The organism is Deinococcus koreensis (genome assembly GCF_002901445.1).
GTDB classification, from domain to species: Bacteria; Deinococcota; Deinococci; order Deinococcales; family Deinococcaceae; genus Deinococcus; species Deinococcus koreensis.
Genome location: NZ_PPPD01000001.1, coordinates 1737501 through 1793442 on the forward strand (window position 1 = coordinate 1737501; position 55942 = coordinate 1793442).

At 70.2% G+C, this 55942-nt stretch carries 51 protein-coding genes (2 of these 51 only partly in view); 17 read left to right on the forward strand and 34 right to left on the reverse strand.

Going from position 1 to position 55942, the window contains the following annotated elements; all coding sequences use genetic code 11:
- Together folK and CVO96_RS08260 are read left to right on the forward strand one after the other, a co-directional pair.
- Window positions 1-457 carry the 3' portion of a 2-amino-4-hydroxy-6-hydroxymethyldihydropteridine diphosphokinase gene (folK, locus tag CVO96_RS08255; protein ID WP_103311820.1) on the forward strand. The gene continues 74 nt to the left of window position 1, outside the view, so 457 of the gene's 531 nt are visible here — the last part of the coding sequence; its start codon lies off the left edge, out of view; its stop codon occupies window positions 455-457.
- A 40-nt stretch (window positions 458-497) separates the two neighbouring features.
- Window positions 498-995 carry a hypothetical protein gene (locus tag CVO96_RS08260; RefSeq protein ID WP_103311821.1) on the forward strand — a complete coding sequence of 166 codons (498 nt, stop codon included), beginning with the start codon at window positions 498-500 and terminating at the stop codon, window positions 993-995.
- Between the two features lie 93 nt (window positions 996-1088).
- Here CVO96_RS08260 and CVO96_RS08265 read toward each other — a convergent pair whose 3' ends face one another.
- Window positions 1089-1403, reverse strand: a complete 315-nt coding sequence (locus tag CVO96_RS08265; protein ID WP_103311822.1) for a hypothetical protein — start codon at window positions 1401-1403, stop codon at window positions 1089-1091.
- Window positions 1404-1583: 180 nt separating this feature from the next.
- Here CVO96_RS08265 and CVO96_RS08270 point away from each other — a divergent pair, with 180 nt between their 5' ends.
- Window positions 1584-2846: a hydroxyacid-oxoacid transhydrogenase gene (locus tag CVO96_RS08270; protein WP_103311823.1), complete on the forward strand. Its 1263-nt coding sequence runs from the start codon at window positions 1584-1586 to the stop codon at window positions 2844-2846.
- Between the two features lie 90 nt (window positions 2847-2936).
- On the opposite strand, the gene CVO96_RS08275 is transcribed toward CVO96_RS08270, so the two are convergent.
- From CVO96_RS08275 to CVO96_RS08285, 3 genes are read right to left on the reverse strand one after another with little or no spacing between them, the layout of a single operon-like run.
- A complete protein-coding gene (locus tag CVO96_RS08275; protein ID WP_103311824.1) occupies window positions 2937-3278 on the reverse strand; it encodes a YraN family protein in 342 nt (113 codons plus the stop codon).
- A 32-nt stretch (window positions 3279-3310) separates the two neighbouring features.
- Window positions 3311-4006, reverse strand: coding sequence for an HAD family hydrolase (locus CVO96_RS08280; protein ID WP_341476171.1), 696 nt, complete (start codon window positions 4004-4006; stop codon window positions 3311-3313).
- Window positions 4003-4416 (reverse strand): putative dsRNA-binding protein, encoded by a 414-nt coding sequence (locus CVO96_RS08285; protein WP_103311825.1) that lies wholly within the window; start codon window positions 4414-4416, stop codon window positions 4003-4005. Before CVO96_RS08285 ends, CVO96_RS08280 begins: the two co-directional genes overlap by 4 nt.
- Before the next feature lie 55 nt (window positions 4417-4471).
- Between CVO96_RS08285 and CVO96_RS08290 the strand changes: the two genes are divergently transcribed.
- The gene (locus CVO96_RS08290) at window positions 4472-4975 is read left to right on the forward strand and encodes a hypothetical protein (protein ID WP_103311826.1); all 504 of its coding nucleotides are present in this window, start codon (window positions 4472-4474) and stop codon (window positions 4973-4975) included.
- 18 nt (window positions 4976-4993) lie between these two features.
- Here the strand turns inward: CVO96_RS08290 and CVO96_RS08295 are convergent, their stop codons facing one another.
- The 4 genes from CVO96_RS08295 to CVO96_RS08310 are packed head-to-tail and all read right to left on the reverse strand — an operon-like array spanning window position 4994 to window position 10958.
- Window positions 4994-6997 carry a hypothetical protein gene (locus CVO96_RS08295; protein ID WP_243398224.1) on the reverse strand — a complete coding sequence of 668 codons (2004 nt, stop codon included), beginning with the start codon at window positions 6995-6997 and terminating at the stop codon, window positions 4994-4996.
- Between the two features lie 3 nt (window positions 6998-7000).
- Window positions 7001-7867, reverse strand: a complete 867-nt coding sequence (locus CVO96_RS08300) for an FHA domain-containing protein (RefSeq protein WP_103311827.1) — start codon at window positions 7865-7867, stop codon at window positions 7001-7003.
- 43 nt (window positions 7868-7910) lie between these two features.
- A complete protein-coding gene (locus CVO96_RS08305; protein ID WP_103311828.1) occupies window positions 7911-9566 on the reverse strand; it encodes a protein kinase domain-containing protein in 1656 nt (551 codons plus the stop codon).
- Between the two features lie 3 nt (window positions 9567-9569).
- Window positions 9570-10958, reverse strand: a complete 1389-nt coding sequence (locus tag CVO96_RS08310) for a vWA domain-containing protein (protein ID WP_103311829.1) — start codon at window positions 10956-10958, stop codon at window positions 9570-9572.
- Between the two features lie 233 nt (window positions 10959-11191).
- Here CVO96_RS08310 and CVO96_RS08315 point away from each other — a divergent pair, with 233 nt between their 5' ends.
- The gene (locus CVO96_RS08315) at window positions 11192-11989 is read left to right on the forward strand and encodes a type 1 glutamine amidotransferase domain-containing protein (RefSeq protein WP_103311830.1); all 798 of its coding nucleotides are present in this window, start codon (window positions 11192-11194) and stop codon (window positions 11987-11989) included.
- The gene (locus CVO96_RS08320; protein ID WP_103311831.1) at window positions 11986-12291 is read left to right on the forward strand and encodes a putative quinol monooxygenase; all 306 of its coding nucleotides are present in this window, start codon (window positions 11986-11988) and stop codon (window positions 12289-12291) included. Before CVO96_RS08315 ends, CVO96_RS08320 begins: the two co-directional genes overlap by 4 nt.
- A gap of 114 nt (window positions 12292-12405) precedes the next feature.
- Here the strand turns inward: CVO96_RS08320 and CVO96_RS08325 are convergent, their stop codons facing one another.
- Window positions 12406-12963 (reverse strand): Uma2 family endonuclease, encoded by a 558-nt coding sequence (locus CVO96_RS08325; RefSeq protein ID WP_103311832.1) that lies wholly within the window; start codon window positions 12961-12963, stop codon window positions 12406-12408.
- 93 nt (window positions 12964-13056) lie between these two features.
- Window positions 13057-15072 carry an excinuclease ABC subunit UvrB gene (gene uvrB / locus CVO96_RS08330; protein WP_103311833.1) on the reverse strand — a complete coding sequence of 672 codons (2016 nt, stop codon included), beginning with the start codon at window positions 15070-15072 and terminating at the stop codon, window positions 13057-13059.
- Window positions 15073-15245: 173 nt separating this feature from the next.
- Here uvrB and CVO96_RS08335 point away from each other — a divergent pair, with 173 nt between their 5' ends.
- Window positions 15246-15770, forward strand: a complete 525-nt coding sequence (locus CVO96_RS08335; RefSeq protein WP_103311834.1) for a hypothetical protein — start codon at window positions 15246-15248, stop codon at window positions 15768-15770.
- 182 nt (window positions 15771-15952) lie between these two features.
- Here CVO96_RS08335 and CVO96_RS08340 read toward each other — a convergent pair whose 3' ends face one another.
- The 5 genes from CVO96_RS08340 to CVO96_RS08360 all read right to left on the reverse strand — a co-directional run bounded on the left by CVO96_RS08340 (window position 15953) and on the right by CVO96_RS08360 (window position 22830).
- Window positions 15953-16366, reverse strand: a complete 414-nt coding sequence (locus tag CVO96_RS08340; protein WP_103311835.1) for a hypothetical protein — start codon at window positions 16364-16366, stop codon at window positions 15953-15955.
- A 293-nt stretch (window positions 16367-16659) separates the two neighbouring features.
- Window positions 16660-17484: a class I SAM-dependent methyltransferase gene (locus tag CVO96_RS08345; RefSeq protein WP_103311836.1), complete on the reverse strand. Its 825-nt coding sequence runs from the start codon at window positions 17482-17484 to the stop codon at window positions 16660-16662.
- Window positions 17485-17625: 141 nt separating this feature from the next.
- Complete coding sequence (locus CVO96_RS08350) at window positions 17626-19026, reverse strand: FAD-binding oxidoreductase (RefSeq protein ID WP_103311837.1); 1401 nt, start codon at window positions 19024-19026, stop codon at window positions 17626-17628.
- Window positions 19027-19054: 28 nt separating this feature from the next.
- Window positions 19055-19510 carry a cupin domain-containing protein gene (locus tag CVO96_RS08355; RefSeq protein WP_103311838.1) on the reverse strand — a complete coding sequence of 152 codons (456 nt, stop codon included), beginning with the start codon at window positions 19508-19510 and terminating at the stop codon, window positions 19055-19057.
- Between the two features lie 113 nt (window positions 19511-19623).
- Window positions 19624-22830, reverse strand: a complete 3207-nt coding sequence (locus CVO96_RS08360) for an ATP-binding protein (protein WP_165795242.1) — start codon at window positions 22828-22830, stop codon at window positions 19624-19626.
- Window positions 22831-23596: 766 nt separating this feature from the next.
- Between CVO96_RS08360 and CVO96_RS08365 the strand changes: the two genes are divergently transcribed.
- Entirely contained in the window at window positions 23597-24046 is a 450-nt protein-coding gene (locus CVO96_RS08365; RefSeq protein WP_103311840.1) for a hypothetical protein, read from the forward strand.
- Here the strand turns inward: CVO96_RS08365 and CVO96_RS08370 are convergent.
- Window positions 24024-24965, reverse strand: coding sequence for a LysR family transcriptional regulator (locus tag CVO96_RS08370; RefSeq protein ID WP_103313371.1), 942 nt, complete (start codon window positions 24963-24965; stop codon window positions 24024-24026). The two genes, CVO96_RS08365 and CVO96_RS08370, sit on opposite strands and share 23 nt — an antisense overlap.
- A gap of 131 nt (window positions 24966-25096) precedes the next feature.
- Between CVO96_RS08370 and aceE the strand changes: the two genes are divergently transcribed.
- The 3 genes from aceE to CVO96_RS08385 all read left to right on the forward strand — a co-directional run bounded on the left by aceE (window position 25097) and on the right by CVO96_RS08385 (window position 30410).
- Window positions 25097-27823 (forward strand): pyruvate dehydrogenase (acetyl-transferring), homodimeric type, encoded by a 2727-nt coding sequence (gene aceE, locus CVO96_RS08375; RefSeq protein WP_103311841.1) that lies wholly within the window; start codon window positions 25097-25099, stop codon window positions 27821-27823.
- Between the two features lie 123 nt (window positions 27824-27946).
- Window positions 27947-29809, forward strand: a complete 1863-nt coding sequence (gene aceF, locus CVO96_RS08380) for a dihydrolipoyllysine-residue acetyltransferase (RefSeq protein ID WP_103311842.1) — start codon at window positions 27947-27949, stop codon at window positions 29807-29809.
- 85 nt (window positions 29810-29894) lie between these two features.
- Window positions 29895-30410 (forward strand): DinB family protein, encoded by a 516-nt coding sequence (locus CVO96_RS08385; protein ID WP_103313372.1) that lies wholly within the window; start codon window positions 29895-29897, stop codon window positions 30408-30410.
- On the opposite strand, the gene CVO96_RS08390 is transcribed toward CVO96_RS08385, so the two are convergent.
- Complete coding sequence (locus CVO96_RS08390) at window positions 30385-31023, reverse strand: HAD family hydrolase (protein ID WP_165795243.1); 639 nt, start codon at window positions 31021-31023, stop codon at window positions 30385-30387. The two genes, CVO96_RS08385 and CVO96_RS08390, sit on opposite strands and share 26 nt — an antisense overlap.
- An 80-nt stretch (window positions 31024-31103) precedes the next feature.
- On the opposite strand from CVO96_RS08390, the gene CVO96_RS08395 reads away from it, so the two are divergent.
- A complete protein-coding gene (locus CVO96_RS08395; protein WP_103311844.1) occupies window positions 31104-31967 on the forward strand; it encodes a hypothetical protein in 864 nt (287 codons plus the stop codon).
- Here CVO96_RS08395 and CVO96_RS21055 read toward each other — a convergent pair.
- Window positions 31948-32118 carry a hypothetical protein gene (locus CVO96_RS21055; RefSeq protein ID WP_165795244.1) on the reverse strand — a complete coding sequence of 57 codons (171 nt, stop codon included), beginning with the start codon at window positions 32116-32118 and terminating at the stop codon, window positions 31948-31950. The genes CVO96_RS08395 and CVO96_RS21055 overlap by 20 nt on opposite strands.
- A gap of 74 nt (window positions 32119-32192) precedes the next feature.
- Window positions 32193-33428, reverse strand: a complete 1236-nt coding sequence (locus CVO96_RS08400; protein ID WP_165795245.1) for a S8 family serine peptidase — start codon at window positions 33426-33428, stop codon at window positions 32193-32195.
- Between the two features lie 64 nt (window positions 33429-33492).
- Between CVO96_RS08400 and CVO96_RS08405 the strand changes: the two genes are divergently transcribed.
- Together CVO96_RS08405 and CVO96_RS08410 are read left to right on the forward strand one after the other, a co-directional pair.
- Window positions 33493-34335 carry an SDR family NAD(P)-dependent oxidoreductase gene (locus tag CVO96_RS08405; protein ID WP_103311845.1) on the forward strand — a complete coding sequence of 281 codons (843 nt, stop codon included), beginning with the start codon at window positions 33493-33495 and terminating at the stop codon, window positions 34333-34335.
- 46 nt (window positions 34336-34381) lie between these two features.
- Entirely contained in the window at window positions 34382-35467 is a 1086-nt protein-coding gene (locus CVO96_RS08410) for an App1 family protein (RefSeq protein ID WP_103311846.1), read from the forward strand.
- 70 nt (window positions 35468-35537) lie between these two features.
- Here the strand turns inward: CVO96_RS08410 and rnr are convergent, their stop codons facing one another.
- Both rnr and CVO96_RS08420 read right to left on the reverse strand, forming a co-directional pair.
- Window positions 35538-39299: a ribonuclease R gene (gene rnr / locus CVO96_RS08415; protein ID WP_423739375.1), complete on the reverse strand. Its 3762-nt coding sequence runs from the start codon at window positions 39297-39299 to the stop codon at window positions 35538-35540.
- Between the two features lie 988 nt (window positions 39300-40287).
- Complete coding sequence (locus CVO96_RS08420; protein WP_103311847.1) at window positions 40288-41085, reverse strand: exodeoxyribonuclease III; 798 nt, start codon at window positions 41083-41085, stop codon at window positions 40288-40290.
- A gap of 123 nt (window positions 41086-41208) precedes the next feature.
- Here CVO96_RS08420 and CVO96_RS08425 point away from each other — a divergent pair, with 123 nt between their 5' ends.
- Window positions 41209-41517, forward strand: a complete 309-nt coding sequence (locus CVO96_RS08425; RefSeq protein ID WP_103311848.1) for a hypothetical protein — start codon at window positions 41209-41211, stop codon at window positions 41515-41517.
- A 169-nt stretch (window positions 41518-41686) separates the two neighbouring features.
- On the opposite strand, the gene accC is transcribed toward CVO96_RS08425, so the two are convergent.
- The 3 genes from accC to efp form a co-directional block, all read right to left on the reverse strand.
- A complete protein-coding gene (accC, locus tag CVO96_RS08430) occupies window positions 41687-43033 on the reverse strand; it encodes an acetyl-CoA carboxylase biotin carboxylase subunit (RefSeq protein ID WP_103311849.1) in 1347 nt (448 codons plus the stop codon).
- 110 nt (window positions 43034-43143) lie between these two features.
- Entirely contained in the window at window positions 43144-43668 is a 525-nt protein-coding gene (accB, locus tag CVO96_RS08435) for an acetyl-CoA carboxylase biotin carboxyl carrier protein (RefSeq protein ID WP_103311850.1), read from the reverse strand.
- Window positions 43669-44093: 425 nt separating this feature from the next.
- A complete protein-coding gene (gene efp / locus CVO96_RS08440) occupies window positions 44094-44651 on the reverse strand; it encodes an elongation factor P (protein ID WP_103311851.1) in 558 nt (185 codons plus the stop codon).
- Between the two features lie 262 nt (window positions 44652-44913).
- Between efp and CVO96_RS08445 the strand changes: the two genes are divergently transcribed.
- Window positions 44914-45618, forward strand: a complete 705-nt coding sequence (locus CVO96_RS08445) for a 50S ribosomal protein L25/general stress protein Ctc (RefSeq protein WP_103311852.1) — start codon at window positions 44914-44916, stop codon at window positions 45616-45618.
- A 49-nt stretch (window positions 45619-45667) separates the two neighbouring features.
- Here the strand turns inward: CVO96_RS08445 and CVO96_RS08450 are convergent, their stop codons facing one another.
- The 5 genes from CVO96_RS08450 to CVO96_RS08470 form a co-directional block, all read right to left on the reverse strand.
- Entirely contained in the window at window positions 45668-46765 is a 1098-nt protein-coding gene (locus CVO96_RS08450; protein WP_103311853.1) for an aminopeptidase, read from the reverse strand.
- A gap of 196 nt (window positions 46766-46961) precedes the next feature.
- On the reverse strand, window positions 46962-47909 hold the full coding sequence (locus CVO96_RS08455; protein WP_133161768.1) for a hypothetical protein: 948 nt from the start codon (window positions 47907-47909) through the stop codon (window positions 46962-46964).
- A gap of 547 nt (window positions 47910-48456) precedes the next feature.
- Entirely contained in the window at window positions 48457-49053 is a 597-nt protein-coding gene (locus CVO96_RS08460) for a TMEM175 family protein (RefSeq protein ID WP_103311855.1), read from the reverse strand.
- 62 nt (window positions 49054-49115) lie between these two features.
- A complete protein-coding gene (locus CVO96_RS08465) occupies window positions 49116-49592 on the reverse strand; it encodes a CZB domain-containing protein (RefSeq protein WP_103311856.1) in 477 nt (158 codons plus the stop codon).
- Between the two features lie 222 nt (window positions 49593-49814).
- Window positions 49815-50165: a VOC family protein gene (locus CVO96_RS08470; protein ID WP_103311857.1), complete on the reverse strand. Its 351-nt coding sequence runs from the start codon at window positions 50163-50165 to the stop codon at window positions 49815-49817.
- Between the two features lie 295 nt (window positions 50166-50460).
- Here CVO96_RS08470 and CVO96_RS08475 point away from each other — a divergent pair, with 295 nt between their 5' ends.
- Window positions 50461-51000 carry a DUF4142 domain-containing protein gene (locus CVO96_RS08475; RefSeq protein ID WP_103311858.1) on the forward strand — a complete coding sequence of 180 codons (540 nt, stop codon included), beginning with the start codon at window positions 50461-50463 and terminating at the stop codon, window positions 50998-51000.
- A 55-nt stretch (window positions 51001-51055) separates the two neighbouring features.
- On the opposite strand, the gene sufD is transcribed toward CVO96_RS08475, so the two are convergent.
- The 5 genes from sufD to CVO96_RS08500 form a co-directional block, all read right to left on the reverse strand.
- On the reverse strand, window positions 51056-52408 hold the full coding sequence (gene sufD / locus CVO96_RS08480; protein ID WP_103311859.1) for a Fe-S cluster assembly protein SufD: 1353 nt from the start codon (window positions 52406-52408) through the stop codon (window positions 51056-51058).
- Window positions 52409-52465: 57 nt separating this feature from the next.
- Window positions 52466-53053 carry a DUF1266 domain-containing protein gene (locus CVO96_RS08485; protein ID WP_165795247.1) on the reverse strand — a complete coding sequence of 196 codons (588 nt, stop codon included), beginning with the start codon at window positions 53051-53053 and terminating at the stop codon, window positions 52466-52468.
- Between the two features lie 309 nt (window positions 53054-53362).
- Window positions 53363-54769 carry a Fe-S cluster assembly protein SufB gene (gene sufB / locus CVO96_RS08490; protein ID WP_103311861.1) on the reverse strand — a complete coding sequence of 469 codons (1407 nt, stop codon included), beginning with the start codon at window positions 54767-54769 and terminating at the stop codon, window positions 53363-53365.
- A 121-nt stretch (window positions 54770-54890) separates the two neighbouring features.
- On the reverse strand, window positions 54891-55655 hold the full coding sequence (sufC, locus tag CVO96_RS08495) for a Fe-S cluster assembly ATPase SufC (protein ID WP_103311862.1): 765 nt from the start codon (window positions 55653-55655) through the stop codon (window positions 54891-54893).
- A 171-nt stretch (window positions 55656-55826) separates the two neighbouring features.
- Window positions 55827-55942: the final stretch of a hypothetical protein gene (locus CVO96_RS08500; RefSeq protein WP_103311863.1), read on the reverse strand. The gene runs 1015 nt beyond the window's last position; 116 of the gene's 1131 nt are visible here — the last part of the coding sequence; its start codon lies off the right edge, out of view — the gene reads right to left on this strand; it ends in the stop codon at window positions 55827-55829.

Consider the following 55942-nt stretch of genomic DNA (forward strand, 5'->3'; position numbering starts at 1 on the left):
GCTGGCCGGGCTGGGTACCGTGCGGGCGGTGTCGGGGCTCTACCGCACGGCGCCGGTGGGCGGCCCACCGAATCAGCCGGACTATCTGAACGCCGCGCTGTGGCTGGACACGAGCCTGGCGCCAGAGCCGCTGCTGCACGCTCTCCACGAGGCCGAAGCCCAGGCCGGACGCCAGCGCCGGGAACGCTGGGAGGCGAGGGTGCTGGATCTCGACCTGATCCTGTATGACGACCTCGTGATGCCCGGCCCCCCGGAACTGCCGCACCCCCGCGCCTGGGAACGGGCCTTCGTGCTGGCCCCGCTGAGCGACCTGAACCCGGAGCTGCGCCATCCCCAGACCGGGGAGAGCGGGCGGGCGGCGCTCCTGCGGGTGGGCAGCGCCGGGATCCAGCGGGAGGCGCCGGCGGACTGGGTGTCGGGAACGGGCCAGCCCACGGCTGGACGGGAGTCCGGATGACACTCCCGGCCGCCGCCAGAACGCTATGCTGGCAGGCACTATGAGTGAACTGTCCCACCCCAAACGCCGCTCGGGAGCGGGCCGCATGTTCCAGTGGCTCTCCCTGCTGCTGACCCTGGCGCTGCTGGGCTTCGTGACCGCCGTGGCCGTGCGGAACAACCCCATCTACAGCGACCGTGAGGCCAATGGCGTCAGCAAGTACCACTTCATCGAAGAGTGCAAGGAGATCGCCGGCAACAGCGAGGAGCTGACGGTGGGCGCACAGGGTCAGAGCATCCCCCTCAAGACGCTGGTCGGGCAGAGCCGCCCGCTGGCCGCTGGCGAGAGCATCCGTACCACGCTGGAGGCCGAGTCCGCGCAGATCGTGCGGAGCACGCAGACGGTGGAGGGCGGCGGCTGGACCCTGAGCGGCGTTCCCGTGACCATCTCGGTGGTGGGCAAGAGCACGAGCACGCTGGGCCAGTTGCCCCTGCAGTGCGCCTACGACAAGAAGGCCGGCAAGACGACCGCGCAGCTTCAGCTTCCGGGCCAGCAGTAAGGGCCAGCACTCCAGCAAAGCCCAGCAGACGCGCCGCCTCTTCGACAGGGCGGCGCGTTTTTCGATCTCCACGTATGGTCACTGGCCAAAGCGCTACATCACCACGTCCAGCCCGCTCAGGCATTCCTCGGCGATGGCGCGGGCCAGGGGGTCGCGGGTGGAGCGGGCATAGGACACCCCCAGGTGCAGGTGGTGCTGCCCGCCGCGTGAGCCGACCAGCTCCAGCGTCTGGTAGAAGGCCAGGTGGGTGTGCGCCAGCAGCACGTCGCGCGTGCGCTCGGGCGGTTGCAGCCGCAGCAGGCCCAGCGCCTCCTCGTAGGCCTCCAGGGCGCGGCGCTGATCCCCCTCCACGGCCCATTCGCGCCCCAGTTGCAGGGAACGGGCAGCAGTCAGGTAGGCACTCCGCATGGCCGGAGTCTAGAGCATGGGCCGTGAGGGTGGTCGGGCCAGCGAGGGCGGCCGATCTGGACGACCGAGCCTGGACTGCGGCCCAGCGCCGGCCTGCCCGGATGCTAGCCTGCGCTGACTCACCACAACGATCCGGGATTGCCGCGCCAGCGCGTACTCTCCTGCAAGCCGGAGGCCACGATGACCGAACACGAAACCATCTTCACCATCGAGGCGACGCCCGTGAAATTCGGCCCCGGCGCTTCACGGGACGCCGGCTGGGAGCTGCGGCGGCTGGGGGCGCGGCGGGCCTTCGTGGTCGTCGACCCCGGGGTGCTGGCGGCCGGCGTGGCAGGGCCGGTGCTGGAGAGTCTGCGGGAGGCGGGCATCGAGACCGTCCAGTACAGCGACGTGGAGACCGAGCCCGATATCGCGGCCCTGGCGCGGGCGGTGCAGGCCGCGCGTGAGGCGGGTGTGGACTCCTTCGTCGCCCTTGGCGGGGGCAGCGCCATCGACACCACGAAGGTCGCCAACCTGCTGGGCACGCACGGCGGCGAGATCATGGACTACGTGAATCCGCCCGTGGGCGGTGGCCGCGCGCCTCCCGGCCCGCTGCGGCCCCTGCTCGCCATTCCCACCACGTCGGGGAGCGGGTCGGAGGCGACCACGGTGGCGATCGTCGATCTGCCGGATCTGGGAATCAAGACCGGCATCAGCCACCGCCTGCTGCGGCCGACCCAGGCCATCGTCGACCCGGAGCTGACCCGCAGCGCGCCCGCCGCCGTGATCGCCGCTGCCGGGCTGGACGTGGTCTGCCACGCCGCCGAGAGCTTCTTGAGCCGGCCCTACACCACCCGGCCCCGACCGGCTTCGCCCGCGGAGCGCCCGCCCTACCAGGGCAGCAATCCGGTGGCGGACGTCTGGTCGGCCCAGGCTCTGCGCTATGGCGGCCAGTACCTGCGCCGCGCCGTGCAGGACGCAGACGATCTGGAGGCGCGCGGGTTCATGATGCTGGCAGCCACCATGGCCGGCGTGGGCTTCGGCTCGGCGGGCGTGCATATCCCGCACGCCTGCGCGTACCCCATCGCGGGCCTCAGGCACGTCTACCGGCATCCGGGCTACCCCGGCACGAAGCTGTTCATTCCACACGGGTTCAGCGTGATCGTCACGGCGCCCGCCGCCTTCCGCTTCACCTTCGACGCCGACCCCGCCAAGCACCTGAGGGCCGCCGAACTCCTGAGCGGCCAGCCCCAGACCCCTGGCGACCGCGACGCCCTGCCCCGCGCCCTGGCCGCCCTGATGCGCGATGTCGGCGCCCCCACCCGCCTGCGCGAACTGGGCTACGACGAATCCGACCTGCCGGCCCTGATCGACGGCGCCCTGAAGCAGCAGCGCCTGCTGGCAGTGGCGCCCCGGATGCCCGCCCGCGACGACCTGGAGACCATCCTGCGCGAGTCTTTGTAGGGAGGGGAGTGATGGGTCATGGGTGATGAGTGATGAGACGTCCCAGAGCCCGTGGATTCCTCCTCATCACTCAACCCTTTGTCCTTGCTCCTATCCCTCCAGCGGAATCACGGTGATCATCCCGGTCTCGGCCTCGCCGTCGATGGTCAGCACCTCCAGGCGGCAGGGCAGGTCATCGCGGCCCAGTTCGCGGCTCAGGTAGGTCAGGGCGGCGCGGTGCATCAGCGAGAGCTTGCGCGCGGTGACCGACTCGGCGGCGCTGCCGTAACGCGCGCCCCGCCGCTGCCGGACTTCGGTAAAGACCAGCACGGCGCCCTCGCGGCTGATCAGGTCGATCTCGCCGCCGGGGATACGGTAGTTGCGGGCCACGATCTCGCGGCCCAGGGCCTCGAGGTGCGCCGCCGCACGCGCCTCGGCCCCTGCACCCTTCAAGCCGCGCCCTTCATAGCGTCAGTCTCATGGGGTCAGGCCAGCCACGCGGCCCAGCCGGTGAAATCGGGCACGGCGAGGGACGCTCCGGCTTCCAGCAGCGCCGCGGCCGGCGCGGTGGTTGTCAGGGCCACCACCCGGCAGCCGGCCCCGGCGGCGCTGCGAACGCCGTTCACCGCGTCCTCGTGGGCCAGACAGTCGGCGGCGGCCAGGCCCAGACGGGCGGCGCCCAGCAGGAAGGGCTCGGGGTGGGGCTTGCCGCGCGCGACGTCCTCGCCGGTCACGCGCGTCCCGAAACGCGGCCCGAAGCCCAGCTGCTCCATTCCGAAGGCGACGTTCGTGAGGCCCGCACTGGTCACCAGGGAGAAGGGAATGCCGCGGACGTCCAGCTCGTCCAGGTAGCGGCTCAGGCCCGCGACCTCAGTCAGGGCGCCGGCCGCCAGCTGCCGGTAGCGGCCCTCCTTGGCCTCCTCGAAGCGCCCCGCCAGTTCGGCGTCGGGGGAGACCCCGGTCAGGCGCTCGATGATCTCCGGATTGCGGCCGCCGTCCACCTTGGTGTCCAGATCGTGCTCACTCAGGTGCAGGCCCAGCACCGTGCGCGCCGTCTCGGCCCAGGCCTGCCGGTGGTGGTGGTTGTTGGCGGTGAGCACGCCGTCCATGTCGAACAGCACGCCGGCCGGGCGCCAGGGCCAGCCGGGGGCCGTGGCCGGGGGCCGGGCCTCCAGGGTCACGCGTCCTCCGCTTCCGGGCCGTGGCCCAGGTCGCTCAGCAGGTCGCGGTAGAGGCGCGCGGCATCGGCCCGCACCTCGTCCAGCGTGGCGTCGTCGGACGAGAGTTCCACGGCGGCGTCCAGCGCCTCCGCGAGCACCGCCGCGTAGATCGGCCAGCGTTCACCCGCCGGGCGGGGAGGGGCCGCGCCCGGCGGCTCCCCGTCCAGCGCCCGCAGCGCCGACTCGGCCGCCACCCGCTCGGCTTCCTTCTTGCTGCGGCCCTCGCCTCCGGCGCCCAGCGGGCGGCCGCCCACCAGCACGGTCGCGTGGAAGGTGCGGTCGTGGGCGGGGCCGCTGGTCTCGGCCTCGAAGGTCGGGACACCCAGGCCCAGCGCCAGCACCCGCGCGATCAGATCTCCCTTCGCGTTCATACCAGGAGCGTAGCAAGCCTGATGCCCGGCGCCGCCTGCGGCGCTACGCTGGGGTATGCGTGTCCGGGTGCTTCCGCTGCTGCTGAGCCTTCCACTGCTGTGTCCGGGGGCCCAGGCCAGAGGGGGCGGGGGCGCCCCTCCCTTCGCCGCCCCGCCTCCGGTCGTGCGGCCGGGGCAGGTCTGGACGCTGGACGCCACCACCGCCCAGGGCGAGCGCTTCCAGACCGCGCTGCAGGTGGGCCGTGCCGCGCCCACCGGCACCCCCGCCACCTACCGTGCCGACCGGGGCGTGCTGATCCTCGATGCCCCGCGCGGCTCGCTGGTCGCGCTCGACCTTCAGGACGCCCGGGCCGGGGGGCTGGGGCTGGCCTGCGTGGTGACGGGCAGCCTCGGCGCCCCCGTGCTGGAGGGCGTGCTGGCGGTGGGCCCCCTGGGGGAGCTGCCGGCGCGGCTGGAGCAGGCGCTGGCGGTCGTCGGCGTGGCGCGCACGCCGGCCGAGCGGGCCGAGGCCAGCCGGGAACTCGGGCTGGGGACGTGCAGGCTGACGCTCGGCCGCTGAGCCCGTCGGGGCGGGCCCCTATTTCACCCGCTCGATCACCAGCGACGTCGCGTTGTCGGGGGCTCCGGCGTCCAGCGCCAGCTTCACGAGCTGATCGGCCAGCGCCTGGATGTCGGGCTCGCTGAGCAGCAGGCCCAGCAGCCTGTCGGGCACGATCTCACCCCACACGCCGTCGCTGACCAGCAGCACGCGGTCGCCCACGCCCAGTTCCGGCGCGTCGTCCAGGGTCTGCACGTAGCCCTCCTGGGGCACGCGCAGGCTGCCCAGCGACCGCAGCACCTTGTTGCGCTCGGGGCTCTCCTGCGCCTCCTCGGGGGTCATCTGGCCAGAGGCGACCATCGCGGCCACGTAGGAGTGGTCGCGGCTGAGCTGCCTCGCCTCGCCGCCCGACGACAGGTAGGCGCGGGTGTCGCCCACGTGGCCCAGGTAGAGCGCCGCGCCGCGCAGCTCGACCCCGCTGATGGTGCAGCCACCGTCGCGGCCCGCCATCGCCGAGAGCACGGCCGCGTTGGCGTCCCAGACCATGCCGGGCAGGGTGTCCTGGCTGGAGTTCAGGAAGGCCTGCACGGCAGCGCTGCTCGCCACTTCACCCGCCGCCATGCCGCCCATGCCGTCCGAGACGCAGGCCCGCAGCACCAGCTGCGACTGGCCGTGCGCGCCGATCTGCCGCCAGACGAAGCCGTAGGAATCCTCGTTCACGGGCCGGTCGGGGTTCAGCCCGACGGTCGTCGCGGCGGCCACGCGGTAGGCGGGCAGTTCGGGCGTGTCCAGCGCTCTGAGCCTGGTCAGCAGGGCGCTGGGCGTCAGGCGCTGGTCGGCCGGGGCGAGCATGTCCCGCAGCAGTTGTGGCACGCCCGCCACCGGCACGCCGCCCAGCACGGCCAGCGACGTTCCCCCGGTCGTCTGCCCCTCGGCGGGCAAATCGTGGCCGCTCAGCCAGCGGTAGAGCAGCGCGCCCAGCAGGTACACCCCGGAGGCGGCCCCCGCGGGGTCGCCGGCCAGCACCTCGGGGGGGGTGAAGCCCTCGCGCAGCGCGGCCTCCGGGGCCTCGCCCAGCCGGGCCACGCGGGGCGGGAAGCGCAGCCGGAGGCCGCCCGGTGTGGCGCGCACGCCGTCCGGATCGAGGTCGATGGCCGCGTAGTCCTGCTTTTCCAGCGCGAACAGCAGTTGCGCCAGTTCCTTCAGATGTGAAAGCGCGGTCTCCGGCTCGAGGGGAAGTGTCAGTGGCTCGCCGCCGGTCGGTTCCAGCACGTGCAGGGCGCCCACGCGGGAGAAGCGGGGCAGCGCGCGGTGGGGCTGCAGGCCCGCCCAGAGCGGTTCCGGGCGCACGTAGACCTCGCGGCTGGGGCCGGCCTGCAGCGGGCTGGCGATGAACCAGCCGCGTCCCAGATCCTCGTTCAGATGGTGGCCGTCTAGCACGTCGCCCACCTGCGGCCCCTGGGGCGGGGCGCTGGGCGCGAAGACCTGCTCCTCCAGGTCGTTCGAGAAGCCGGTGCCACCGGCTGAGGCTGGAGGGGGAGGGAGCGGGGCGGCCTCAGCCGCGGGGGCGCCGGCTGGGGCGACATCAGCCGGGGAGGCCGGGTCGGGGGCGGCCACGGGCCGTTCAGTCGGCGCAGGGGGCTGGTCAGGTGCCGTGGGGGCCGGCTGGCTGGCCACCGGGGGCTGCCGAGTCTCGTCCGCTGGAACAGTCATCGCCGCCTGAGCGGGCTCCGACCCGGCAGACGCCGCGACCGGCTCTGTGCTCTTGCCGGGATCACTGCTCCCGGTCACTGGCTCTGGCATCGGCCCCGGCAGCGCGTCCTCGTCCAGCACGGGGAGGGGGGCGTCGCCGGGATCGAAAGCCTCCAGTTCGGGCTCGGCGGCCTGGGCGGACGGCTCGGACGGCTGTTCGGCCCTCGGCGGCGCTGGCGCAGGCCTCTCCTCCCCCCGTCCGAACAGCTCGCGCAGCGTGGCAGACGTCTCTTTCCAGCCCCCCTCGGCGGCCTGGGTGCTCTCCTGGATCGGATCGTCGGGATGCGTCACGCCTCAGTCCTGGTGGAAGCTGAGCATCAGGTTCCCGAAGGCGACCTCATCTCCGTTCGACAGGCGGGTGGGCTCCTGCAGGCGGGGCGAGAAGGCGGCCTCGCCCGCACGCTTCACGTACACGCCGTTGGTGGAGCCCAGGTCGCGCACCATCCACGCGCCATTCTCGCGGTACAGCTCGGCGTGGCGGCGCGAGATGTGCTCCTGCCCGCCCAGGCCGCTCAGGTCGATATCCACCGGGCCGCTGGAGGCGTCGAAGCGCCCCACGACCAGCCGCTCGCCCTGCAGCGGGATGAACTCGCCGGTGGCCGCGCCGTACTTCTTGATGCCAAGCTTTGCGGCGCCGACAGAGGCGTCGGCGGGAGCGGGGGAGACGGGCGCGGCGGCGACGGGAGCAGCGGCCGCTGTGGTGTCGCTGGAGGCGGGGGCGCTGGCCTCGGGTGTCACGGATTCCTGCATGGGCATGGCGTCGGCGCCTGCCGTGTCCATCGGGGCTGCAGGCGTGGCGGCCTGGGGAGCGTCCGTGGCAGCGGTGCCGGTCTCCGGCAGGGGCATGTCGGGCATTCCGGCGTTCAGGTCGGCGACCGGAGTGCCCTCACCTGGGATCACCTCGGCTGGGGGCGTGATGTCGCCATCGATCACTGGAGAGCCGCTGCTCGCGGTATCGGCCGTGGCGCCGCCGATCTGGATCTGATCCACGGGCGAGGTTCCCGCCCCTTCCGGCGCCGAGAGGACAGGGGCGGCCGGGGCCTGGTCGGATGCCTGAGGAGCGCTCTGGGCAGGCGCAGCGGCAAGTTCGACGCCGCAGCCCTCGCAGTACTGGGTGCCTTCGGGGTTGATGGTGCCGCACACGGAGCAGGTGATGGTCATAGCAGATTCCTCCAGGGGAAAGGGGTGGGAAGGCGGGCGGGGGTCACAGTCGGCGGATCAGGCGCATGAAGAAGATCGACAGCACGGCCGCCATGACGCCCAGGGCGCTGACGGTCGGCCAGTGGAGCCCGGCCTGCTGGGCGTAGAGGAAGGCGCCTGCACCCGCGCCGAGCGGCAGCACGAGCGGCAGACTCCACCACGCCAGGCGCCCGACCGCGAAACCGGCCGCCGCCCCCAGCACAGCCGCGACCACCACCCCCGGCGTGCCCAGTTGCTGGATCGCCGGGAGCAGGAGCGGCAGCTGCGCGAAGCCCAGCACCGCTCCCAGCCCCACGCACAGCGCGACCAGCAGCGTGCGGGTCAGGGGCCGCGGGCCGGGTGCCGGAGCATGACCGGGCACCGGAACCGGTCGGGGCGCCGCCTGGGGGGGCGGGCTGGGCGCGGGAACAGGTCGGGGCGTCGGCTGCGCCTGGGGTTTCGGTGGCGGGGCGGGAGCCGGACGCGGAGTCGGCGCTGGCGCCGGGGCGGGACGCGCAGGGGGCGGCGCCGGGCGCGGTGCGGGCGCCCTCTGCGGCGCCGGCTGCGGCTGTGGAGCGGGCTGGGGCCCGGACTGCGGCCCGGATTGCGGCCTCGGCTGGGGGACGGGCTGTGGTGCGGGGGGCGGTGGGGTGGGGGGCTGGGCACGCGCGGCCGGTCTGGCGGCCGGCTGGCTGGGCACGGGCTGGCTAGACCCAGGCTGAGCGGCGGGGGCACTCGCGGCGAGCCCCACGCCCATCAGCTCCAGCAGCCCGTGGGCACTTTGCGGCCGCTCCTCGACCCGCAGGGCCATCGACTTCTCGACCGCGCGGCGCAGGGGCACGGGCGTGCCGGGCGGCAACTGGGGCAGCGCGGTGCCCAGCATCAGGTCGGTGGCGGGGGGCGGCATGAGGCCAGTCAGGGCGTGGTGCAGGGTGGCGCCCAGCGAATAGATGTCGGTGTAGGGCCCGTAGCGCGCCGAGTTGCCGTACTGCTCCAGCGGCGCGTAGCCCGGCGTGACCAGCCGCGTGTGGCTCACGGTCTTGCCCGGCGCGAAGGCCCGCACCGAACCGAAGTCGATCAGCACCACGCGCCCCGCCCGGTGCAGGAAGATGTTGTCGGGTTTGATGTCGCGGTGCAGCAGACCGGCGCCGTGCACGATCTCCAGCGTGCGCGACACCGAGCGGGCGATCTCCAGCACAACCGCCGGGGGCACCGGGCCGCGCTTCTCGATGGCGCCCCCCAGCGTCTCGCCTTCCAGGAATTCCATCACCAGATACGCGGTGCCGTTTTCCTCGAAGTAGTTCAGCACGCGCACGATGCCCGGGTCGTTGAAGCGGGCCAGCACCCTGGCTTCGTCCAGAAAGCGCTTTTTCGTTTCCTGGAACTCGGCCGTGCTCAGGCTGCCGGGCGGGACGACCCGCGCCACGCTGCGCTGCGAGCCGTCCACGAACAGCTCCTTGACCGCCACGCGCAGATTCTGTTTCACGTCCTGCGCGTCGTAGGTGATGCCGAAGCCGCCGCGCCCCAGCACCCGGCTCAGCACGTACTGCCCGCCGGCCAGCGTGCAGCCCGCCGGCAGCGCCACCGAGGCGGTCGCGGCGGCCGACGACAGCGGCGCCCCGCAGGTGCGGCACACCGTATCGGACGGCTGGATGGGCGAGGCGCAGACCGGGCAGTGCATTCCTCAGGCTCCGGTCATCTTCCGGATCTCCTCGTCGGAAGGGAGGGTGCTGCCCCCGTCGGCAGCCTTGATGGTCTGGGTCTTGGCGCCCAGCCGCATGGTCTTGGCCGTGCCCAGCGAGATGGTCTTGGAGGAGCCCAGTTCCCCGATGGCCCGGTCGAGCACCTGGGTCATGGCGCCGTTGCCCAGGCGCACGGTCATGGAGCGTGCCAGTTCCAGCGTCTTGGCGGCCTGCGCGGGGTTGCTGCCGGCCTCGCGGGTGGCCTGCGCGACCAGCCCCTCGATGTTGCGCTGCTGCACCCACTGCATGACCTCGGGGTCGACGCGGGCGGCCATCGCCTCGTCGCCCGTGAATTCCACCAGCACGTCCAGCGGGGGAATCTCGCCCCGGTAGTTGGCGCCCGGCACCTGATAGGTCAGGCCGAGCTGCGCCAGCCGCATCCGCGCGGCGGGGCGGGCGGGCAGCGTGAATTCCAGCACGTAGGTCGCGCCGATGCCCGCTTCCACGTTGCCCAGGGGCAATGGCCCGTCCGTCTTGCTCACGTCGGTCTGGGTGGGCTGCACGCGGGTCACGCGGTCGAGCACCACGTCCTTCACGGTACGGACACTGAGGGCCACGTTGGTCACGACCTCGTTGGCGGCCTGCTGCAGGTCGCCCAGCAGGGCGGCGGGCAGTTCGGTGGCGCGCACGGCGGGCGGCTGGGGATTGTCGGTGTCGGGCACCACGTCGATGGGCTGGCCCTGCGTGCGGTCCGTGATCAGGGTCAGCAGTTCGGTGTTCACCTCGTCGCCCACGCCCACCGTGGTCACGGGAATCTGCAGGCCCGAGAGCACGCCCGCCTGTTCCTCGACCACCGGGGCGTCGAAGGCCTGCCCGTCGGTGAGCAGCACCATGCGGCGGCTGCCGGTCTCGGACTGCAGCAGCCGGGCGCCGGCCTGCATCCCCAGGCCCATGTTCGTGCCGCCCGAGTACCAGTCCAGCCGCTCCACACCGGCCAGCAGCCGGGCGCGGTCATCGGCTCCGGTGAAGGGCACCAGCACGTCGGCCATGTCGTCGAACTTGACCAGCGCCAGGCGGTCTTCGGGGCGCAGCAGGTCGGAGTTGATGATGCCGGTCAGCGCCTCGGTGAGCAGCTCCAGCTTGTTCTTGGCGCCGCGCACGACCTCGTACTGCCGGCCGTCCACGAAGGTCGTCTGGCCGGTGGTGGAGGTCGGCTCGGTCACCACCTCGCGCATGGAGCCGCTGGTGTCGACCACGAACACCACCGAGAGGTTGGGCCGGGCCTGACCCGCCTGCGCGGTGGGCCGCACGTGCAGCGTCAGGAAGAGTTTCTGCCCCTGGGTCTGGGCGAGCAGGAATTCCCGGTGGGGCCGGACTGTGGCATCAAGCATGGGGTCTCCTTGTTCATGTCCATTATGGGCACGCGGCCCCAAAGGTTCCGGGGAGCATGGAGACCAGGTGAAGCGCGACTGAATCCCAGGCCGGGCCTTGCTCCCGGCTGGGACGGCATGAACCCGGCCACCCGGGGGCCGCGTGCCGCCTGGGCGCTCAGGCCAAACCGCTGGATTTCCTAAAGTCAGGGGGGTGACAGCGCTGCCTTCTGCACCCTCCTAAGGTGGGCCGCATGACCACCTCTTCCCCCAGGATCCTCGTCGTCATGTCGAGCGACGACCAGCTGCCCCTGCAGAACGGCCAGACCCACGCCACCGGCTTCTACCTCAACGAGTTCGGCGTGCCGGCCCAGCGGCTGGTGCAGGAGGGCTACGAGCTGATCATCGCCACGCCGCGCGGCAACCGGCCCCCGCTCGATACCGGCAGCGACGTGAAGGACTACTTCAAGGACGAGGCCGAGCACCAGCAGATCAAGGCCTTCGTGGAGGAACGGCTGTCGGGCGAGATCGTGACTCTGGCCGACGCCGCTGCCCGCCTGGACGACTTCGCGGCCGTGTTCCTGCCCGGCGGGCACGCCCCGATGATCGAACTGATGCGCAACCCCGACCTGGGACGCGTTCTGGCGCACTTCCACGAGCGGGCGCTGCCCACCGCGCTGATCTGCCACGCCCCGGTGGCCCTGCTGGCCGCGCAGTCCGGCGCCGCCGCCTTCCAGCAGGCCCTGGAGTCGGGCGGCAGCCCGCAGGCGCAGGACTTCCTGTACCGCGGCTACCAGGCCACGGTGTTCAGCACCCCCGAGGAGCAGGACGCCGAGGGCGGCTTCGAGGCGCCCATGCTGTACTACCCCGAGGCTGCCCTGAGCGCCGCCGGGATGCAGGTCACCAACGGGGCGAAGTGGACGAGCAACGTCGTGCGCGACCGTGAACTGATCACCGGACAGAACCCCATGAGCGACGAGGAATTCGTGACGGTCTTCCTGGCGGCGTTGCAGGAGAGCCCGGCTCGGGATGCCGATAGGGTGGGCGCATGAGCACGGTCAACGTCCACGCCGTCATCACGCCGAAGCCGGAATTCGCCGCCCAGGTCGAGCAGGAAATGCGGACGATGGTTAAACACAGCCGCCAGGAGGAGGGCAACCTCCGCTACGACCTACTGCGAGAGGACAAAGACGGTTCGGTGCGCTTCCACGTGCAGGAGCGCTACCGGGACATGGCGGCCGTCGAGGCCCACCGGGCCAGCGCGCACTACCAGGCGTACCGGGCCAGGGCCGGGGACTGGTTCAGCGAGGCGCCCCAGGTCGCGGTGCTGACCGAGGTGGACGTCGCGGGCTGAGGCCCAGTGTGGAGAGGGGCGACAGGAGGAGGGCGGGCGTCAGTGGCGTTCGCCTTCGTTTTTGCCGGTGGGCCATTGGAAAGACGCACGTGCAGGAGAGCGAACAAACAGCTCCTACAGCACGCCGCCGTAGATGTCGTCCAGCGTGAGGCCCAGGCCCAGGCTGGGCACCCCGACCTCGCCCGAGCCGACGACCTCGCGCAGTTTCCAGCCCTGCGCCCGCTGGTACTCGTAGACCCGCCTCTCGCCCTGCTCCACGATCAGGGAGGTCTGCAGGCTGGGCAGGTCGGTGTAGATACCGTATTTGCCGATCCGGTCGATGCTGGCCGTGCTGCCTGAGAGCACTTCGACCAGCAGGCAGGGTGCGGTCTCCGACAGGTGGTCGCCGCTGGCCGCGTCGCAGACGAGCATCACGTCCGGGTAATAGTACGAGCCGCTGGAATCGAGATACAGGCGCATGTCGGCCAGATGCAGGCGGCAGCCCTGGCGGCGGGCATGGGGGTGCAGCGTAGCCGCGATGTTCATGGAAATCAACGAATGCGAGCGGCTCGCCCCGGCCTGACCGTGCAGCGGATACACGAAGCCTCCCACGTACTCGCGCTTGTACGGGCTGGTGGCCTCGGTGCGCAGGTACTCCTCCATGCTCATGGCTTTGAAGCGCCCTTCGGACATGACTCAGTGTACTCATGTCACAAGAGGCTCTGAGCTGTGGGCTCTGAGAAACGGCGCTGGGGACGAGCCTCAGCGCCGCTCATCGCCCGCTGGTCAGCGCCGTCCGCGCTGGCGCACCTTCTGCCCCGGCACGGTCGCCTGCTTGAACTCCTTGCCCTGCAGCTTGGCCTCGATGGCGCGGATCTGGTCGCGCAGGGAAGCGGCCTTCTCGAAGTCCAGGTCTTCGGAGGCCTGCCACATGTCGAGTTCGAGGTCGGTGAGCTGGGCGCTCAGGCTGTCGCGATCCATGCCGACATTCGCCGAGCTGATCTCCTCGGGCTGTTCCTCGCCACGGATGACGTTCCGCACGCCCTTGATGATGGTGGTCGGGGTGATGCCGTGTTCCTCGTTGTACGCGGTCTGCTTCTCGCGGCGGCGGCGGGTCTCGTCCATCGCGAACTGCATGGCGGGCGTGACCGTGTCGCCGTACAGGATGACCTCGCCGTTCAGGTTGCGTGCCGCGCGCCCGATGGTCTGGATGAGCGCCCGCTCGCTTCTCAGGAAGCCCGGCTTGTCGGCGTCGAGGATGGCGACCAGCGACACTTCGGGTAAGTCCAGCCCCTCGCGCAGCAGGTTAATGCCCACCAGCACGTCGTAATGGCCCAGCCGCAGATCGCGGATGATCACCTGACGCTCGACCGAATCGATGTCGCTGTGCATGTAGCGCGCCTTGACGCCCTTTTCCAGCATGTACTCGGTGAGGTCTTCGGACATGCGCTTGGTCAGGGTGGTGACCAGCGTGCGCTCGCCGATGGCGGCCCGCTCGCGCACCCGGCCCAGCAGATCCTCGATCTGGCCCTGGATGGGGCGCACCGTCACGGGCGGATCGACCAGCCCGGTCGGGCGGATGATCTGGTCGGCAATGGAGTCGCTGACCTCGCGCTCGTAGGGGCCAGGGGTGGCCGAGACGAACACGACCTGCCCGGTCTTGCTCATGAACTCGTCGAAGTTCAGCGGCCGGTTGTCCATCGCGCTGGGTAGTCGGAAGCCGTAGTCCACCAGCGTCTGCTTGCGGGCCCGGTCGCCGTTCGCCATGCCGCCGATCTGGGGCACGGTCACGTGCGACTCGTCGATGAAGGTCACGAAGTCGTCGTTGAAGTAGTCCAGCATGGTGTAGGGCGTCATGCCCGCCACCCGGCCGTCGATGTGGCGCGAGTAGTTCTCGATGCCCGAGCAGTAGCCCAGCACCTTGAGCATCTCCAGGTCGTACAGCGTGCGCTCTTTCAGGCGCTGGGCCTCGAGCAGCTTGCCGGTCGACTTGAAGTACTCCAGCCGCTGGTCGAGTTCCTCCTGGATGGTCACGATGGCCCGCTCGATGTTCCCCGCGCTGGACACGTAATGCTTGGCCGGATAGACCACGGTCGCGTCCAGCTCGGCCAGGCGGTCGCCGGTCAGCGGGTGCACCACCGTGATGCGCTCGACGTCGTCGCCCCACAGCTCGATCCGCAGCGGCTGCTCGTCGTAGGCGGGCCAGACCTCGATCATCTCGCCCTTGGCGCGGAAGCGCCCCGGCATCATCTCGATGTCGTTGCGCTCGTATTGCATGTTCACCAGCCGCCCCAGGATCTCGTCCCGGCTGACCTGCGCGCCCTTCTTCAGGATGAGGTTGAGCGCCGTGTACTCCTTGGGATCGCCCAGGCCGTAGATACAGCTCACGGACGCCACCACGATGGTGTCCCGGCGCGTCAGCAGGCTGCGGGTCGTGGAGTGCCGCAGCCGCTCGATCTCCTGGTTGATGCTGGCGTCCTTCTCGATGAACAGATCCTTGCCCGGCACGTAGGCCTCGGGCTGGTAGTAGTCGTAGTAGGAGATGAAGAACTCGACCGCCGCGTCCGGGAAGAACTCGCGGAATTCCGACGCCAGCTGCGCGGTCAGGATCTTGTTGGGCGCCATGATCAGGGCGGGGCGCTGGGTCTCTTCGATCACCTTGGCGACGGAGTAGGTTTTGCCCGTGCCAGTCGCCCCTAACAGCGTCTGGAAGCGTAAACCGGAGTCCAGCCCTTCGACCAGCGAGCGGATCGCGGTCGGCTGGTCGCCGGACGGCGTGAAGTCGGATTGAACCTTGAGCATGGAACCTCCGGGGTGGGGAGCGGGCAGCGGCGGACGCTGAACGAATCTCCCTATTTTACGCCCCGGACGTAAGAGGAATGTAGGCCGGATGGCGGAGGCCGGGCCCATCCTTCCTTCATTCCCCCGCCTGGACTCCGTTGCCTTGAGTCCACTGCCTTGAATACAGTGCCCCCATGCCCTTCACGTCCCGGGAACTCGGGCTGCTGAGTCAGAACTGCTACGGCGCCACAGACCTGCCTGAGTGGCTGGAGCGGATGCGTCTGGAGGGGCCGGGAGACTATGGCTGGCCGCCCGCGCCGGGTCACTACGCGCCGGAGGACACCCCTCTGTATGAGCGGATCTTCGCTCAGATCTGGCACCAGGGCGACCTCTACCCGGCCACCTACATCGCGGTTCCGGTGTGGTGCGAGGTCGTGGCCCGGTTTCCCGAGATCAGCCACGCCCGGCTGCTGAGTCTCCTCTCCCTGATCGAGACGTTTCGGCCCCTGTTCCAGCCCCGGCTGCTGGGTGAGGGGCGGATCGGGCAGGGAGAGATCGCAGCCTACGAGCAGGCGCTGAGCCAGCTGGCCGGTCACCTGCCCCGGCAGTTGACGCTGCTCTCGGATTCGACCGTCGCCGGCTTCCGGGAGGTGGAGAGCGTGCTGGCCCTGCTCGCCTTCGCCTCGGGGCAGTGCTGGGCAGGCACGCTGCTGACCTGACATGGGCTGCCGCTGACCCCGGCCACCGTGCAGGAGGCATCCGGCTTCGTCCTGAGCGACGCCCTGCTCGGCTCGCTCCGCTCTGGGCCTGAGACGCTCTGGCCGTTTCGGGAGGACGAGCCGGACATTCCGGAGGGGAGCGGGAGCTGAACCCTTCCATGCTCACGTCAGCGCCCGGAGGCTCATTCGGTGGTGGGCACGGCCGGTGGACGGATCACGCTGAACGTCAGGTTCTCGCCGCAGATGTCGCAGGCGGCGCTGGGAAAGACCAGGCCCAGTTCAGTCCAGGCGGTGGTGGCGTCGCCCCACGCTTCCAGGCCGGCCAGTTCGGCCTCCTCGGCGCAGGTGACGGCCCGCGCCCAGACCTGCTCCCCGCAGTGCGGACAGGGACGGGCCTGATCCGAGCGTGTCCAGCCGCGCACCAGGAGCCGGCCCACCTGCACCTGTGCGCCGTGCCAGGCCAGCGCGGCCAGCAGCGCCGCGTCGGGGCGGCCGGTGCGGCGCTCGATGTACCGCGTGGCGGCCTCCAGCGTGTCTGCCTCGACGCGGGTCGGGGTCGCCGGGGCGCGGCCCACCTCCAGCACATGCGTGGTCATGGCGCGTCCGGGGAGGTGGTCAGGGGCGGGCAGGCTGGGTTCCGAGTACGCCGGGGCTCACGCATCTTCTCCTCCTGTCGCGCTGGGGTGGCACCAGGGCACCGCGCGGCGACCGGGGGGGCCAATCTGCATGGTAAGGGGGCGGCGCAGACAGCAGGAACCGGCGTCTTCATCGCCCCTGAAGGCCCCGTCCACCCCGACCTTCCCACCCCCATCCGCCGCTCCCGTCCGGCGCCCCGCCCTTCACTGCCCAGGGGGATCGATGCCGGCGGCCATGCTCCCGATCTCCAGCCCTACTCGGGGCGCACCGCCACGACTTCCAGATACTCGGCGTCGTAGCGGGTCGTGCCGTCGCTGGCCTGGTTCTGCGCGGCCCACACCCCCTCCAGATCCTGCCGCAGGGCGGCCTGCCCCGCCTCGTCCAGCGCCGCGAAGGCCCGGTTGATCGGCCCGTAGTATTCGCGGAAGAACTCCACCACCGCCGCCGGGCCGAAGGGGTAGGCGAAGGGGTACGGGCGGCGGGTCAGGGTCAGGGCCGCCACGCCGCCGTGCAGGCGCGCCCGCACCGTGGCCTCGTCGCCCCACAGCATCGGCGAGGGCATCAGCGGCGAGGGCGGCACATGCTGGCCCAGCGTCCGGAAGACCTGCCCCAGGAAGCCCTGCGGCGTCCAGTTCGCCATGACGATCCGGCCGCCGGGGCGGGTGACGCGCGTCAGTTCGGCCGCCACCCGCTCGGGGCGCGGGGCGAACATGGCGCCGAAGAGGCTGACCACCACGTCGAAACTGGCGTCCGGGTAGGGGAGGGCCTCGGCGTCGCCCTCGTCGAAGGCGGCGCTCAGCCCCTCCGCCTGGGCCCGGGCGCGGGCCTGGGTGATCTGCTTCGGGGCGATGTCGATGCCGGTCACCACGGCGCCCGCCCGCGCCGCTGGAATGCCGATCTGGCCGGCGCCACAGCCCACGTCCAGCAGGCGCGTGCCGGGCGCGATTCCCTGCCGCTCCAGGAACTCCAGCGCGCCGGCTTCCAGAAAGGTGGCGAAATGGCCGTAGTCGCCGGCATTCCAGGTGGCGACCAGCCGGCTCTTCAGGGCCTGCATCTCGGGGGTCAGTGTCGCGGTCATGGTGGTGCTCCTCCTTCGTCGAGTCCGCCGAAGTCAGGCGGTGGCCTTCCGGCGGCCTGCTGCCGCCCCGGCGCTCTGGGCCGGACAGGTCGTCCGTCGTGCCGGCCCCGCCCGGGCCCCCCTGCCGAGGCCGGCCCACTCCTACCCTGCGCTCGCCCGGATGTTCTGGTTCACGCTGAAGACGTTGTGCGGGTCGTACCTGGCCTTGACGCGGCTCAGGCGCCCGTAGTTGTCCCGGTAGGTGGCCTTCACGCGCTCCTGGCCCTCGTCCATCATGAAATTGACATAGGCGCCGCCCATCGAGTATCCGTGCAGCCGATCGAAGGTCTGCACCGTCCAGTCGGTGATCGTGCCCGCCCCCGCCGGATCGGGATCGACGCCGTAGTACACGGCGGCGAAGTCCGCGTCGCGGTAGCTCCAGGCGGTCGCGTCCGGACTGACCCGGTGGGCCGCTCCGCCCACCGGGTACAGGTGGATGGTCGAGTGCAGGGTCGGCAGGGCCGCGCCCTGGGCGCACAGCGCGTCGATGGCCGCGTCGTCCAGAGTCCTGAAGAAATCCGCGCGCCAGTACTGCTGCAGCCCTTTGGTGTAGAGCCCGTCGAAGGCCGACTGCAGCGCCGGGAAAGGCATGGAATGCACGCCGTGCAGCGCGGGCGGGCCGAAGGCGGCGATGGGCTCGAAGACGGCGTCCGCCTGCTCCTGGGGGCCGGCGTAGCACCACACCACGCCGCACATCTTCTGCAGGTGCAGCGCCTCGGGAAAGGGCGGCCCCGGCGGCACCGTCAGCAGGGCGAAAAAGCCGTTCAGGCCGTCCGGGGCGTTCTGGATGAAGGCCTGGAACCAGCGCAGCACCTGTGGGGCCATCTCCAGCGGCCAGAGGGTCGGCCCGCCGACGACCGTGCCCACCGGCTGCGCCTGGAACAGGAACGACGTGACGATCCCGAAGTTGCCGCCGCCGCCCCGCAGCGCCCAGAACAGATCCGCGTGTTCCTGTTCGCTGGCGGTCACCAGTCGGCCGTCGGCCAGCACCACGTCGGCCTCCAGCAGATGGTCGATGGTCAGGCCGTGCCTGCGGGTCAGGTAGCCCAGGCCGCCGCCCAGCGTGAGGCCGCCCACCCCGGTCGTGGAGATGATGCCCGAGGGCACGGCCAGCCCGAAGGGGTGCGTGGCGTGATCGACCGCCCCCCAGAGCGCGCCGCCCTCGACCCGCACGGTGCGCTTCACGGGATCGACCCGCACGCCGTTCATGGGGCCCAGGTCGATGACCAGCCCGCCGTCCACGCTGCCCAGCCCGCCGCCGTTGTGCCCGCCCCCCCGGACGGCCACGCGCAGGCCCCTCTCCTGCGCGTAGTTCAGCGCGGCCATCACGTCGGCCACGTCGGTGCAGCGTGCGATCAGGGCCGGACGTTTGTCGATCATGCCGTTGAACAGCGCGCGGGCCTCGTCGTAGTGGCTGTCCGCAGGCTGGATCAGTTCGCCCCGCAGGGCGGCCTGGAGGGCGCTCAGGTTCAGGCTGGTGGGGCTGGATTCGACGCGGGTCATGCTGTCCTCCTGGGTGGGGGTGCCGGGCTCACTTCCTGGGATCGGTGGCCGGGTCGGCGTAGGTGATCTCGAAGGGGCCCTGCAGATGCACCTGGACGACCGTGTCCTGATCCGTCCAGACGAAGTGGTTCATCTTCGGGGGCAGCGCCACGAAGCCGCCCGCCTTCAGGAGCGTGCCCGCCTTCTGGTCGAGCCTGTCGCCCATGCCCACGTTCAGGCTGCCGGAGATCACCGTGACGTCCTCCTGGGTGGGGTGCCAGTGGGCCGGAATCTGGTAGCCGGCGGGGAGCTTCAGGCGCAGCGTGACGCGCGTGTCCTGGCCCGGGTCGCCGTCGAGCAGCGCGAACTGGGCGCCAGCGGGCAGGAAGGGCGGCGCGGCTCCCCACTTCAGGGTGGCTGGGTTCAGGCCCCCCTGGCTGCGGGCGAGTCCGGCCCACAGCAGGGCGGCGCCCAGGGCGAACAGGATCGGACGATGCTTGGACATAGAGACCGACTCCTTCCATGGCTGCAAAGGGGCTTCAGCGCGGGCCGAGACGGAACGGGATGTGATGTTCCGTGCCCAGAGCCTAGGAGTCGGGGCGTTCCGGGAGCGTTCGCTCAGGCGTTCCGGAGAGGATCGGGGAGCTGGTCATCGTCGCCGGCCAGGAACGTCGGGCGTTCCGCCAGCGTCCGGAGCAGCTGCCGGGCCCGCGTCAGGTCGGGCGTGTCGAGGTCGGCCGGGAAGGTCTGGACGGCGCCCTCCAGCTGCGCCGCGGAGCCCTGGGCGCCCCGCAGATGCGCCGCCAGACTGGTCAATGCCCGCAGTTCCAGCGAGCGGGCACCCTGTTCGCGGGCGAGCCCGGTCGCCTGTTCGAAGCGCTCCCGGGCGTGGGCCGTGTCCAGCAGGCCGTGCAGGCGGTAGACCTCGGGCAGGTACCACAGGTCGCCGTTCTGGCGGGCCACGGCCTGAGCGCTGTCCAGGGTGGCCCGCGCGGCCTGCGGCTGAGCGGCCAGCAGCTGAACCTCGGCCAGCAGCGCGAGGTAATAGGGCAGCCGGAGGGCGGCGTTCTGCCGCCGCAGGGCGTCGAGCCCCCGCCGGATCCGCGCCAGCCCGCCCGCCACGTCACCCCGCTGGGCCATGACCCAGCCGCCCACGATCACGCCCCAGTCGTGGTAGTAGGCGATGTCGTGGCGTTCGCAGCCGGCCACGGTGGCCTCGGCGGCGGCCCAGGCGGCGTCCAGGTCGCCCTCTAGCTGGTGCGAGATGGCGCGGTAGGCGCACGCCTGCATCTGGGTGAACGGGTGGCCGAGTTCGGCGGCGATGGCGGCGGCCCGCGTCACCTGCTCGCGGGCGGCCTCGATGCTTCCCTGCAGCCACAGGCCATGCGCGCCCCAGGCCAGGCTGAACACGCCCACGTCGGCCCCGAACAGCAGGCGGCGGTGGCGGTGCTGGTGGTAGAGCTGGTTGGCGACCGTGAAATGCTCGGCGGCGGCGGCCAGCCTGCCCTCGGTCTGATCCCCGCCGCCCAGCGCCATGTGGATGTCGATCAGCAGCCCGGTATCCTCGCCGGTCAGGGTCATGGCCTGCTCGGCCAGCCGGCGGCCCAGCCGGACGTTGCCGCGCACCAGATGCAGGGCGAACAGCCCCCACAGGATGCGGATCGTGGCCGGGGTGTCACCCAGCGCGCGGGCCAGCTCCAGCGCGCGGTTCAGGGTGGCCTCCAGCTCGGGGGGCGTGAAGCCCCTGAGGGCGGTCAGCGACGCGGCGAGGCTGTTGTGCGCCGAGAGTTCGGAGCGGTCGCGCGCCGGGCTGGCGGGCAAGCGTTCCAGCAGGCGCAGCGCCTGATTGGCCTGCAGTGTGGCGTCCTGGCTGGCCGAGACCCGGTTGGCGCGCTCGGCGGCCAGCAGGGAGAAGTGCACGGCCTCGCCGGGCTGCCCGGCCTGCTCGTGGTGCGCGGCGAGCTGGGCGGCCACCGCTCCCGGATCGTCCGCGTGCTGGCGTTCCAGCGCCTGCGCGACCCGGCGGTGCAGCAGCCGGCGGCGGGCCGGGCTCAGCTCGGCGTAGGCCCCCTCGCGCAGCCGGTCGTGGGTGAAGTCGTAGGCCCCGGCCCCCTGCGGCTGCTCGCGGATGATGGCGCGCTGCCACAGCTCGTCCAGCGCCCCGGTCAGCTCCTCCTCGTCCAGATCGCTGGCCTGGCGCAGCACCCGAACCTCGAAGGCCCGGCCGACCGTGGCCGCCAGGCCCGTGACACTGCGCGCGGCCGGCGAGAGCTGCTCCAGGCGCGCAGTGATGATGGCCTGCACCCGCGACGACGCTTCCAGGTTCGGCGTGCCCGACGCCAGTCCGGCGCGCACCGCCTCCACGATGAACAGCGGCTGGCCCTCGGTGGCCTCGAAGAGCTGCGCCTGAGCCTGCTCGCTCAGCTCCCGGGTCAGGATCGAGGCCGCCAGCGCGCTGCTCTCCCCGAACGACAGCGGCCCCAGGTCGATCCGCTCCAGCCGCCCGCCCTGCTGCAGGTCGCGCAGAAAGCCGCGCAGGGCGGGGGTCGCGTCCTGTTCCTCGCGGCGCAGGGTACACAGCAGCAGCAGCGGGGCCTGGGGGTCGAAGCGCAGCAGGTAGTGCAGCCATTCCAGCGTGTCGCGGTCGCACCACTGCAGGTCGTCGAGCAGCAGCAGCAGGGGGCCGCCCCGCAGGACGGCGCGGGCCAGGGCCTCGAAGAGCCGCTGGCGCTGCCAGCCCTCGCTGGTGGGCTGGGCGCTGATCGCCGGTCGGCCCTGTGATCGGCTGGGGGCGAGTTCCGGGAGCAGGCGGGCCAGTTCGGCGCGCCAGGGGGCCTCCAGTTCGGGCAGCTGCGCCTGGAGCGCGGGCTGGCGCAGCCAGTCGATGATGGGGGCGTAGGGCAGTCGGCCCTCGGCGGCGTAGGAGCGGCTGCGGGCGGTGCGGGCCTGTTCGGCCTCGGCCAGCCCCAGCAGCGCCTCGGCCAGCCGGGTCTTGCCGATGCCCGCCTCTCCGGCGATGAGCAGCGCCCGCGCCGCGCCCAGGCTGGCCGTTCGCCACACGCCCAGCACCTGCGGCCACTCGCGCCCGCGGCCGATCAGCGGCAGGCCCCCCGGCGGCGCGGGCGGGGCGTCGGTGGCAGCCAGCACGTCCCGGTAGACCTCCTGCAGCGCGCGGCCCGGCCGCGCGCCCAGGTCGGCGGCCAGCACGTCCACGCAGCGCGCGTAGGTCTGCCGGGCCGCCGCAGGATCTCCCATCTCCAGCTGCAGCCGCATGATCCGGGCATACACGCTCTCGCGCAGCGGCTCCAGCGCCAGCAGCTGCCGGGCGGTGTGCAGGGCGCGCGTGGGCTCGCCGGCCTGCTCCAGCCGCGTGCTCAGGGCCTCCAGGGTCTCGACCGCCCGCGCGTGCAGCGCCTGCCGGTGGGGCTCCAGCCAGTCGCCCTCCAGGCTGGGCAGCAGGTCGGCGGTGTACAGGCCGGCGGCCCGTTCCAACTCAGCGGTGGGCACGTCCGGGCCGCTGCCCAGCGCCTGCTCGAACTCGGCCACGTCCAGGCGGTACGGCGCGTCCTGACGCCAGCCCAGGGTGTGGGCCGTGACCTCCAGATAGCGCCCGCTCTCCGGCCCACCCCCGGGCAGGGCCCGCCGCAGGTGGTGCAGCTCGCGGCGCAGGTTGGTCTGGGCCTGCGCCTCGGCCGAATCGGGCCAGAGGGCGAAGGCGATCTCCTTGCGGGGGTGGGGGGCGCCCGGGTGCAGCAGCAGCCAGGCGAGCAGGGCCTGCTGTCGCGCGGCGAGCGGGGGCGTGACCGGGTGGCCCTGAACGGTCATCCGCAGGGTGCCGAAGAGTTCAACCTGAAGTTCTGGCGTGGAAGCCCCCCTCCTGTGCGCTGATCCCCCTCCCCGGGCCCGGGTGCCCTGAGTGCGTTTCCTCCATCCTAATCCCGGTTCTCGAAGGCCATCGCTTCTGGGTTCGGCATCCATCCGACCATGAGGACTCGCGGAGCGGCGAAGCCGGGAAGGGAAGAGGACGGACTGAAGCGCTCTGGACTCGCAGGGCGCCGCAGGAGAGGAACATCCGGTGCTGTTCTGGATGTCCGATGATGTGAACAGCTGCAGAACGCCATCCCAGAGGAAGGCTCAACGTACCGTCTGGAACGCCATGTCCTCTCACCCCCTCTGCTGCGCAGCTCTCCGAGTCCCAACCTCCCCCTCAAGACGCGTGATGTGCAATGCGAACCCAGTCGTCCGAATCACGGCCTTTGCTCCCTCCCTCCGTGTGGGGGACTGGGACAGCTCGCACAGAGGGCTGGGGACTTGAACAGCTGCGAAGCAGAGGGGGTGGCGGGCGAAGCTCGCCCCCGGACTGGACGCTCATTGCCCATCCCGTGTCCGTCGCCGGTACTTCTCATTGCATATCAAGCGTTCAAGGGGGAGGGGCGAAAGACGCTGTGGTCATCATCACCCGCACCTCCATCTGAAAACGGTTCAAACCATTGATGTCACGAAATGGCGCGGAAGCCGGTCTGTGCCGGCCCTGGCCTTTCGGCGGAAGACACGGAGGACGGCGCTGCTTAAGCTGAGGCAGGAGGTTCCCATGAATACGGACGCGGCGCATCTGGTGCTCTATGCCTGCACGGTGCTGTTCCTCTTCTGCACCGGTGGCTCGTGGATGTTGCAGGGCGTGGCCTATCCCACCTACCACCTGGTCGGTGAGGCCGAGTTCGTGCCCTTCCACCAGGCGTCGGGGCGCCGCCTGATGCCCGTGTTCGTGATTCCCGCCGTGGTGGCGTGTCTGCTGGCGCTGGCGCTGGTGTTCGTCCGGCCCGCTACCGTGCCGTTCTGGGCGGCGCTGGCGTGTGGAGCGCTGGCCGCCGTGATCCTGATCACCACGGTGGCGCTGGAGGTGCCCAAACACACGGCGCTGGATCGCGGCGGCAAGTCGCCTCGCCTGATCGATGGTCTGGTGCGCGACAACCTGCCCCGCGTGGTGTCATGGACGGCCGGAAGCGCCCTGCTCGTCTTCATGGTGGCCCAGACGCTCTGACTCCTGCCGGGGAGACCGGGCCGCCGGGTCGAACCTGAGCCTCCAGCACCTCCGCCGCCACGCTCAGGAAGGCCCGCACCACCGGGCTGTTCCCCTCGGCGCGGCGCCACACGGCCACGATCTCCACGATGGGCGCGCCCTCGACCGGGCGGTACACCACGCCGGGCAGCGACAGGCGCGAGAAGAACTCGATGGGCAGGAACACGCCGATGCCCGCCGCCACCAGCGAGAGCAGCGTGGGCACCTCGATGGCCTCCTGCACGACGTGGGGCGTGAAGCCCGCCGCCGCGCACCAGCGCATCACCTGATCGAAGTAGGTGGCGCGGATCTGGCGCGGGAAGAACACGAAGGGCTCGTGGGCGAGGTCGCCGATCCTGAGCTTGCGCCGCCGGGCCAGCGGGTGCTCGGCGGGCAGCGCGGCCACCAGCGGCTGGCGCCACAGCGCGCGCGAATCGAATGCCGGGTCGCGCACCGGCAGCAGCATCAGGCCCACGTCGATGGCCTCGCCGCGCAGCGCACTCTCCTGCTCCTGGGCGGTCAGCTCGCGCAGATCCACGGACACGTTCGGGTACAGCTCGCGGAACCTCCGCACGATCTCCGGCAGCCCGCCGAAGGCCAGCCCGCTGACGAAGCCCACGGTCAGGCGACCGACCTCGCCCCGCGCGGCGCGGCGCGCGCGCTCCACGCTCTGGGCGGCCAGGCTGAGGGTCTGCCGCGCCCCGATCAGGAACTCCTGCCCGGCGGGGGTGAGCTGTACGCGGCGGGTGGTTCGCAGCACCAGCGGCACGCCGACCTCGTCTTCCAGATTGCGGATGGAATTGCTCAGCGCCTGCTGCACCACGAAGACCCGCTCGGCGGCTCGGCCGAAATGTTCCTCCTCGGCCAGCGCGACGAAATGACGCAGGTGGCGGAGTTCCACCGTCACGCGGGCACACCGGGGGGCAACGTGGGCATCGGTGGGCCCAGCTTGCCACACTGACCACCAGGGCTGGTGAATCTCTGAAGAATGGGCTGTTGGAAGTGTGGAATCGGCAGGCTTAGACTGCCAGGATGACGAAAACTCCCCCCAACAGGCCGCCCCGCGCCGGCCTGCCCGCCCAGGAGCGGGAGCAGCTCAACACCGTGGAGAAGCAGGAGTGGCTCGACTCGCTGGCCTACGTCTTCGCCGACGCGGGCGACAACCGCGCCGCCGAGCTGCTGGAGGAACTCGACCACTACGCCTATTTCCACGGCGCGCCGATCACCTTCAAGCAGAACACGCCGTACATCAACACCATCGACGCCGACGCGCAGCCCGAGTACCCCGGCGACCCGGAGATCGAGCGCCGGATCCGCAACATCATTCGCTGGAACGCGGTGGTCATGGTCATCAAGGCCAACAAGAAGTCCGACGGTATCGGCGGGCACCTCTCGACCTACGCCTCCGCCGCCGAGCTGCTGGAGGTGGGCTTCAACCACTTCTTCCGGGGCCACGGCGCCGGGCAGGATCGGGACCTGATCTTCTACCAGGGCCACGCCAGCCCCGGCGTGTACGCCCGCTCGTTCCTGGAGGGCCGCTTCGACGAGGCCCGCATGAACCGCTTCCGCCGCGAGCTGCAGCCAGACGGCGCCGGCCTCTCCAGCTACCCCCACCCCTGGCTGATGCCCGACTACTGGGAGTTCCCCACGGTGAGCATGGGCCTGGGGCCGATCCAGGCGATCTACCAGGCCAGATTCATCAAGTACCTGGAAAACCGCGCCCTGAAGCCGAAAGGCGACGCGAAGGTCTGGGCCTTCCTGGGCGACGGCGAGATGGACGAGCCGCAGAGCATCGGCGCGATCCGCTTTGCCGCCTACGAGAACCTCGACAACCTGATCTTCGTGCTGAACGCCAACCTGCAGCGCCTCGACGGCCCGGTGCGCGCCAACTCCAAGGTGATCCAGGAGTTCGAGGCGCTGTTCCGCGGCGCCGGCTGGAACGTCATCAAGGTGATCTGGGATTCCAAGTGGGACGAACTGCTGCAAAAGGACTACAACGGCGCGATCGTGGGGCGCTTCGAGCTGCTGGTGGACGGTGAATCCCAGCGCTACGCGGCCTTCGGCGGCAAGGAGCTGCGCGAGAAGTTCTTCAACACGCCCGAACTCAAGGCCCTGATCGACGGCTGGAGCGACGCCGACCTGGAACTGCTGAACCGCGGCGGCCACGACATCCACAAAATTTATGCCGCCTATAAGGCCGCCACCGAGCATAAGGGCAGCCCGACCATCATCATTCCGCGCACCGTGAAGGGCTATGGCCTGGGCGAGAGCGCGCAGGCCCGCAACGTGGCCCATCAGGTGAAGAAGCTGGACTTCTCCACCCTGAAGAACCTGCGCGACCTGCTGGAGCTGCCCCTGACCGACGATCAGGTCGAGCACATGGAGTATTACCACCCGGGCCCGGACAGCCCTGAGGTGAAGTACACCCTGGAACGCCGCGCGGCGCTGGGCGGCGTGGTGCCCGCGCGCAAGGTCGAGTACCCGCACCCGGCCATCCCCACTGGCGAGTTCTACGAGGAGTTCGCGGGCGGCAGCAAAGACCGCGCGGTGAGCACGACCATGGCCGCCGTGAGCATCCTGAGCAAGCTGCTGCGCGACAAGGAGATCGGCAGGTTCGTGGTGCCCATCGTGCCCGACGAGGCCCGCACCTTCGGCATGGACGCGCTGGTGCCGCGCATCGGCATCTACTCGCCGCGCGGGCAGACCTACACGCCCGTGGACAGCGGCTCGCTGATGGCCTACAAGGAGTCCATCGACGGCCAGATGCTGGAAGAGGGCATCACCGAGGACGGCGCGATGGCCTCGTGGATCGCCGCCGGCACCGCCTACGCCCACCACGGCGTGCCCACCATCCCCTTCTACGTGTTCTATTCGATGTTCGGGATGCAGCGCGTGGGCGACCTCGTGTGGGCCGCCGCCGACCAGCGCGCACGCGGCTTCCTGCTGGGCGCCACCGCCGGGCGCACGACCCTGGCGGGCGAGGGCCTCCAGCACCAGGACGGCAATTCGCTGCTCCAGGCGTATGTGGTGCCCAACCTGAAGGTCTACGACCCGGCCTTCGCCTACGAACTCGCCGTGATCATCGAGAAGGGCATCCAGCGCATGTACGTCGACGGCATCGATGAGTTCTACTACGTCACCGTGGACAACGAGAACGAGGTGCAGCCGCCCATGCCCGCCGACGGCCGCAGCCACGACGAGATCCACGACGGGATCATCAAGGGGCTGTACCGTTTCCAGAAGAGTGAGAGCAAGGGCAAGCTGCGGGCGCAGCTCCTGGCGTCGGGCCCCGCGATGGGTGCCGCCCAGGAGGCCGTGAAGGCGCTGGAGGCCTATGGCGTGGCCGCCGACCTGTGGAGCGTGACCAGTTACAAGGAACTGCATCAGGACGCCCTGTTGACCCAGCGCCACAACATGCTGCACCCCACCGAGACCCCGAGGGTGCCCTACGTGGCCCAGCAGCTCAGCAGGGAGAACGCCCCCGGCGTGCTGATCTCGGTCACCGACTACATCAAACTCGGCGCCGACGGCCTGAACGGACACCTCGATCGCAAGCTCTGGACGCTGGGCACCGACGGTTTCGGCCGCTCGGAGGCCCGCGAGGAACTGCGCGACTTCTTCGAGGTCGATACCAGGCACGTGGTGCTGGCCACCCTCTACGCCCTGCAGCGCGACGGCAAGGTCAAGGGCGAGGTCGTGGCCAAGGCCATCGCCGACCTGAGCATCGACCCGGAACGCGAAGCGCCTGTCCTGCGCTGAGGCGCAGGGGCGGAAGGCCGATGGCAGAAGGCAGAAGGCTAAATATTCGCCTCAGCCCGAGCTCTCCATCCTTCGCCTTCTGCCATTCGCCTTCTGCCTTCTGCATCCCCAAAGGAGCCCCACATGGCCACTGAACTGAAACTCCCCGACGTGGGCGACAACATCGAACAAGGCACGGTCGTGACCGTGCTCGTGAAGCCCGGCGACACCATCGAGGCCGGCCAGCCCATCATCGAGATCGAGACCGACAAGGCCGTCATCGAGGTGCCGGCCGAGAGTGGCGGCACCGTCGAGGCCGTGAGCGTGAACGTGGGCGACACCGTGAAGGTCGGCGGCGTGATCGCCACGCTGGGCGGCGGGACGGCTGCCCCAGCCTCCGCTGACGCAGCGCCCGCTCAGGGCGGCGGCAACGAGGCCGCGCAGGCCGAGAGCAGCGCCACCGCGGCCGACGCCGGCAAGGCCAACGAGGTCGCGCAGGCGCAGCAGGCCAGCCAGAAGGCGCAGACGGGCGCCGCGCCCAGCACGCCGCCTGCTTCGGCTCCCGCCGCGAGCGCTCCGGCGACCAGCCCCGCGCCTGCCGCCTCCGGCACCCAGCTCACCCTGCCCGACGTGGGCGACAACATCGAGCAGGGCACGGTGGTCACTGTGCTCGTGAAGGAGGGCGACACGGTGGCCGAGGGCCAGCCCATCATCGAGATCGAGACCGACAAGGCGGTGATCGAGGTGCCGGCAGGGTCGGCGGGCACCGTGCAGAGCGTGGCGGTCAAGGTCGGCGACACCGTGAAGGTCGGCGGCGTGATCGCCACCCTGGGTGGGGCCACGCCAGGGGCAGCAGGTGCGGCCCCGGCAGCGGCCCCCGCGCCCGCCGCGTCGGCTCAGGCTCCTGCCTCGCCGCCCCCCGCCGTGCAGGCCGACCCGCCCGTCTCGACGCTGAGCACTGAGCGCCCCGAACCCGCCGGCGCGGCGGGCCAGTCGCCCCAGCGCGCCGACCCGCCCACCCAGGCGCCCGGCGCCAACCGCCCCTACAACACCCAGGCCTACGACGGCCGCCCCCTGGTGCCTGCCGCCCCCTCTGTGCGCCGCATGGCCAGAGAGCTGCACGTCGATATCCACGACGTCCACGGCACCGGCATTGCCGGCCGGATCAGCGAGGAGGACGTGCGCCGCCAGGCCGGCACGCCGAGTGTCCCCGCGGCGGCGTCGGCTCCAGCGGCCCAAGCTCCAGCGGCTCAGCCTTCTGCCATCAGCCTTCCGCCTTCGGCACCGCTGCCCAACTTCGAAAAATGGGGCACAGTTAAGCGCGAGGACATGTCCGGCATCCGCAAGGCGACCGTGCGCTCCATGACCGCCAGCACCTCGATTCCCATGGTCACGCACTTCGATAAGGCCGACGTGACGGCGATGGAGGAGACCCGCAAGCGCTTCGGTGCCCGCGTGGAGAAGGCCGGCGGCAAGCTGACCATGACCCACATCCTGATGAAGGTCGTGGCGAACGCCCTACGCCAGTTCCCCAAGTTCGGGGCCAGCCTGGATCTGGACGCCCAGCAGGTCGTGTTCAAGGACTACGTGAACATCGGCGTGGCGGTCGATACGCCAGTCGGGCTGCTGGTGCCGGTGGTCAAGGACGCCGACCGCAAGAGCATCACTGAACTCGTGCTGGAACTGAGCGAACTCGCCGGCCGCGCCCGCGAGCGCAAGCTGAAGCCCGACGAGATGCAGGGCGCGACGTTCACGATCTCCAATCTGGGCGGCATCGGCGGGCACGCCTTCACGCCCATCGTGAACTCCCCCGAAGTCGCCATCCTGGGCGTGTCGCGCGGCGGCATGGAACCGGTGTGGAACAAGGAGACCAGCACCTTCGAGCCGCGCAACATGCTGCCGCTGTCGCTGACCTACGATCACCGCCTGATCGACGGCGCCGACGCCGCGAGGTTCGTGCGCTTCATCTGCGAGGCGCTGGAAGACCCGTTCCTGATCTCGCTGTAAGGGATGCAGAGGGCTGAAGGCGAAAGAGGAGACCCCCGTCCGTGTGGCGGGGGTCTCTGCTTTGCCCACCTTCTACACTGCCCCCATGAATCCTGACCTCCGTACCCTCTACTCCTGGGTCAAATTCTCCCGCGAGCGGCTGTTCGCCTGGGCCGAGTCGCTCCCGGGTGGCGTGTATACCCTGGAACGCCCGGACTTCGCCTACGGCAGCCTGCGGAACGTGCAGGCGCATATCGCGGACTGTTACCTGATCTGGCTGGGCACGCGCGGTCTGAAGCTGCCGCAGTACGCCCGGGGCGAGTTCCAAACCAGAGTCCCGGATGTGGCCGCCATGCGAAGCGTGTACGCCGACGTCGATGCTGTGCTGGAACGGGCCTTCGAGCAGTTCACCACCCCGGATGAACCGTTCGACCTGGAACTGGAACACGAAGTCCTGCGGGTGACCCAGCGCTGGCTGGTCATGCACCCGCTCACGCACGAGTTCCACCACAAGGGCCAGATGCTGACGATGGGCCGGATTCTGGGCCACCCCTACCCGCCGGGGCCGGACACCGACCTGGGGCTGCCCGGCGAGGTCAGCCCAGGCCCATCACCCTCCTGAAGCCGCCCACGTCCGTGTACAGCCGCGCCTGCCACCCGGCCTCCCTGGCCCCACGAACGTTCTCCGCGTTGTCGTCCCAGAACACGATCTGTTCCGGCTCCAGGCCCAGGCGGCGGGTCACCTCCGCGTAATAGTCCGGGCTGGGTTTGCGGTGGCCGACCGCGCAGGAGGCGAAGTGGCCGTCCACCACCGCTCCCAGCCCCACCACGTCCAGCAGGTGCCGGGTGCGGTGGGCCTCCTGGTTGGTGGCGAGGTAAGTGCGCCAGCCCTGAGCCCGTAAGGTGCGGACTTCGCGCAGCAGCGCCCGGTCGGGGTGGTTCTCGGACTCCAGCCACTCGTGCAGAAAGTCGTCGGGCTTCTGGGAGCGGCCCAGCGCGGCGATGAAGGCGGGCAGGTGGTCTTTCAGGTCGCTCCGGCCGGTGCTGGCCGAATGGAAGGCGGTCTCGAAGAACTGCCGCGTGAGGTCGGCATTCTCCCGGCGGAGTCTGACGCCGAACCACTCGGGTGGCGTGACCAGCACCCCGTCCACATCGAGCAGCAGGACGTGGGTCTTGGAGTCTGCGGTGAGGGGAGGCGGCTCCCCGGCCAGGAGGGAACGGAGGAGGTCGATCACGGCCTTCAGCCTACAGAGTGCAGAAGGTCACCAGGCCCATTGGCAGGGCGCAGCATCTGTCCGAGTGCCAGACTCTCCCCATGCACGTCCTGAACATTCCCGCCCCGCCGGCCCTCCTGGGGCGCTGGCGATCCTGGCTCGCCCCGCCGCGCCAGCCCTTCTTCCTGACCCGGGCAGAGGCGGACGCGCTGGCGCTGGACACGCTGGCCCGCGCCGACGCCCGGCTCACGCCCGAGGAGCGCGACACCTTCACCGCCTGGAACGTCTCGGCGCAGGCCGACCGCGTGGCGTGGCTGACCCTGGACGAGTGGGACGCGCTGCCCCCGCCCCGGCAGAGAACGTTGCTGCATGCGCAGCTCCGGCACGGGCGCGGCAATCTGCCGCTACGCCGCCAGTACGCCGGTCTCCTGCCGGCACCGGTGCCCGCCCGCTTCCTGTGGCGGCCCGAGTGGCTGACTCCCGCCGTTCTGGCCCGCCTCGTCTCGGACGGCCGCCCGGCCTGTCGGCGGGCCGACGTGCCGGAGCCGATCTGGCAGGCGGCGGCGCCCACGCTGCCCGGGGCCCGTGAACTGGCGGGCACCTTCCCGGCGGGCAGCGGCCCGAACTGCTTCGGCACCGTGATGGCGGCGGCCGGCGTGGTGGGGGCCGAGCGCGAATGGATGCAGCGTGAGCCCTTCGAGGCGTTCCTGCGGGAGCGCACCCGGCCCGCCGGACAGGACGACCGGCCCGGCACGCTGCTCGTCTGGCGCAGCGTGGACGGGCTCGCGCAGCACGCGGCCATCACCCTGGGCGGCGGCTGGGCGCTGCATAAGCCGTCTCAGGGGTGGATGACACCCCGGGTCGTGCTGGACGTGCCGACCCTCAAACGGAGCTGCCGGACGCCGGGCTGGCATCTGACGCGGCGGACACTGCTGGCGGGCGCCGCTACTTGCCGTTCCTCGTGAGCCGCCACAGGGTAATGCCGTTGACGATCATCAGCAGGGCACACAGGCCGGCCATCGGCCACTGCTCCCGCTGCGCGAAACGGATGGTCAGGATGCCCCAGCCGCAGACCAGGGCCACGACCAGCCAGACCCGCCAGGCGGGCGCATTCACGTTGAGAACCTCATGCCCCCAAGGTAGCGGGGATGGGCGGGCGTGACCGTGCCCCAACCCCTACATTCAGCCAGCTACTTCCCAAGACTGGAGCCCAGCGCCGTTCGCAGGGCCGCCTCGGCGTTCAGGGTGCCGGCGCCGCAGCTGCGTTCGGGCAGGGGGTCGCACTGGCCGCCGGGGAAGCGGGTGGCGGTGCCCGTCAGGTAGGTGCGCAGCAGCGCGGGGCTCAGCTTCGGGCGCACCCCCAGCAGCAGGCTGGCGACCCCGGTCGCGTGCGGCGCGGCGAAGGAGGTGCCGTTCGGGCTGCGCTCGCCGCCGGGGCCGCTCAGGGAACTGGCGGGGATACCGTGGCCGACCTCACCGCCCGGCGCCCCCAGGGCCACGCTGGCGCCCCAGTTGGCGTAGCCGGGGCGGGTGCCCTGCTCGGTCACGCTGGTCACGGTCAGCACATTGCGGCAGCCGGCCGGCGAGTAGCCCGCCGAATTGGCGCCGTCGTTGGCGGCCCCGGCGACCACCAGCGCTCCCTTCGCCGTCACGGCGTCGATGGCGGCCTGCACGCGCCTGTCGCAGCCGGTCAGTGGAATGAAGTCCGCGAAGAGGCTCAGGTTGAGCAGCCGGGCGGGGTGGGGGTTGAGGGGCGCGCCGCTCACCGGTAGGCCGGCGGCCCACTTCATTCCGTCCACCAGATCGGGCACGTCGATCTGTCCGTCGGTGCCCGCCACGCGCACCTGCACCACCCGGGCCTGCGGGTTGATGCCCGCCATGCCCCGGCCGTCGTGCGCCGCCGCGATCAGGTTGGCGACCACCTCGGCGTGGTAAGCGTACTCGCCCACGCCGCTGGCATCGGCGTCGCGGCCCGTGCCGTCGCCGGAGCGCCGGGGGTCGCTCACGAAGTCGTAGCCGTTCACGACCCGGCCCGTCAGCTCGGGCGACGCCACGTAGCCGGTGTCCAGCACCGCCACCGTGACCGGGCCGCCCCGTGAGAGCACCCAGGCCTCCGGCAGCCGGATGGCGCGCAAGTCCCACTGGCGGGGGAAGAGGGGATCGGTGGGCAGCCGGAACGCGGGGGGAGGGGAGACGGGAGCGGGCGCCACGGGCCTGATCTCCGGTGGGGCGCTCGGGGAAGCCGGCGCCGGGGGGATCTCCGGCAGCGCCGGAGCGGGGGCTGGCGCGGGCCTGGGCGTACTCGGCGGAGCAATCGGCATCAGCTTGATGCCCTGGGCGCCGAAGCCCAGCAGCGCGGCGCCCAGCAGGGCCGCGCCCAGGGCGACCTGACGCGAACGGGAACGAGACCGGGCAGAGCGCTTCATTCCCGCCAGTCTCGCGCCTGGGTCTGACGCCCGCCTGAGCGCCGCTTGGGCATACCATCACAGCATGACCGCACCCCGGCCCACGTCCCCCGCTCCCCCCCGTCAGCCAGCCCCCTACGCCGCGGTGATCGTCCTGACCGGCGCGGCCAGCGGGATCGGCGCGGCCACGGCGCGCGAACTCTCGGCGCGAGGCTACCGGCTCGTGCTCGCCGCCCGGCGGGCCGACCCGCTCTCGGCGCTGGCCCGTGAACTCGACCCGACCGGCGCCCGCGTGATCGCCGTGCCCACCGACGTCACCGACGACGCCTCGCGCCGCGCCCTGATCGGCGCCGCCCACGAGCACTTCGGACACGTCGACGTGCTGGTCAACAACGCCGGGGTCACGGTCGAGCAGGGCTGGTGGTGGGATGACCCCGATCCGCTGCGGGTGGTGCGCGTCAATCTGGAATCGCCCGTCGAACTCACGCGGCTCGTGCTGCCCCAGATGCGCTCGCGGGGCAGCGGGCACATCGTGAACATCGGCTCGGTGGCGGGCCGGGCGGCCACCAACGGCATGTACTCGGCCTCCAAGTTCGGGCTGCGCGGCTTCTCGCTGGGGCTCCGGCGCGAGCTGCTGGGCAGCGGGGTGGAGGTCAGCCTGGTCGCCCCGGGCTTCGTGAAAAGCGAGATGACCGCCCGTGCCCGGCTGCCCATGCCGGGGCCGGAGGTGGTGGCCCGCGCGGTCGCGGGCGTCCTGGAGCGCCCGAGGCGTGAGGTGGTCGTGCCGGGGGCGTACCGTGCCCTGGTGCTGCTCGACGCCCTGCTGCCCGCGCTGGCCGACCTGATCGTGCGCCGGATCGTGATCGCGCGGCGCTACGGGCACGGGCGCCCCGGGCAGAATCAGTCCGGGCAGGATAAGAAAGCCTGAAACCGTCCCCGGCGTTCCGTCCCGGCGTTCTCCTTACACTGGTCGGATGTTGCCCTTCAAGACGGCGTTCAAGGCGGTGGTGCCGCTGCTGGAACGCGGGGTCAGCGCGGCGGATCAGGCGGTCAGCGGCTACCTCCAGCCGCGCCGGGCTCGGGGCAAGCTGCTGCTGCAGCCCTACGTGGGCTGGGGCACCCCGCAGCGCGTGGAACTGTCCGGGCGGGTGCTGCTGCCCCGCACCATGCGGCCCCCCCAGCAGGGCGATCCGCGGCTGCGCAACGTCCGCAACGCCCTGCGCCGGCTGTTCTCGCGCGAGGTCGGCGGGATCCGGGTCACGGGCGTGCTGGACGGCGTGCAGGCCAGCGCGGTGAGCGACCACGACGGCTACTTCCGGCTGGAGTTCACGCTGCCGGCGCCCCTCTCGGCGGGCTGGCACGAGGCGACCCTGCGCCTGGACGGCCGCGAGGGCAGCACCACCGGCCGCGTGCAGGTGGTCTCGCAGGCCCGCTTCGGCATCATCAGCGATCTGGACGACACCGTGATCCAGTCGGACGTGACCAGCCTGCCGCGCATGCTGCTGACCGTCCTGACCGGCAACGCCCAGACCCGCTCGCCCTTTCCCGGCGTGAGCACGCTCTACCGCGCCCTGATCCGCACCGAGCAGGAGCGCAACCCGATCTTCTACGTGTCCAGCAGCCCCTGGAACTTCTTCGACCTGCTGCTGAGCTTCCTCCACTACCGCCACATTCCGCTGGGGCCGCTGTTCCTGCGCAACTGGGGAGTCGATCTGCTGGCCGGGCACGGCCACTACAAGCATGGGGTCATCGAGACCATCTTCGAGCGCTACCCGGCGCTGTCCTTCGTCCTGATCGGCGACAGCGGCGAGAAAGACCCGGAGATCTATGCCGAGGTCGTCCGGAAGTACCCGGACCGGGTGCTGGCCGTGTACATCCGCGACGTCACCGAGGCCCACCGGGACGCCGGGGTGCACGAGCTGCGCGAGCAGGTGCGCCGCGCCGGGGTCTCGATGGTGCTCTCGCCCGACAGCCTGAACGCCGCCGGCCACGCCATGAGCCTGGGCCTGATCGACCCCGACGGCTACCGCAGCGTGCTGGCGAGTGTGGAGCGGACGTAGGGAGAGGGGGAACGCTGAACAGCACAGCGGGCGGAGTCAAGTGGACTCCGCCCGCTGTGCCCAGAGGACTTTATTCGGTGGGGGCGCCGCCGCCACTGCCGCCCGGCCGGCGGCCCCGGCGGCGGCGGCGGCGTTTGCTGGCCTCGTCCCCGCCCTGCGCGGAGGCGCCCCCGGCCGGAGCCGAGGCCACCGCCTGCGGTGCCTGACGCGGCGCCGGCTGGGCCGGCTGGGGCCGGCTGCCGCCTCGCTGGCCGCCGCGCTCGCCGCCCCGCTCATGGGCGCCCCGGTCGTTGCCGCCGCGCGTAAAGCCCCGGCCCCCGCGTTCGCCCAGGCTGCCGCCCGGCCGGCCGCCGCCCCGCCCGCCCTGCGGCTCCTCGGGCGGCATGTTCTCCAGCGTCCAGTCTCCGAAATACATGCGCTGCACGGTGATGTTCACCGGGCGCAGGTGCTCGTTGCGGGGGCGCTCCAGCGTGATCACGCGCCGCGCGCCGCGTCCGCCGCCTTCGGCGCGGCCCCCTTCAGACCGGCCGCCCTCCCCACGTCCACCGTCGACCGGCACGCCGCCGAAGGTGCGGCCACGCTGGGGGCGCGGCTGTGCTCCTGCCGGCTGTGAGCCTGCTGGCCGGGCGCCCTGAGCGCCGCGCCCACCCGGCCGGGCGGGCGCCAGCGCCGATCTCCCCTCGTCGGGGTCGTCCAGCGTGAACTTCTTGGGCTCGCTCACGGGCACGTCTTTCAGGCGCTGCTGCTTTTCCTGCTCGCGGTCTTCGCGGCGGCGGGCGCGGACTTTCACGGGTGAATCCATATCGTTCTCCTGCGGGTAGCTGCCGGGCTTGTAGTCCGGGTCGCTGGGGTCGGCCACGGTCAGGTCGGTCTGCCGGGCCAGGGGTTTCACGGCGCTGATGGTCACGTCAATGGAGTCGCCCAGGCGGAAGGAGCGGCCCCGGCTGCGCCCCCGCAGCATCTGCGCGTCCTCCAGGAAGACGTAGTAGTCGTCGTCGAGGTTGGAGATGTGCAGCTTGCCTTCCACGCCGTTGTCCAGCGCCACGAACAGTCCCGAGGCGGTCACGCCCGAGACGTTGCCGGGGAAGGACTCGCCCAGGTGCTCCTGCGCCCACTTGGCCTGGTAGTACTTGGTCAGGTCGCGCTCGGCCTCGGCGGCGGTGCGCTCGCGGGCGCTGGTGTGGTCGCCCATGCCCGGCAGCCGGGCCTGCAGTGCCCCGACCTCGCGGTTGCCGGCGCGCAGGTCGCCGCTCAGCACGCCGCGCAGGACGCGGTGAACCAGCAGGTCGGGGTAGCGGCGGATGGGACTGGTGAAGTGCAGGTACTCGCCGAAGGCCAGGCCGAAGTGGCCCAGGTTCTCGCCGGCGTACTTGGCCTGCTGCATGGAACGCAGCAGCAGCGTGTTCACGATGCTCTCGCGCCCCGTGCCGCGCACCTGCTTCAGCACGGCCTGATACGCCTGCGGGGTGGGTTCGCCGCCCGGGAACGAGAAGCCCAGCCGCCCGATGGCGTTCGTCACATCCTGGAAGCGCTGCAGCGTGGGTTCCTCGTGGATGCGGAACAGCGCCGGAATGGAGCGCTCGATCAGGAACCGGGCGACCACCTTGTTCGCCAGCAGCATCAGATCCTCGATCATGCCGCGCGCCGTCTCCTCGCGGATGGGGATCAGCTCCATCTTGCCGCCCGGCCCGACGTCCACCTTGACCTCACGCAGCTTGAAGTCCAGCGACCCCTCACGCAGCCGCTTCTGGCGCAGCTTGGAGGTGATCTTGAGCAGCAGGTGCAGGTCGCCTTCCAGCGCGCGGGCGGCCTCGGGCAGCGTGGCGGTCGCTTCCGAATAGGCCTGCACCTCGTCGTAGGTGAGGCGCGCCTTGGAGTTGATCACAGAGGGCGCGATCTGCACCTTCAGGATCTCGCCCTCGGCCGACAGCTCGACCAGCGCGGTCATGGTCAGGCGGTCTTCGTAGGGCACCAGCGAGCACACGCCGTTGCTCAGGTGCTCGGGCAGCATGGGCAGCACCCGGCCCGGCAGGTACACGGAGGTGGCGCGGGCGTAGGCTTCCTCGTCCAGCGGCGTGCCCTCCTGCACGTAGTGGCTGACGTCCGCGATATGGATGCCGACCACGAAGGTGCCCTCGGGCGTGGGCTGGATGTGGATGGCGTCGTCGAAATCCTTGGCGTCGCGGCCGTCCACCGTGAAGATGTTGAAGCTCCTCAGGTCGAGGCGGCCCACCAGCGCCTCCTCCGGGATCTGCGCCGGGATGGCGTTCGCCTGCTGCACGACCTCGTCCGGGAACTCGCCGCGCAGGCCGAACTTCACGATCACCGCCTCGGTCTCGGTCTCGGGATCGTCCTCGGCGCCCAGCACGCGCTTGATCTGGCCGAAGACCTCGTCCTCGCCGGTGTTCTCGGGCCAGTACAGCTCGGTGACCACGCGGGCGCCGGCCTCCAGCCCGTCCAGGCCCTCCGGGAGCACCAGAATGCGGTGCCGGGCGCGGTGGTCGTCGGGCTTCAGGATCGGGTGGCCGTGGTGGAACTCCAGGGTGCCGACCAGCTGCTTGTAGGCGCGCTGCACGATCCGCACCACCGAGGCGCGCGGCGAGCCGTCGCCCTTCTGGCCGCGCCTGGGGCCACGGCCTCCCTCGCTGCGGCCGGTGTCGCCGCGCCCTTCCATCCGCACCAGCACGATGTCGCCGTTCCAGGCCTCCAGCGTCTGCTCGGCCGGGATGTAGAAATCGTCGCCGCCGGAGTCGGGCACCACGAAGCCGAAGCCCGCCGCCGACGCCTGGAACCGCCCGCGCACCAGGCTCATGGCCTCGGGCAGCCCGTAGGTCTTCTTGCGGGTTCGGATGACCTGCCCGGTTTCGGTCAGCTCGTCCAGCAGGCGTTCGAGGTCGCGCCAGTCGCCCAGGCGGTCGAGCATCTGGCGGGTGAAGGTGCGCTCCAGATCGCGCACGTGCAGGGGCCGGCCCAGCTTGCGGAGCTGCGCGATGACCAGTTCGGATTCCGGATTCGCGTCCTGGGCGGGCACCTGACCAGAGGTCTGCCCCGAGGTCTGTACGGGCTCGGCGGTGTCCTCGGGCGTGGGGGCGGGGGCCGCCTCACGCCGGGGCCTGCGGCTGGAGCGGGGGGCCGGGATGATCTCCTCGCCGTCGTCCTCGCCGGGCATGTCGACCAGCGGCCGGACATGGGCCCGGGTCACGACCTGAGGCACCGAAGCGTCGGCCGCTCCACCCGCTTCAGGCCCACCTTTCTCGGCATTGACCGCCTCGACCCCGTTCAGGACGTCGGGCAGCGGCGCTTCGGGGAGGGTCTTCTTGCCCCGCCCGCTCTTGCGTTTGGGGACTTCCAGAATCAGCGGGGCCGTCGGGGCCGCCGCTTCGGCGCCGGCCGGATCGGGCTCCACGGCCATGGGCTCGGCCAGCGCAGGGGCGGCCGACAGCGCCTGACCCGCTGCAGGCCCGGTGCCGCTGGCCTTCGTCCGGCGCGTGGACTTCGCGGTTCTGGTGGGGGCGGGCCGGACGGACTCAGGCTGAACCGCGTTGACTGGCAGAGGCTCGGCGGCCTCCACGGCGGGCTGCCCCTTCGCCTTCCGGCTCTGGCGGGCCGGGGCCTTCGCCTCCGCCGGGGGCGTCTGCACAGGGGGCGTCTGCACAGCCTCGGGCTGGTTCCGGGTCTTCGCGGTTCTGGATCTGCGGGCGCCGGCCGGCGTGGCCGGCACTTCAGGTTCGCTGGCCTGTGGGGAGACGGGTGGTGACACCGGCGCCCCGGACGCCGGTTTCGCCGCACGCGAGGGCTTGCGGGCGGGTTTTTCCGGAGTGACGACCGGCATCGACTCGGCCGCAACGACGCTGGCGGCTTCCATCGCTGGGTCTGGCATCGCCGGTGCTGCTGTCACTGGTGCTGGAGGCGCGGCCTGGGCCTTCGCCGGCTTGTGGGCAGGCGTGGCGGCCTTCTGGGCAGGCACCTGACGGGCCGCTCCGGCTGCCTTCGCCGGAGCACGGACGGCGGCCTTGGGGGTGGGCGCGGCAACTTCGGGCCGCTGGCCTGATGGACGCTTGGCTGTCTTGGTGGACGGGGCGCTGGGCGGTGAAGCCTCCTGCGCCGTATCCTGCTTTTTCTTCGGCATTAACGCACCTGGTGGATCAGGACGCGCCCGTGAGGTTTACACTCGTCTGGCACGCGGTCGCCGGGTCACATTGCACCGGATCATCTGCATTGGGCCAAGGGGCCCCAAGCGCCGCACGCCCTTCCGCTCACGGGAACTGGTTTTCGCTTCCTCGGGCCGCGCCATGACCCACGGCCCGTCTGGCTGTTGTGGGGGCGCTGTCCTGTACCCGGCAGCGAGGCCAGCATAACACGCCCTGTCTGACGGGATCGTTACGCAGGACGGGATGGACGCCCTGCCGCCGCTTTGGATTCGGCCAGCTCTGAGCGCTGCCGGGTGGAAACGCCTGATGTGAAACGAGACCACCGACCATCGGACGCAGACTGTGCATTGGTCGTCGGGCACGATGGCGAGCGGCGCCCGTCCCCCCTCTGCTTCGCAGCTTTTCAAGTCCCCAGCCCTCTCTGCGAGCTGTTCCAGTCCCCCCACACGGAGGCAGGGAGAAAAGGAAGGGATCCGGGCGACTCCGTTCGCATTTCACATCACGTGTCTTGAGGAGGGAGAAAAAACGGCGATTGGAACAGTCTGCGCTGTAGTTCACATCAGGCGCTGGAACAGGGGCGATGTCCGCCTCCGGTGCTCCCGCCCCGCGGCGAACCACTCCGGGACGCGCGGCAGAGCTGGCGTTCCGGCGCTGATCTGTGCGCTGCGGTCAATCCCGCCGCACCCAGCCGCTCAGCGGCGCGTGGTCGCTCAGGCGGGCCTCCCGATCCACGCTCACCCCGCTCACCGCCACGCCCGAGGCCAGCAGGTAATCGATGCGCCAGCCCACGTTGTTCGCGTAGGCTCCGGCGCGGTTGCTCCACCACGTGTATTCGGCGGCCTCTCCCAGGTGCGCGCGGTGACAGTCCACCAGTCCGCCCTCCAGATGCATGCTCATCCACTCGCGCTCGTGGGGCAGGAAGCCGGAATTCTTCTGGTTGCTGCGCCAGTTCTTCAGGTCGATCTCCCGGTGCGCGATGTTGTAGTCGCCGCCCAGCACGGTGGGCAGGCCCTCGGCCAGCAGGCCGGAGACCCAGGTCTGGTAGTCGCCCAGCATCCGGTTCTTGAAGCCCTGGCGCTCCTCGCCCGAGCTGCCGCTGGGCAGGTACACGCTGACGAAGCGCACGCCCTCCACCACGGCGCTCAGCACGCGGCCCTCGGCGTCCATCTCCTCGTGGGGCATCCCGGCGCGCACGTCGGTGAGGCCCCGGCGCGAGAGGATCGCCACGCCGCTGTAGCCCGCCCTGTTCGCCGGAAACCAGGCGCTGTCGTAACCCAGGTGCGCCAGGGCCTCCGGGTGGGGATCAGCCCGCACTTCCTGCAGCAGCAGGACGTCGGGGGCCTCCCGCGCCACCCAGTCCACCAGCCCTTTTTTCAGGGCGCTGCGGATGCCGTTCACGTTCAGGGTCGTGACCTTCAGGGGAGATTGGGCCATGGGGAGTCGGGCCACACGAAGCTGGGCAGTCATGCCCGACGAGGATACCGGATGGAAGGCGGACGCCGGTTTCTTTTTGTACCGGGTCTCTTGTTCAAGACACGTTCAGCCAACTCAAAACCGTTTCCTGAGACGCAGGCGTAGGCTGGATGAACCATGATTGACATCAAGTTCCTCAACGAATCCGACGGTCAGGAGTTCCGCATGACCCATCCGAAGGCCGAGCGCGTTCTGAAGGACATCCAGCAGTGGGCGCAGGCCAACGATTTCGAGCAGGTCGCGTTCTGGCGCGATCCCGAGGACGAGCACAAGCTGTGGGTGCAGCTCGGCGACAACCGGCTCAACTACTGGATTCACGACTCGACCTTCACCGAGGGCAAGCACGAGACCGTGGAGATGCAGATGGACTATGCCCGTGGCGCCGCCCGCCGCAGCGCCGCCGGCTACGGCAAATTCGACAAATAAGGTCTGAACAGCACTGAGCGGCGAGGTTCCCCCCGCCGCTCAGGTCGTGTCCGGGCATCGGGAGGCCCTGGCTGGCCTCGCCGGCCCGGAGCGGTCTCTGTTCCCCAGGACAACCGGAGGCCGGGAGCGGGGCCCGTTTCAGCCCCCTGCTCCCGGCCCCCCGCGTTACCTACGCCCCCGGCGCTTCCATCCTGGTTTTCAGGAAGTTGGTCATCACGGCGCCGCGCTTGTAGAACGGGTTATCCATGATCTTCACGTACAGCGGGATGGTCGTTTTCGGCCCCTGGATCACGGTCTCTTCCAGGGCGCGTTTCATGCGGGCGATTGCCTTGTCGCGGCTGTCGTGCCACACGATCAGCTTGCCGATCAGGGAGTCGTAGTGGGGCGGAATCACGTAGCCGCTGTAGGTGTGCGTATCCACGCGCACGCCAGGGCCGCCCGCGAAATGCACGTCGTCGATCTTGCCGGCGGCCGGGCGGAAGTCCTTGTCCGGGTCTTCGGCGTTGATGCGGCACTCGATGGCGTGGCCCTTCAGGATCACGTCCTCCTGCTGCAGGCTCAGGCCTTGGCCGGCGGCGATCTCGATCTGCATCCTGACCAGATCGAGGCCCGAGATCATCTCGGACACGCAGTGCTCGACCTGGATGCGGGTGTTCATCTCCATGAAGTAGTAGTTGCCTTCGCGGTCGAGAATGAACTCCAGCGTGCCGGCGCCGGCGTAGTTGACGTGCCGGGCGAGGCGCACCCCTGCCGCCAGGATTTCCTGACGCAGCGACTCGGGCAGGGTGCTGGGCGCCTCCTCGATCAGCTTCTGGTTGCGCCGCTGGATCGAGCAGTCGCGCTCGCCGACGTGGATGACGTGGCCCTGGCCGTCGCCCATGACCTGCACCTCGACGTGGCGGAACTCCTCGAGGAATTTCTCCATGATGATCGCGGGGTCGCCGAAGTAGAGCCGCGCCTCCTCCTGCGCCTGCGCGAAGCCCTTGGCGAGTTCGTCCTGGGTGCGGATGACCTTCTGGCCGCGCCCGCCGCCGCCCGCGCTGGCCTTGAGCAGCACCGGATAGCCGATCTGCTTGGCCGCCAGCAGGGCCGCGTCGGTGTCGTCGAGCACGCCGGTGCCGGGCACCACGGGCACCTTGCTCAGCGCGGCGATCTCGCGCCCACCGGCCTTCGAGCCCAGGGCCCGCATACTCTCGGGCGTCGGCCCGATGAACTGGATACCGTGCTCGCGGCACATCTCGGCGAAATCCGGGTTCTCGGCCATGAAGCCGTAGCCCGGGTGGATCGCCTCGGCGCCGGTCATCAGCGCGGCCGAGAGGATGTTGGGGATGTTGAGGTACGACTGGTTACTGGCGGGCGGCCCCACGCACACGCTTTCGTCGGCCAGCAGCACGGGCAGGCTCTTCTCGTCGGCGGTGGAATACACCACGACCGTCTTGACGCCCATTTCCCGCGCGGTGCGGATCACGCGCAGGGCGATCTCGCCCCGGTTGGCGATCAGGATCTTCTTGAACATGCTTGCCTCCGGCAAGAGGCAGAGGGCAGAGAGCCGATGGCCAAAGACCGCTCAGGCCGAAGCCAAAGCGCTGTTTGCCATCTGCCATTCGCCGTCTGCCATCTGCATCCTCACTCGATGATGAACAGCGTCTGCCCGTATTCCACGGGCTCCGCGTTCTTGACCAGGATCTCGCGCACCGTGCCGCCCGTCTCGGCCTCGATCTCGTTCATCAGCTTCATGGCCTCGATGATGCACAGCACCTGTCCGGCGGCCACCGTGTCGCCCACCTTGACGTAGGCGGGGGCGTCCGGGCTGCTCGACGCGTAGAAGGTGCCGACGATGGGGGCCTTGACCGGGGTGCCGGGGGTGGGCACTTTGGGCGGCGTGATCGGGAGGTCGGTCGCCTGGGCGGCCTGGGGGGCGGCGTCTGACGCCGCGCCCACAGCCGGAGTGGGGGCGCCAGGGCCGGCCGGAGCGCTGGGCGCCGCCAGGGGCGCGGGGCCAGCGACCGGGGCCGGGCCGCTCGTGGCGCCGCTGGCCGCCTGTGGACCGCGCTTGAGGGACAGGTCGAAACTGCCGGTTCGCAGCGCGAATTCGCGCACGTCGGCGGCGCTGAGGGCATTGAGAATCTGTTTGAGGTCGTCCGGGTTCATGGCCCCTCCTTGGGTGGTGCGCTGTTGGCAACGGTACGGATCGGGTGTGCTGGTCTGGGTGTGCTGCGGGCTTCATGATGCCCTGCGCCGGGCCGGCCGGAGTGTCACCGCCCGCCTAACGCCCGTTTGTGTGAACCGAGTCTAACGTCCGGGAGGGAGGGGGAGGAGAAACGGCGGACGTGGGATCATGCGTCGCCTTCCGGAGTGGGGTCGGGCCTCCGCGCGAGGGAGCAGTGGTGCCCCGTGCTCGGGTTCCAGACCCTCCGCGCTGCTCAGGGTGGCCCGTCCGGGCGGGATGGGGAGCGCTTCCTGCCTCTCCCTGTCCGGTCTGCCCAGGGAGGTTTGCCCAGGAAGTGCGCCGCCCCCGGGTTCACGGAAGGCGGCGCAGAGCGTTTAGGTCGAGCGTTTGGGTTGGGGGGCCGGGTTCAGGCCCGGCTGAGGTACATGCCGGTGCGGGTGTCCACCTTGACCGAGGTGTCCTGCTCGACGAACAGCGGCACCTGCACGACCGCGCCCGTTTCCAGGGTGGCGGGCTTGGTGCCGCCCGACACGGTGTCGCCGCGCACGCCGGGGTCGGTCTGCACGATCTTCAGGATCACCTGGTTGGGCAGGGTGATGCTCAGGGCCTTGTCGCCGTACATGGCGACCTCGACCTCGGTGTTCTCCTTCATGTACTTGGCAGCGTCGCTCACCAGGCTGGGGCTCAGGTGCACCTGCTCGAAGGTGTCCATGTCCATGAACACGAAGTCGTCGCCGTCCTTGTAGAGGTACTGCATCTTCTTGCCCTCGACGTAGATGTCCTGCAGCTTTTCACCGGAGTTGAAGGTGCGGTCGACGATGGCGCCCGATTCCATGTTGCGGAACTTGGTGACCACCTTGGCGCCGCCGCGCCCCATCTTCAGGTGCGAGTAATCCAGGCACTCCCACAGTCCGCCGTCCATCTCCACTTTCGTGCCGTTACGCAGTTCAGTCACGCTGATCATGTTTGACTCCTTTGTCCGGGTCGGGGCGCTCGCCGCCGGGCTCGTCGCTGGAGCTCTCCGTCTGCGGGGAAGTCCAGTGCTGAAGAGCCGCGCTGGGGCGCCACACGACAACGCGCAGAAGTCTATCAGAGGGGAGAGAGGTCTTCCACCACTCCCCCAGGGTTTGCTATGATGCTGCGGTTGCACGTCCGCCCCCCGCCCCCAGAACCCTGTTTTCTGATGCGCGGCGAGAGCTGGCCGGCGAAGATCAAGGAGAACGCACATGGAACTGAACGCCAAACCCCGCAAGAGCCAGGAAAAGCTGGCCGAAGGCATGATCCCCGCCGTCGCCTACAACAAGGAAAAGAACGTCTCCTTCACGCTGGATCGCAAGGCCTTCGACCGCGCCTTCCGTACCCAGAGCACCACCGGCCTGTTCGACATCACGGTGGAAGGCGGCGAGACCTTCCCCGCGCTGGTCAAGGCCGTGCAGATGGACAAGCGCCGCCGCACCCCCATGCACGTGGATTTCTACATGGTCACCTACGGTGAGCCCATCGAGGTCTCCGTGCCGGTGCATACCAAGGGCAAGAGCCAGGGCGTCGTGCTGGGCGGCCTGCTGGACGTCGTGGTGCACAACCTCGCCATCGTGGCGCCGGGGCCGCGCCGCATTCCGCAGGAACTCGTGGTGGACGTGACCAAGCTGAGCATCGGCGACCACGTTACTGCCGGTCAGGTCAGCCTGCCCGAGGGCTGCAAGCTGGCCGTCGACGAAGACCTCGTGATCATTAGCGTCCTGCCGCCGCGCATGACCGCCGACGAGGCCGCCGCCGAAACGCAGGCCGCCCAGGTGGCCGGCATGGTCGCCTCCGGCGAGCTGTCCGAGGAAGCCGCCGAAGCCGTGCTGGAAGGCGACGCCTCCCTGGACGAGGTCAAGGCCGAAGCCGCCGCCGCTGCAGACGGCGAGGGCGAGACCAAGGAAGACTGAGCCTCTGCGCCCGGCGGGCCGGCTCCCACACTGGGAGCCGGCCCGCTTTCTAGCTTCCCCGCAGGCAGGCGGCGCGCTCCGATTGGGGACGCTTCGAGCACCCGCGCGCCCCCGCGATGAACGCGGGGATATCGCCACCGACCCGCGAGAGCAGCGCCTGGAAGTCCGGCACCATCGTCGCGTAGGCGGCCACCGCGCCCAGGGTGGCGTTGTTGACCCCACGTGCGAAGAAGCCGTCGTAGCCGGCGTAGCCGCCCCAGCTGGCCTTCAGACCCTCGTAGCGGGCGTTCAGGCCCGCCAGCACCTCGGCCTTGCGTGCCCGCAGCGTCTCGGGGGGCAGGGGCCGCCGTGCCTGGGTCTGCGAGTCCTGGGTCTGCGAATACAGCGCCTCCAGCTCCCGCCTCGCCCCCAGCAGCAGGGCCTCGAAGCCTGCCGAGCGCTCCTGCGCCAGCCTGTCCTGCTCCCGCAGTTCCGGGGTGCCGTGGGCGGCCAGCCAGCGGCGCATTCCCTCGTGCTCCAGGGCCGTGGCATACGACTCGTTAAACACCGTGTCGCCCGCCACGTACAGGCTGGGGTGCGAGAGTTCGTGGATCACCGTGCGGATCAGGGTGGGGTCGGGGTACGAGAGCATGGTCGAGAGTACGGGGTCGTTCAGGTATCCCAGCGTGGAATAGGCGCTGACCCCGCCCACGTTCACGTCCTGGCCCGCGTCGCGGCGCGTGCGGGCATAGGCCAGGGCGCCCTGCTCGCGGAAATAGCCCCGGTAGCCCACGCAGCCGGCCACCGGAAAGCAGGAGGTGTCCAGCGTGACGCTGAATTCGGGCGCCGAAAAGACGTTCCAGACGACGAAGGGCCGCCCCACGTCCACGTATTTCAGGAAGGCGCCGTGATCGGGCAGGCCCAGGCCGCCCTGAGCGGCCGGGCGCACGGCGAACGCCCGCACCTCGCGCACCAGCTCCAGCTTGCGGCGGGTCTCGGGGGGCGTGGTGGGGTCGGCCAGCACGGCGCCCAGGGGCCGGGCGCGGCGCAACAGGTCGAGCTGCCCCCCCGCCGCCTGCGCCAGATAGCGCACGTCGCCGCAGGCACTCAGGGCGGCGGCCAGGGCCAGCACCGCCAGACCGATCCATCCCCGTGTGCGCCGCGTCATGGGGGCACTCTACCCAGCCGTGGGGGGGCAGACCGTGGGCCGTATCCCCCCGTCCAGCGACCCGGCCCCCCGGCGCGCCGCCCGGCCGCCAGAGAGCGGCGCCATGCGTGGCAGCAGGCCAGCCCCGCGGGGGGGCTGGCCTGGCTTGTGCCGGTCTGAGGTGCCTCTCTCAACTGCCGGTCTCGGAGGCCGGGTCTCAGGGAGTGCTGGGGGGCGGGGGCGTCGGGGCCGGATCCGTGGGGGGCGTCGGCGCCGGGTCACTGGGCGGGGTCGGGGCGGGATCGGACGGCGGGGTGGGCGCCGGATCCGTCGGGGGCGTAGGGGCCGGGTCGGTGGGCGGCGTGGGTGCAGGATCGGCCGGCGCGGGATCCGCTGGCGCCGGGTCTGCCGGGGCCGGCTCGGTGGGAGCGGTCTCGGTCGGCGGCGTGGGCACCGTGATGGTCGGCTCGGTAGAGGGCGTCGCGGGGGCGGCCTCCGGTGAGGTGCCCGGAGTGCTCGCGGTGGCCTCCAGGTCACGGGCCACGGCCACGATGGTCAGGCCCATCGACTCGCTGACGCGCACCTCGACGCTCTCGCCCTCCTTCTCCAGCTTGGCGCTGGTGGCGTCCGACTCGGACACCGTGAAGCCGTCGCCCTTCATGCTCTCCACGGTGCGTTCCAGAGCGTCCTCGACCGTTCCGGCGTAGATCAGGGCCTCGCCCAGCACGGTGGGCACGGTCTTGAGCACCTGCTCGCCTTCCAGTTCGGGCAGTTCGGCCGTGGTGGCGGTCAGGCTGGGCGCGGCTGTGGTGGAGTCCGTGCTGGGGGTGGTCGTCGGGGCCGGATCGGTCGTCGGGGCCGGCTCGGTGGTCGGAGCCGGATCGGCGGGCGCCGGTTCAGTCGGGGCTGGGTCAGTCGGAGCTGGATCAGTCGGCGCGGGATCGGTGGGTGGGGTGGGGGCCGGGTCGCTCGGGGGCGTCGGCGCCGGATCAGTGGGCGGCGTCGGCGGGGCGGGCGGGGTCTGCTGCGCCGAGGGGAGGCCCAGGCTGGGCGGGTCGGCCGTCTGGGCCAGACCGGTCTGGGTCAGGGCAACACCGCCCAGCAGGGCGCTGAGGGTCAGGGTGCGGAGTGAGCGGGTGGTGCGGGAAGTCAGGGTACGATTCATCATCGTCCTCCGGGGAAACTCGGCACTGAACTGAACGCGGGGGCTGAACGCACGAAGCTGAACAGAGCCCAGGCCGGTCGGGGCAGATGCGCTGGGGCATCCACCGGCGGGAAAAACTTCAGAGCACCCCACGGGGCCACTCACGGCCTCCCCAGATGCGGGGAGCGGGACGGGCCAGGATCAAGCGCTACGCTTCTGGCCGACCTGTTCCCACCTTAGGAAGCCCAGCTGAACCTCAGGCGTGGAGACGCTGAGCGCCGCCTCCACGCTGTTCCCAGCCAAGGCGCAGGAAGCGTTCACGCAGTTCAGCTCCAGGCCACCGGGGCTTCATGTTGAGCCCGCGTGCGCCGCTGCCGGGGGGCCGCCGGGCCTCCGCCGTTAACACGCCCGCCCGCCCGCAGGATGAGCCAGAGGATAAGTTCGGGCCCTGACCCGCCGGCCCCTCCTGGCGCGCCCCGAGTCTGACGCCCGTCTGACCCATCCCACATCGGCCTCACGGAGCGGGCCACGGCGGGCGCCCGGTCTCATGGGCGGCCCCGCGACCCCCTCAGCCCTGAGGTTCCCGCTCCAGCACGCGCTCGATGCGCCGATCCGGGATCAGCCAGACCAGGGCCACGGCGACCAGCATGGCGCCGGAAACCCAGCTTCCCCAGGCCCCCAGGAAGGGCGCGACGATCGCGACGGCGTACCCGACCATCGACAGGTACCCCTTCCGGAAGTCGCCCAGCAGGTCGCTCAGCACGGCGTTCCCGCTGTCCGAGCGCAGGAGGGCCCGGATGAAGAGGGTGTAGGCCAGGCCCGCGAGCATCGCCACCACGCCGTAGGCCGTCAGGGGCTCCGGCGCGAAGCGGGATTCGCCGGCCCAGCCCGACACGAAGGGCAGCAGCGAGAGCCAGAACAGCAGATGCAGGTTGGCCCACAGGACGCTGCCGTTGACCCGGCGAACCGTGTGCAGCACGTGGTGGTGGTTGTTCCAGTAGATGCCGACGTAGATGAAACTGATCAGGTAGCTCAGGAACTTGGGCCACAGCGCGCTCAGGTCGGCCCAGCCGTGGCCCTCCGGCACCCGCAGTTCCAGCACCATGATCGTGATGATGATCGCCAGCACTCCGTCACTGAACGCCTCCAGCCGCGACTTCTTCATCCCGCGCCTCCCTTGGTCTGCGGCCTCCAGCATACGGGGGGCGGCCGGGAGGGCGCAGGGCGCTACCCGGTGAAGTCGTCCCAGACCAGGGCCGGGGCCGTGGGGCTTCCCGCCGGCTCGGGACTGCGGCACAGCTCGTCCAGCGCGGCCACCAGCTCTGCCGAGCGCTGGGCGAAGGTGGTCAGCAGCCGGCGCTGGGCCTTCAGCCGTTCTCCGGCCTGGACATGGGCCAGCACCGCGCCGGCCTCCGTGTGGAACGCCTGGTGTGCCTGGCCCAGCGCCGCGAAGGCGGGCCGCTCGCCGGAGGACTGCCGGCCGGCGCCGGCCAGCCACTGGCCCAGCGCGCACCCCTCCGGCGAGGACACCGTGCCCACGTCCAGCGGCTCCCGGCTCTCGCCCTGGATGGTGTCGCGCAGCCGCCGGTGCCAGGCGCCGTGGGCCAGCACCTCGGCCTCGACGTCCAGCCCGGCCAACCGGCCAGGCCCCCGCCCGATCCCGCCACGATCCCCGAGTGCCGCCCTGCCAGAACGAGTGAACATGGCCCGACGCTAGCGCCGGATATCGTGCACGGCCCTGACAGGGCTGGGGACGCCTGTGAAATCGGTCATGTGAAGTCCGTCCTGCGACCGGCTGCCAGGCCTCTCAAGCCGGTGTCCGAACGACGGCACCGGACGCTCTTTGCCCGATGCCTCCATTCGGACACCTTCCCGGTGGAGTTCGCTCCGCCCGGTTATACCGGACGGCTCTTGACGTCCAGTGCCTTAAAGGAAGGCGTCCACCTCGACCACGAAGCCGCCCGGCGCGTCGAAGTAGAAGGTGACCCGGCCGTGCTCCTCGCGCGGCGTCTGCGGGTTGAAGCCGCCCCCACTCAGGCGGGCGTGGATGGCGTGCACCTCCTCCACGGTCTGCTGCATGAAGCCGATGTGGAAGGTCTTGGGATACTGAACCTCTCTGGCCCGGAACATGGAGAGGAGGAAGCCGTCCTCGCCGCGCAGGAAGGCCATGTGCTCGTTGACCGGCATGTCCGAGCGCTGGAGCCCGAAGTAGGTCTCGAACATCGCCACGCAGGCGGGCACATCGGTCACGCTGAGGTTCAGGTGGTTGAGTTTCACGCCTCCGGTGATATCCCGGAACGGGCCGCGCAGAGTGCGGGCTGGCACGCAAACGGGAGACGAGGCCTACGCGCAGGCGCCCGGCTTTTCTGTATGCCCCCGTACACCCCGGCGCCGTCTGAGAGGAGCTCAAGGTGGGCTGTGTCCGCGCTCAAGGCCCACCGAAGGCTGGCTCAAGACGCTGCCCCTCTACCTTCACCGGGCCGGACGGAAGCCGACACGCCTGGGGGAGAGGCTGTGGGCAGCAGGCAGCCGCACCGCGCCGCCTCAACTTTCGCTTTTCCGGAGGAATCCCATGCTGAACCGTACCCTGAGTCTCGCCGCCCTGCTCCTTCTCACCCCCGCTACCCTGGCCGGCGGCGCCGACATGATGGCCATGGCCCCCGGCCTGTCGACCGCCCAGACCACCAACAACGCCGACGTCCTGTTCATGGAGGTCGCCACCATGAGCAACCTCGCCGAGATCGCCACCTCGCGTCAGGCGCTGGCCAGGAGCAGCAACGCCGCCGTGCGCGCCTACGCCCAGAAGATGATCGACGAGCACATCAGGGCGCAGGCCGAGCTGAGCGCCACCGCCGCCCGGAAGGGCGTCCGGCTGACCGACAAGCCCGGCGCCGACCAGCGCCTGCAGGGCGACAAGCTGGCCACCCTGACCGGCGCCGCCTTCGACGCCGAATACCAGAAGGTGCAGGTCGCCGGACACCAGATGACCCTCGACCTGATCAAGACCTACCGCTCCATCGGCAAGGATCAGGCGGCCCTGGCCTACGCCGCCAAGATCCAGCCCAGCGTGGAGATGCACCTCATGGACGCCAAGGCGCTGCCCGGCTCGTAAGCCTCATCGGAAAGGGCCACCCAGATCACGGGTGGCCCTCTTTTCTGCCAGTTGCTTAGACCGCGCCGACCTTCTTGGCGATGATTCCTTCGATGTACTTCACGACGCTGGCGAGCGGCACGCGGCCCAGCACGTCTTCCAGGAAGGCGGTCACGAGCATCTTCTCGGCGATCTCGCGGCTGATCCCGCGCGAGCGCAGGAAGAACAGGGCTTCCTGATCGACCGGGCTGGTCGTGCTGCCGTGGCTGCAGCGCACGTCGTTGGCGTTGATCTCCAGCTGCGGCACCGAGAAGTTGCGGGCCTCGCTGGACAGCATCAGCGTGCGGTGCTTCTGGTAGGCGTCGGTCTTCTGCGCGTGCAGATCGACCTTGATCATGCCGGAGAACACGCCCACGCTCTGGCCGTCGTTCACGCCCTTGTACAGCAGGTCGCTGTGGGCGTGCGGGGCGGCATGGTGCTGCAGCGTGTAGTGGTCGAAGTGCTGGTTCTCGTTAGCGAAGTACAGCGCCAGCATCTCCGAGTCGCTGCCCTGGCCGCGCAGGTACGACTGCATCTCGGTGCGACTCAGCGTGGCGCCCATCGTGACCACCAGGGAATTCAGCGTGGCGTCGCGGCCCACGTCGCCGCGCTGGCGCTGGATGTGGGTCACGCCCTCGCCCCAGTTCTGGATCGACACGTAGCGCACGCGGGCGCCGTCCTGCACCACCAGTTCCACCGCGCCGATGGCGTAGGTGCCGGGCAGGGCCTCACTGTCCTGCTCGTCGATGAAGGTGACCTGCGAGTTCGCCTCGGCCACCACCAGCGTGCGGGTGGCGGTGTAGGTGCCGGCCTCGCTCATCACGCGGAACGACCCCAGCGGCAGTTCCACGGTCACGCCGCGCGGCACGTACACGAAGGCGCCGTTCGTCCACAGGGCCGCCGCCAGCGCGGAGAACTTGCCCTCGCTGGGGTCGGGGCTCTTGCTGGGCGTGGTGCCGGGCGCGGCAATCGTCGTGTCGTCGGGCACCTCGGCGGGCACCACCGAGTAGAGGTACTGCTGCACCTTGTCGGCGTGCTGCTCCACCGCCGTCTTCAGGTCGGTGAAGATCACGCCCTGCTCCTTCAGCTCGGCGGGCAGCTCGGTGCGGTACACCACGTCGGGGCCGTCCAGCACCAGGAAGGCGCCGACGTCGGTGCCGGTCAGGCGTTCCTGCACGCTGGGGGGCAGCGCCGACACATCGGTCACCACGTCGCGCTTGCCGTGCGGGCGCAGGGCGGCGAAGTCCACATCGACCTGCGTGTATTTCCAGGCCTCGACCTGTTCGGTGGGCAGGGTCAGGGTGTTGAAAAGTTCCAGCCCTTCGCGGCGTTTGGCGGTCAGCCAGTCGGGGCCGCTGTGGGCGGCGAGTTGATCATTGAATTGGGTCATGGGGCCTCCAGTGGGGCTGAGTTCGGTCGTCTGTTCGGATCTGGGTACGTCGCACGGCTAATTGCTCCGCCACTCTGCGGCGGACACGGCTGGCTCCATGGAGTTCCAAGCGACCTGATTCCAGGGGCTGTCCGCGTTCTGTGGGTCGAGGAGACGGACATGAGCGGTCTGGAACGCCGCGGATCGTCCCTTCGCCCACCAGTCCCGGCCGTGCAGGAAGGCCTCACCCATCTCGCCCCAGGACGAATAGGTGGCCCTGAGGCTTCTGGCCGCCTGGATCATGGAGGCCCATGCCTGCGCTTCCGTCAGGTAGCCGGCGCCGTACAGGATGCGAGACAGGTTGATGACGCGCACCAGATCCCAGGCCGTCCCCTCTCGCCCGGTCTCGCTCAGGATGGTGCCTCGGTGGCCCTCGCTCACCAGCCAGTCCAGGGCGGGAACGGCGTGATCGGCCCCCTCGATCCCCCACATCTCCTGAACACTTTCGCGCTCTGCCTTCACATCGAAGCCCGCAATGGGGATCAGCCGGTCGTGGTACCCCTCGTTCAGCTCGGTATAGAGGGCCGTGGCGGCGAGCGCCCAGCGCTGGTCAGGGCTGAGGGCTTCTGCTCTCTTCTCGCGTCTGGAAAAAGGCCAGATGGGCATGGTGTCAGCCGACCTGCCAGACGCCCGCACAGCGGACAAACGGTGGGCCATCTCGGCTGACACCACACAGGGTGGTGGCCCTGTGGAAGCTGGGCAGAGGAGATTCGGAGGGTGGGGTCACAGGTGCTCCAGGGAAGGGGCGAGGATGGACGGTTCTACCTCGATCTTGGAGCTTCTGCCTCCAAGAGAGTGGGCCTTAAGATGTCCTCAGTTCCGCCATACCGGAGGCCTGCTCATTCGCAGTCGAGATTGGAATGACTCCGTAGGCCTGCACAGTTCGGGCAGTCAACTGAGGAAATCTCCAGCCGCTCAGCCGACGCTGCCTTCCATTTCCAGCTCGATCAGCCGGTTCAGCTCCACGGCGTATTCCAGCGGGAGTTCCTTGGCGATGGGCTCGATGAAGCCGCGCACGATCAGGCCGGCGGCCTCGTCCTCGCTGAGCCCCCGGCTCTGAAGGTAGAGGATCTGGTCGTCGTTGATCTTGGAAACGGTCGCCTCGTGACCTACGCGGGCGTCCTTTTCCTCGATCTCGATGTAGGGGTAGGTATCGGTGCGCGCCTCGTCGTCGAGCAGCAGGGCGTCGCACTCCACGTTGGTCTTGGAACCCTTGGCCCCTTCGTAGATCTTGACCAGACCCCGGTAGGAGGAGCGGCCCGAATCCTTGGAGATGCTCTTGGACACGATGGTGCCCGAGGTATTGGGCGCGAAGTGCACGATCTTGGCGCCGGCGTCCTGGTGCTGGCCGCGCCCGGCCATCGCGATGGACAGCACTTCACCACGGGCGCCCTCTTCCAGCAGGTAGCAGGCGGGGTACTTCATGGTGACCTTGGAGCCCAGGTTGCCGTCGACCCATTCCATCACGCCGTTGCCGTAGACGGCAGCGCGCTGCGTGACCAGGTTGTAGACGTTGTGGCTCCAGTTCTGGATGGTGGAGTAGCGGAAGCGCGCGCCCTCCTTGACCACGATCTCGATCACGCCGGAGTGGAAGGAGTCGCTGGAGTACGCGGGGGCGGTGCAGCCCTCGATGTAGTGGGCCTGCGCGCCCTCGTCGATGATGATCAGCGTGCGCTCGAACTGGCCGCTGCTTTCGGCGTTGATACGGAAGTACGTCTGCAGGGGGATGTCCACCTTGACGCCCTTGGGCACGTAGACGAAGGAGCCACCGCTCCACACGGCCGAGTTGATGGCCGCGAACTTGTTGTCCTCGGGGGGCACGATGGTGGCGAAGTGCTCGCGGAACAGCTCCGGGTACTCCTTGAGGCCGTCCTCGATGCTCAGGAAGACCACGCCCAGCTTCTCCCACTCCTCTTTCAGGTTGTGGTACACCATCTCGGACTCGTACTGGGCGCCCACGCCGGCCAGGGCGGCGCGCTCGGCCTCGGGGATGCCCAGCCGCTCGAAGGTCTTCTTCACGTCGTCCGGCACGTCGTCCCATGAGCGGGCGTTCATGCCCTCGGGCTTGATGTAGTAGTAGATCTCGTCGAGGTTCAGGCCCGAGAGGTCGGCGCCCCAGGTGGGCATGGGCTTGCTCAGGAAGATGTCCAGCGCCTTGAGGCGGAAGTCGAGCATCCACTGCGGCTCGTCCTTGGCCTTGGAGATCATCTCGACCACGTCGCGGCGAAGGCCCTTGGGGGCCTTGATGGCGTAGCGTTCGGGGTTGCTCCAGCCGTATTCGTACCCGGCGTTGATCTCGTTCACTTCGGGATTGATGGTCATGTGGTGCTCCTTGGGGGGATGCGGAAGGCGAAAGGCAGAAGGCAGATGGCTGAACACACGGCTGTGGCAGGCGCTGAAGCGGGTCTGGCCTTCTGCCATCGGCCATCAGCCTTCCGCATCTTCAGGCGGTCGCCAGTTCCTTCACCCAGTCGTAGCCCTGGGTGTCCAGCTTCTTGGCCAGCTCGGCGCCGCCGCTCTGCACGACCCTACCGTCCACGATGATGTGCACCTTGTCGGGCACGATGTAGTCCAGGAGTCTCTGGTAGTGGGTGATGATCAGGCCGCCCAGATCCTTGCCGCGCATGGAGTTCACGCCCTTGGCGACGATCTTCAGGGCGTCGACATCCAGGCCCGAGTCGGTCTCGTCCATGATGATGTACGTGGGGTCGAGCATCAGCATCTGCAGGATCTCGTTGCGCTTCTTCTCGCCGCCCGAGAAGCCGGCGTTCAGGTAGCGCTCGACGATGCTCTCGTCCCACTCCAGGGTCTTCAGGGCGCCCTGCAGCTTGCCGTAAAACTCGGTGAAGGAGACCTCCTCGCCCTCGGCCTTGCGGGCCTGCATGGCGAGGCGCAGGAAGTTGGCGATGGTCACGCCGGGGATCTCGACCGGGTACTGGAAGGCCAGGAACAGGCCCAGGCGGGCGCGCTCGTCGGGCTCCATCTCCAGGATGTTCACGCCGTCGACCAGCACCTCACCCTGGGTGACGGTGTACTCGGGATCGCCGACAATCACCTTGGCAAGCGTGCTCTTGCCGTTGCCGTTCGGCCCCATGACGGCGTGCAGTTCGCCGCGGGGCACGGTCAGGTTGATCCCCTTGAGGATCTCGGTGTCCCCGACGGTGGCGTGCAGGTTACGGATTTCGAGCTGGTGGGGCTGGTCGGTCATGGGTCTCCTTGGGGCACGTCTGGGAACGACGTCTGGCGTGGGTTGTTAGGAATCATTCCTACTTACCCGCCCATTTTAGCGACTCCGGGGCTTAAAGTCGAGTGCTTTGGTATGGATTGAGAAGAGGTGATCACCGGGGCCGGGGGCGGCAGTGTGGACACGCCCAGAGGATCAGGTGCGCTGGAGGAGTGCCGCCTCGGCCTCCAGTTCCGCGAGCCAGGGCTCCTCAATGCCGGGCGCGGCCAGCGCGTCGTCCAGGCCCTGGCGGGCCTCCCGGATGGCGGCCA

Coding starts and splice junctions, on each gene's coding strand:
- CVO96_RS08460 (WP_103311855.1), bottom strand. CDS start 49,053: ATGAAGAAGTCGCGGCTGGAGGCGTTCAGTGACGGAGTGCTGGCGATC.
- CVO96_RS08320 (WP_103311831.1), top strand. CDS start 11,986: ATGAGCACGGTCAACGTCCACGCCGTCATCACGCCGAAGCCGGAATTC.
- CVO96_RS08325 (WP_103311832.1), bottom strand. CDS start 12,963: ATGTCCGAAGGGCGCTTCAAAGCCATGAGCATGGAGGAGTACCTGCGC.
- sufD (WP_103311859.1), bottom strand. CDS start 52,408: ATGACCCAATTCAATGATCAACTCGCCGCCCACAGCGGCCCCGACTGG.
- CVO96_RS08465 (WP_103311856.1), bottom strand. CDS start 49,592: ATGTTCACTCGTTCTGGCAGGGCGGCACTCGGGGATCGTGGCGGGATC.
- CVO96_RS08410 (WP_103311846.1), top strand. CDS start 34,382: ATGTTGCCCTTCAAGACGGCGTTCAAGGCGGTGGTGCCGCTGCTGGAA.
- CVO96_RS08270 (WP_103311823.1), top strand. CDS start 1,584: ATGACCGAACACGAAACCATCTTCACCATCGAGGCGACGCCCGTGAAA.
- CVO96_RS08345 (WP_103311836.1), bottom strand. CDS start 17,484: ATGACCGCGACACTGACCCCCGAGATGCAGGCCCTGAAGAGCCGGCTG.
- CVO96_RS08450 (WP_103311853.1), bottom strand. CDS start 46,765: ATGACGCGGCGCACACGGGGATGGATCGGTCTGGCGGTGCTGGCCCTG.
- CVO96_RS08365 (WP_103311840.1), top strand. CDS start 23,597: ATGAATACGGACGCGGCGCATCTGGTGCTCTATGCCTGCACGGTGCTG.
- CVO96_RS08405 (WP_103311845.1), top strand. CDS start 33,493: ATGACCGCACCCCGGCCCACGTCCCCCGCTCCCCCCCGTCAGCCAGCC.
- CVO96_RS08315 (WP_103311830.1), top strand. CDS start 11,192: ATGACCACCTCTTCCCCCAGGATCCTCGTCGTCATGTCGAGCGACGAC.
- CVO96_RS08305 (WP_103311828.1), bottom strand. CDS start 9,566: ATGCACTGCCCGGTCTGCGCCTCGCCCATCCAGCCGTCCGATACGGTG.
- CVO96_RS08360 (WP_165795242.1), bottom strand. CDS start 22,830: ATGACCGTTCAGGGCCACCCGGTCACGCCCCCGCTCGCCGCGCGACAG.
- CVO96_RS08455 (WP_133161768.1), bottom strand. CDS start 47,909: ATGAATCGTACCCTGACTTCCCGCACCACCCGCTCACTCCGCACCCTG.
- rnr (WP_423739375.1), bottom strand. CDS start 39,299: ATGCCGGTCGTCACTCCGGAAAAACCCGCCCGCAAGCCCTCGCGTGCG.
- CVO96_RS08335 (WP_103311834.1), top strand. CDS start 15,246: ATGCCCTTCACGTCCCGGGAACTCGGGCTGCTGAGTCAGAACTGCTAC.
- CVO96_RS08475 (WP_103311858.1), top strand. CDS start 50,461: ATGCTGAACCGTACCCTGAGTCTCGCCGCCCTGCTCCTTCTCACCCCC.
- CVO96_RS08350 (WP_103311837.1), bottom strand. CDS start 19,026: ATGACCCGCGTCGAATCCAGCCCCACCAGCCTGAACCTGAGCGCCCTC.
- CVO96_RS08340 (WP_103311835.1), bottom strand. CDS start 16,366: ATGACCACGCATGTGCTGGAGGTGGGCCGCGCCCCGGCGACCCCGACC.
- CVO96_RS08260 (WP_103311821.1), top strand. CDS start 498: ATGAGTGAACTGTCCCACCCCAAACGCCGCTCGGGAGCGGGCCGCATG.
- sufC (WP_103311862.1), bottom strand. CDS start 55,655: ATGACCGACCAGCCCCACCAGCTCGAAATCCGTAACCTGCACGCCACC.
- accB (WP_103311850.1), bottom strand. CDS start 43,668: ATGAACCCGGACGACCTCAAACAGATTCTCAATGCCCTCAGCGCCGCC.
- sufB (WP_103311861.1), bottom strand. CDS start 54,769: ATGACCATCAATCCCGAAGTGAACGAGATCAACGCCGGGTACGAATAC.
- accC (WP_103311849.1), bottom strand. CDS start 43,033: ATGTTCAAGAAGATCCTGATCGCCAACCGGGGCGAGATCGCCCTGCGC.
- CVO96_RS08300 (WP_103311827.1), bottom strand. CDS start 7,867: ATGACCATCACCTGCTCCGTGTGCGGCACCATCAACCCCGAAGGCACC.
- CVO96_RS08285 (WP_103311825.1), bottom strand. CDS start 4,416: ATGAACGCGAAGGGAGATCTGATCGCGCGGGTGCTGGCGCTGGGCCTG.
- CVO96_RS08400 (WP_165795245.1), bottom strand. CDS start 33,428: ATGAAGCGCTCTGCCCGGTCTCGTTCCCGTTCGCGTCAGGTCGCCCTG.
- CVO96_RS08385 (WP_103313372.1), top strand. CDS start 29,895: ATGAATCCTGACCTCCGTACCCTCTACTCCTGGGTCAAATTCTCCCGC.
- CVO96_RS08425 (WP_103311848.1), top strand. CDS start 41,209: ATGATTGACATCAAGTTCCTCAACGAATCCGACGGTCAGGAGTTCCGC.
- CVO96_RS08290 (WP_103311826.1), top strand. CDS start 4,472: ATGCGTGTCCGGGTGCTTCCGCTGCTGCTGAGCCTTCCACTGCTGTGT.
- CVO96_RS08395 (WP_103311844.1), top strand. CDS start 31,104: ATGCACGTCCTGAACATTCCCGCCCCGCCGGCCCTCCTGGGGCGCTGG.
- CVO96_RS08265 (WP_103311822.1), bottom strand. CDS start 1,403: ATGCGGAGTGCCTACCTGACTGCTGCCCGTTCCCTGCAACTGGGGCGC.
- efp (WP_103311851.1), bottom strand. CDS start 44,651: ATGATCAGCGTGACTGAACTGCGTAACGGCACGAAAGTGGAGATGGAC.
- CVO96_RS08485 (WP_165795247.1), bottom strand. CDS start 53,053: ATGCCCATCTGGCCTTTTTCCAGACGCGAGAAGAGAGCAGAAGCCCTC.
- CVO96_RS08445 (WP_103311852.1), top strand. CDS start 44,914: ATGGAACTGAACGCCAAACCCCGCAAGAGCCAGGAAAAGCTGGCCGAA.
- aceE (WP_103311841.1), top strand. CDS start 25,097: ATGACGAAAACTCCCCCCAACAGGCCGCCCCGCGCCGGCCTGCCCGCC.
- CVO96_RS08355 (WP_103311838.1), bottom strand. CDS start 19,510: ATGTCCAAGCATCGTCCGATCCTGTTCGCCCTGGGCGCCGCCCTGCTG.
- CVO96_RS08420 (WP_103311847.1), bottom strand. CDS start 41,085: ATGACTGCCCAGCTTCGTGTGGCCCGACTCCCCATGGCCCAATCTCCC.
- aceF (WP_103311842.1), top strand. CDS start 27,947: ATGGCCACTGAACTGAAACTCCCCGACGTGGGCGACAACATCGAACAA.
- uvrB (WP_103311833.1), bottom strand. CDS start 15,072: ATGCTCAAGGTTCAATCCGACTTCACGCCGTCCGGCGACCAGCCGACC.
- CVO96_RS08310 (WP_103311829.1), bottom strand. CDS start 10,958: ATGCTTGATGCCACAGTCCGGCCCCACCGGGAATTCCTGCTCGCCCAG.